The following is a 56,834-nucleotide window of genomic DNA, read 5'->3' on the forward strand; positions in this document are numbered from 1 at the left end:
CGCGCCATAAACGGGTTCAGTGGTGTCGACCCCGGCAGGCAATCCGCCGCCGTTCTCAGGGGTGAGCGCCAGCACTTCCTTCGGCCGCAACATGCCTCTGCCCTGCTCGACGCCCTGAATGCGCAGGATGTACTCGCCAGCATTCAGACCGGGATGATCGGTGAGGCGAATTTCCGGCAAAATCAAACCAAACACAGAGGCGACATGGGTGCGCATATTGGCAATGCGCGCATCAAGCCCGGTTCCCGGATCAAGCACCATATTGACGAGGTCCGGCGCGAACTCCACGTGGATGTCGTCCAGTTCCAGCACGTCACCAAGCGATTTTTCGGCCGGTTGCGGCACGGTGTCCACTTCGGCGTCGGGCGTTTGGGCATTTTGTTTGAGCTGCCGTTGAATCAGGAATGACGCAACAGCCAATGCGATGCCACCGAGCATGAATGGCAAAAACGGCAGACCCGGAACAAGGGCGAGCATCCCCATCAGAACCGCAACCGTGGACAGGGCCGCAGGGTGCTTGCCAAGCTGGCTGAACACGGCCAGATCCGTTGCCCCCTTGGCCCCGCCACGCGCCAGCAACAGGGCAGATGCGATGGAAATAATCACTGCCGGAATCTGCGACACAAGCCCGTCACCAACGGTGAGGATGGCGTAGGTCTCAAACGCGTCACCCAACGCCATACCATGCACCACGACGCCCATGACCAAACCGGCGACAAGGTTGAGCAGAGTGATCAGCAGGCCTGCGACCGCATCGCCTTTTACGAATTTCGATGCGCCATCAAGTGAACCGAAAAACGTCGTCTCTGCCTGTTCCAGCTCACGACGCGCCTTGGCTTCCTGATGATCGATGGCCCCTGCGGACATGTCGCTGTCGATGGCAAGTTGCTTGCCCGGCATCCCGTCCAGTGCAAACCGCGCGCCCACTTCGGCCATGCGGGTCGCGCCTTTGGTGATCACCATGAAATTCACGATCAGCAGGACGCAAAACACGACAAGACCAAGAAACACGCTGCCGCCCATGATGAATTGGGCAAAGCCCTCGATCACATCGCCAGCAGCGCCGGTGCCGGTGTGGCCCTGACCGATGATCAGCTTTGTCGAGGAAACGTTCAGGGACAGACGCAGCATGAGTGACGCCAGCAGGATCGTCGGAAATGCCGAAAAGTCGAGCGGGCGTTCAATGAAGAGCGTGATCGTAAAGATGAGAATGGCCAGCGCAAAAGAGGTGGCCAGACCGATGTCCAGAACCCAGGCGGGCATCGGCAGGATCATCATGACGATGATCGCCATAAGTGCGATGGCGAGCAGAACCGTCGGGCTGAACAGCGCGCGGGCGCTAAAGTTGAACTTTGCCTGGCTCATGATTCATGGCCCCGGTGGACCATGCTTGCCATTGCAATTGGCTTGGCGGGCAAGTGCGATTTTCCGCGCTGAGGTTCGCCTGTGCTTGCAACGCTGAATGTACGAGACTGAAAGGCCGCCAGCGCCGCGTCCCACGTGCCGCTGATTTTGTGCAGCCTTTGCAAGAGCGATGCCGCATGAGCCGCATTTTGCGTGGGGTCGAACATGGCGTCGATCGTCAAAAACGTGTCGGACTGTTTTTCATAACGAATGCCAAAGCACCCGACGGAAAACTGCCGCGCACCGCGCAGGAACCGTGCATAAACATAAGCGAGTGCGGCGTCGTTTGTGGCAAATTGGATTGTCGCCTCGCCCGCCATGGTGACTGACCATGGCCAACCAGCGTGAACGTCGTGATCTGCGGCGGGGTGGAGGATTTTTAACAGGACTGCCGTCGGCACGCCCGTTTTTTTGGCCGCAACGTGCGCCGCGCTCTTGCACAGCTGATCATTCGCTACAGCCGATTGACCGTTCGCACCGCCCGCTAAAAATACGGTTGCGCACATCCACAACAGTACTCCTAGGCGATGCACACGCCTGAAACTGATCCAATACATCGTGGCTCCCAATCACTTTCTGTGACTGGCGGAACGTTAGCCCTGCGCCCGTTTACGATTGGTAACCAAGATCGATAATTCTACGGGTCGGATGACGATTGCGACGGGTTCGCGCCGTCCAATAGTGATTGGATTACGGCGCGCGCCTGCTGGCTTTCGGAAACTGCATCCGACATGCGCCCCATCATACCGTCCAGATCATCCGAAGCCTCCATCGGAGTTTTGATAACATTTGCAACAGGAGCAAAGGTGGTATCTTCGGTATCATCAAGCCGCGACCAATCCTCGGCGAGCCACGCTGCGCGCACACTCTTATCCTCTTCTCCGAGACGATCGAAAATGCTCATGGCTCCGGCATAGTTCTGCGCCATAGTCTTGGCGCGTGCCCGAAGCCTGTCTGCGGTCTCGGACTCCACACTGAATAACTGCGCTTCCGCCTCAAAGGGCCGTCCCAGATCAAGAGCAATCCGCGCCCGCAACTCTTTGGAGCGTGACGAAACAGGCAAGTCCTGCGCGCTGGTAAGCAGCAGTTCAGCCAATTGCGGAAAGCCAAGTGCCGCTGAGCGTTCCGCCATCGCAAAACCCACTGCCGGATCAATCCGATCTTGGCCTCTACGGGACTGTTCAAACGCGCGTTCGAGGAAAACCACATCCGGTGCCGTTCGGGTCACAATACCGAGCAACAACACGCGCAAGGCGCGTTCGGTTTCGCCATTGTCTCGCAATCTCATGCGGCCCAATGCTTTGAACGCCTCGTCAAACTGGCCCGATTTTGCCAGCGCAAGCACGTGCGTTCGCTTCAATTCGACCCCAAGGGGATCGCCGCGCATTTCAATTGCATATGCCTCGACCAGCGTCGCGACGCTTTGGTCGATCAACGTGTCCTCTTCAAGATGCGAATCGACAAATTGTATCAGTGCTTCCGCAGATTGCTGTTCGTTGGACGACACCACGTCGGAAAGGGTCTGTTGCGCGATTTCCGTTTCGCCCATCGCCATCTGAAGCTCGGCGCGTGCAAGATTGGTCTGCGCCGTTGGCGCCTCGGGGATTCGGTCAACGATACGCAAAGCGGTCTCTGCGCGTGCCTCATCGCCATATCCCAGCAAACGACGGCTCAGTTTTGCCGCTACAAACCGGCGCAAATGGATCGGCAGCGCCGTCGCAGCGCGCAAGGCTGCATCTGCATTGATGGGCTGCGAAGGATCCAATTCGGCTTGCGCCAAAATCCCCCACAGGGCGGCGTTGTTTTCGCAATCCGCAAAATGCCGCAAGTAGTTGCCGTCACGCGCGTGTCCGTACTCCATAATATCGGCAATCTCGGTCAATTCAGGATGGCGCGCTGCAAGGCTTGGTGCGATGGACAAAACCTGCCGCGCCTCTGCCCCGAAGCCATAAAATAAGTAAAGCCTAGCCAAATCCACAGCGACCTCTTCGTCCAGCCGGTCAAATTCACTGAACAGCGATGCGCGATACTTGGCGATTTGCTCGGCTGGTGCGGTGTCACTGCCCCACAATTCGACTGAAACCTTTTCAGGCGCCAGGCATCTCACACCCAGCGACGTGGTTTGTAATCCGCTGGCAGCGACTTGCGCTGGCACGTCCGAACTGCTCGAAATCCTCAGATTCAGGCTGTTGATCTGCGATGACTGAACTTTCGTCTCTGTGTCTGGTACGGACGAATCAAAGATTTCCGTATTGATTTGGGGCCGGGTCCCGCCAATCGGCAGATCAACCTGACGCTGTGACGGATCAAGGATGCCCCGTGTTGCTGCAATTGCAACGCGTCGTGCAAGTTTTTGCTGTGCTTGTGCCAGTTGATTGGCTGATCCGGTGTCCGGGCGACCCTCCGGCGCGGGAAGTGCGGTCAGGCTGCCGATCACGTCGGGAACCACAATCTGGCGAGGTGGGGCAGGGCGCGCCGGCACCACGGGTTCCGGTTCTGGCTTGATATCCAGCGTTGGCACGTCCGAAAACGCAAGCCTTCTATCACTTGTGGGCCAGCTTACTTCCGGCAGCGCGGTGGCAGGGACCGGCGGTGTGCTTTCCGGCCTGTTCGACACATCAACCACCAAAAAGTCGCCACGCTCGACAAATGTCGACGCGATGCAGTCACAGGCAAAATCGATATCGAGGCTGGTGGCGGTGCTTGTTACATCATCAATGTACTGCCGGTCGATGAGCGTGAAAACCTGGCTCGTATCGAAACCGGAACGATGGCCGTTCAGTTCAATCCGCACACCGCCTTCCACAGTATCAAGCGACCAGTCACGCCCGTCCGGTATGCGCATGACAAGACGCGCAAATCCATCATGCGCACCGGAGCGCACAGTGATTTCCTGCGCGTTTCCGACTGTTGCGAAACACGCGAAAACGGAAATGAGTGCCAAACGCCACATCGCCATCATGCCGCGTTCTGTTTGACCGATTTGATTGCCTCTTCCAGTTCCGAAAAGCTTGGGCGGAAGTGTGATGGCGTGTTCTGGCGTCCGACCTCAATACAAATATTGGTCGAGTGGTTGTGCAGATTGGCGACCAGAACCTCGCGAATAAGCTGATAGAAATGAGCGTCTTCTTCCACGACGGCTTTCACCTTTCCGGCAAACGGTCCGACAAGGCCATATGCCAGAAAAACGCCAAGGAAGGTGCCGACCAGCGCGCCGCCGATCAGCTTGCCCAAAACCTCTGGCGGCTGGTCGATGGACGCCATTGTTTTGATCACGCCCAGAACAGCGGCAACAATACCAAGCGCGGGCAGGCCATCGGCAACGGTTTGCAACGCATGGCTTGAGTGCATCGCGTGATGCATATTCGCATCCATCCGCTTTTCCAGCACCTCTTCGACCTGATGCGGATCGTCGTAGTTCATCGACGCAGACCGCATGGTGTCGCAAATCAGCGCTGTCGCTTCTTTGTCAGCCACAATCTTTGGATAGCGGGAAAAAATGGACGAGGCTTCGGGATCTTCGATGTGCTCTTCGATGGCCACGGGGTTCTGACGCGCCAGACGAATCAATTCGAACAGCAGGCAGAGCAGATCCTGATAATCCTGCTGCGCCCATTTCGGCCCCTTGAAGACCTTACCCAGATCCTTGATCGTGTGTTTGACCTCGGCCATCGAGTTGCTGATCAGAAAGGCCCCGATTGCCGCGCCAAGGATCATTGTCATTTCAAACGGCAACGCCTTGAGGATAATCCCCATCTTGCCGCCAGCCGCCAAGTAGCCGCCAAAAACCATCACAAAGATTGTGACGATACCGATTATACCGACCATGAGCTTTGAACCTGCATTAGTGCGCTTGGTCGGACTGTGTCAGACAGGCGTTAAAAAACCCCTGTGCTGAGGTCAGTTTTTGGGGGCACTTGCGTTACGACCGGCCAGAATCGCGCTGATGGAATAGGCGTTCTGTGGCTCAAGTCCGGCCATGATACTGGCTGCCGAATCGGGCTTCATTCTGGCGAGGAACCCGGCTGCAAATTCTGGCTCCATAGCCTGAAACAATGCCGCTGCCTGCTTGGGTTTCATATTCTCGTAGACGGTCGTCAACCGGGCAAGATCATCTTCGGCAGCGCTGTCAGCCAACGCCAATGTCGCGCTCAACCGTTGCTCGGCGGCTTCCAGCGCTTGGATGCGGCGCTCAATCTCCTGTTGCGCAACATCCAGCGATTTGGCCCGCATCTCCAATTGCGCTTCCTGCTCTGCGACGGCGGCTTCGCGGTCTTGCAGCGCGGTTAACAAACCAGCCATCTCGGCGCGCGTTCCGGACTCAGGCGTGTTGGTGACCTGCTGCACGACCGGCGCCAGCATTTCACGGGCAAAGTCATTCTCGGCCCAAGCGGCATTTGCGCCCATGGAAATGCGCAAGCCCGCTGACCCGATAAACAGACCCGCGATCAAAAGGACGGACCCCCGCCCAGCCATACGCCGACGTTTTTTCGGTTTGGCCATCAGGAAGCTCCTACGGCGCGGCGCATGAACATCGGTTGCGCCGGAGCCGGTTCTTCTGCCGGAGCGGCGGCAGGGGGCTGGCTGGGTGTTGGAATATCATGCAGCGACGCCATCTGAAGCTCCAGCTTTCGCGACATCTCTTCGGCTCTCACGGTCAGGTCGCTGAGCGTTTCTGCCGAGGTTGCGGCGGTCGTCTGCGCGGCCTCCAACGTCTTGGTCAGATCATCAACCTGCGCGGACAGCACGGCAACGGCGCCGCCCACACCCTTTTCCAGATTGTTGAATTTCTTCAGTCGGCGCCCCAAGACAAAGCAATAGAACCCCGCCCCCAAGGCGCCCGCGGCCAGCAAAATGTCAGCGATCAAGTCCATGTTTCACCTTCAGTTCACAACAAATTCCATGATCAGCAGATCCCGAACGCGATCCGCGCCCGCGACGATCTGCACGCGGCGCAACATCTGCGCGCGCAATCGGGTCAGCGCCGAAGCACTTTCGACGTCGCGGGGCTCGAGCGCGCGCAGATACCCGTTCAGGACATCCACGACCCGCGGCAGCAAAACCTGCACGTCTTCGGCATGGCGCGTCGGCACTTCTAGCTGGGCGCGAAACTGCAGATGACGCCCCGCGGCAGGTGATCCTAGCGACACAATAATGGGGTCCACGGGGACAAAGGCGACGTCGGGCAATGGGCCAGACATGTCCTCGACCACGGCCTCGGGCGATTCGGAGCCCAGGATCATGCCGGAGAAGGTCGCATAGAATCCGCCCCCACCGCCCACCAATGCGGCGACAAGGCCAAGTATCAATGGCATCTTCGAGGGTTTCTTGACCTCTTCTGCCGCGTCTGCCGTTGCGTCGGTCATGTGCAATCCGTGTCATTCGATTGATCGTGTTTTGGCACAGATGGACTAACCGATTGTTAAGCCTGATCGTTCATTGCTGTCAGTGAAGCCGCGCAGAACGTGCGGTGCGACGGAGGCAATCGTGCAGCAGCTTTTGAATGCGTGGATGAACCTGGACATGCGGCGGCAGATCACTGTGGTGGTGGCGACGATCGCAATGTTTTTGGCGGTGTTGACCATGTCACGTATTGTGGCGGCCCCCTCCATGACATTGCTCTATGCGGGTCTGGAAAACGGTGCGGCGGGGGACGTTGTACGGTCGCTTGAGCAGCGCGGTGTGCCATTCGAAATTCGTGGCAATTCGATTTTTGTCGAATCGCGGCAACGCGATCAATTGCGCATGACCCTCGCGAGCGAAGGACTGCCCGCCAACAGCAGCCGTGGCTATGAACTGCTGGACGGGCTGTCAGGGTTCGGCACCACGTCGCAAATGTTCGACGCCGCTTATTGGCGCGCAAAGGAAGGCGAATTGGCGCGCACAATTGCCGCCAGCCCGCATGTGGCCATGGCCCGTGTGCATATTGCCTCCACCGGGTCCAACCCGTTTCAGCGGGGTGTCACGCCGACCGCATCTGTGTCGATCACGCCGAACGGATCTGGCCTTACAGCGCAGCAGGGCAAAGCTGTCCGTTTCCTCGTGGCGTCTGCGGTTGCGGGCCTGTCGGCGGATGATGTGGCGGTGATCGACGCCAACGGCACCTTGATCGGGTCGGTGGATGAGGATGCGCCAGCAGCGGGCGCGGATGACAAGGCGCAAGTATTGCGTGAGCGTGTCGAACGTTTGCTGGAGGCGCGTGTGGGCCACGGCAATGCGATTGTCGAAGTCAGCGTGGACACGGTCACGGAAACGGAAGAAATCCGCGAGCGCCGCTTTGACCCCGAAGGGCGCGTGGCGATCAGCACGGACACCGAGGAACGCACAAGTAATTCCAACGAGGAAGGCGGCGGGAACGTCACCGTCGCGTCCAATTTGCCCGATGGCGATGCCGGCGGGAACGAAACGGCAACATCACAGGACTCCGAGACCCGCGAGCGGGTGAACTACGAAGTTTCGGAAACCGAACGGGCTATTACCCGCGCGCCCGGCGCTATCAAACGGCTGACGGTTGCCGTTCTGGTCAATGACGTGATCGAAACACCCAACGCCGACGCGACGCCGCGCACCGAAGAGGAGCTTAGATCCTTGCAGGAACTGGTGGCCGCCGCCGTCGGATTTGACGAAAGCCGCGGCGACATCATCACGATCAAGGCGATGCCGCTGCAATCGGCAGAGCCTGTGGGTACGGCTGCGGAATCCTCGCTGATGGACCTTTTTGCCTTCGATGTGATGTCTGCTTTGCAAATGGCGGTTCTGGCAATCGTGACGCTCATTCTGGGCCTGTTTGTCGTGCGGCCCATCCTGACCAAAGCCCCTGCGCCCGCAATGCTGCCACCTGCGGAAACGGGGCAGGCGCCTGCGATGATCGGGGGCACGTCGGATGTTGCATCCGCATCGCCTCAATCGGATTTCCCGGACATTGATCTGAACGCGCCACTTCCCGATTTGCCAGCCTTGCCCCCCATGGGACTGCAGGACGGCAGCATCAGCGGCACGGTGCAAAGTGCCGACCCGGTTGAGCGGCTGCGCAACATGATCGGTGAGCGTCAGGAAGAAACGGTCGAGATTCTGCGCAGTTGGCTCGAAGAAGATGAGGAGCGTGCATGATGAATGTTGCATCACTTTATCAGGACTTCGGAACCGAGATTTCGATGGACGGGCCTGTGTCAAATGTGTCCACCGACAAATTCGAAGATGAAAAGCTGCAGGCGTTTGAAAACGGATATCAGGCGGGGTGGGACGATTCGACCAAGGCGCAAACCACGCTCGAACTGACAATTTCCTCTGCGCTCGCCGCCAACTTACAGGACGCGTCCTTTCAGTATCACGAACTGCGCAGCCAACTGACCCGGACGGTGCGCGACATTATGCAAGGGGTCGTCGACACCGTCTTGCCCGATATGGCCCGGCAGAGCCTCGGCGCGCATATCGTCCAACTGATCGAAGCGCGCACGCGCGACGCCCTTGTGCATACGATCCAGTTGCGCGTGCCCGAAGCGTCCCTTGATCACGTGGAACGGATCCTGCCCGAATCACCCATTTCCTACGAGCTGGTGGCCGATGCGACATTGGCCCCTGATCAGGCGTCGCTTCAACTCGACGATACAGAGCATGTGATCGATCTGGGCCGCGTTGTGGCGGATGTCGGCGCAGCGGTGGCTGAGTATTTCGAAACACAAAACTCCGAGGGACAAGATGACCGAACAACCTGACACAAAAACCTTGGCGTCCGATACCAGCAACCCGTTCACAGGTGTTCCGATCGACATCACTGTGTCTGTTGGGCGTGCCCGACCGCTGGTTCGCGATCTGGTGATGCTTGGGCCAAACGCCGTTCTCACGCTGGACAAAAGAGTTGATGATCCGGTCGATTTGTACGTTGGCGAAACGCTGATTGCCCGCGGGATGCTGGAAGAGGCGGAAGGTGCCGAAGAGGGGCAGCTTGTTGTACGGCTGACCGAAGTTCTGGACACGGGTTCAGGCGCGTAACGCCATGCAGTTCCGCTTTCTCGTCCTTGCGATCCTGCTTTTGTGTCCGTCCATGATTTGGGCGCAAGACGTCTCTTTATCGTTGGGCGATGACGGGTCGATCACCGCGCGGACCCTGCAACTCATTGCCCTGATCACCGTGCTGAGCCTTGCTCCGGGGCTTGCAATCATGGTGACATGTTTTCCGTTTCTGGTGACCGTTTTGTCGATCCTGCGCCAAGGCATTGGCCTGCAACAATCTCCGCCCAACATGCTGATCGTCAGCTTGGCGCTCTTTCTCACCTACTTCATCATGGAGCCGGTCTTTGTCGAAGCATGGACCGAAGGGTTGCAACCGCTCACAAACAAAGAAATCAGCGCCGAACAGGCGTTTACGCGCACGCTGGAGCCGTTTCGCGTGTTCATGGCCGGCCGACTTGATGCGGATACATTTGCGGCAATGGCAGACCTGCGCCCGGATACCCGTGGAACAGAACTCGCACCGGACGCGCCGCTTTCTGTTCTTGTGCCCAGCTTTATGCTGTCGGAAATCTCTCGCGCATTTCAAATCGGTTTCCTGATCTTTCTGCCGTTTTTGATCATCGATCTGGTGGCTGCGGCGGTGCTGATGAGCATGGGGATGATGATGGTGCCCCCGGCAATCGTTTCGCTGCCATTCAAGCTGGCATTCTTTGTCGTCGCCGACGGGTGGAGCCTTATCGCCAGCAGTTTGGTGCGCAGCTACTTTTAGGACACCTCGACCACGGGCGAGCGGCGTCACAAAGCTCTGATCCGGTCGCACAACTGGCAATGCCTGAGGACAGATTACGGTCTCCGCTCTCAACACCCCCGTTCGCACAGGTGTCGCCCGTCCTTGACGGCACCAAGGCCCTCAGAATTCAATCGGAATGAATCGGTCTGTTTGACGCCGACGGTCTGTCGCTTGGACGCGTCGAAGGCATGTGTCTATGCAGCGCGGTCGTGCAGCATCATTGCACCGCAATCAGGCGCGCGGGCGCCAGCCCGGACTCCATTGCTTACCTTACGATAAACTCTGCGTGCAGTGCGCCCGCTGCCTTGATGCTCTTCAGAATGTCGATCATGTCGCGCGGCGCAACACCCAAGGCATTCAGTCCGGCAATGACCTGCGACAGCGATGCACCATCCGGCACTTCGGCAAGGCCAGTTCCTTCGTCTTCTTCAATGTCCACTGTTGTTCGGGGGACAACAACGGTAGTGCCATCAGCAAACGGGTTGGGCTGCACGGTTATTGGCTGCTCTTGGACGCGCAGGGTAAGGTTGCCTTGCGACACGGCGACACGTGAGATTCTGACATCGTCCCCCATCACAATTGTGCCGGACCTCTGATCAACCACGACCCGCGCTTTGCGCTCGGGCTCGACGGAGATGTTTTCGATCCGACCCAATGCATGTGCCACCGACCGCGATCCTGTCCGTTCTACATTCAGACCAACCGTGCCGGAATCCAGCATCACGGCCACCTGACGTCCAAACTCCGAGTTGATTGCGGTTTCGATCCGTGCCGCCGTGGTAAAGTCGGCGTCACGCAACGCCAGTCGCATGTCATTCAGGCTGCTCAACTCAAAATCGACCTCGCGTTCGACACGAGCGCCGGCAGGGATCACGCCCGCAGTAGGCACCCCTTGCGTCACCCGTGCGCCGTCGCCTTCGGCCACAGCGCCGCCGGCAATCACCGTGCCCTGAGCAACCGCATAAATCTGTCCGTCCGCCGCGTTGAGCGGGGTCATGATCAACGTTCCGCCCAACAGGCTTTTGGCATCGCCTATGGCCGACACCGTGATATCAATTTGCGAACCCGTGCGCGCAAAAGGCGGCAGGCTGGCCGTCACGAATACCGCAGCCACGTTCTTGGGACGGAATTGTTCGCCCGTAACATTGACTCCCAACCGTTCGAGGACATTGGACATGATCTCTTCGGTGAATGGCGCATTGCGCAAACCGTCACCTGTGCCGTCAAGCCCCACGACAAGGCCGTAGCCCACCAGATCATTGCCGCGCACGCCGTCAAATTCGACGAGATCCTTGATGCGGACTGATCCGGCCAGCGTCGGCAGCGCCATGCAGATCGCGAGTACCGCGAACCAGAGCACCCTCATCGGATAAAGTTCACGAGCGACAGATCGGACATACGGGCGGTGATTGTGTACAGGCTTTGAAGCTGGAATTGGACTTCCTCCAATTTGGTGGCGGTTTCATAGGGATCGGCGCCCAACAGCGCGCCTTTTGCATATTCCAGTGACGTGCTTTGCGCGCTGTTGCGCGCCGCGACAGTGTCGATGCGCTCCTGTGCTGCGCCCACTTCGGCGCGGATTGCTGTCAGGCCGTCCTGTTGGCCAAGCAATTTGACACCCATACGGTCCAGCATCTCCCGTTTCTGATCGACGGATAGCGTCAGTGTCAGATCTTCGACCAGGGCAGAGGTCGCGATGCTCTGGATAACGTCGCGCAACGCCGCGTTCTCGGCGGTAAGCCGGACATCGACCGTTTCGTCCGCACCGATGCGCATCGGGGCAAGCGGTGTCGCAGATCCGTTATAGGCCACATCTGCATAGCCTGACGGATCGTCAAACCACGTATCGACCGCGGCCAGAATGTCATCGACCGACGTCAGACCGGCCACCGCGCTGCGCAAATCGGTCATGATCGTATCAACATCTGCAAGGGGGCTCGCCCCTGTGGCTGTTCCGCCAAAAACGGCCCGCCCGCCGACAAAGGTGTTGAGCGCGCTGACAATGGTCTCAAGCTCGGTCCGTGCGTTGCGCGACAGCTGATCCAGGACCGGTTCAGGCCCGTTCTTGGCCGTGGTCAGCAAATCCTGACTGAAGTTCGTGCCAGAGCTTTGCACCCGGTCCAGCGCAGTTTGCATCGCGTCAGTGAAAAATGCGGCCTCGTCCGTGGCGGTACGGTAGCCTTGCAGCGTGCGCAGGTCGCTTTCGATCCCGGCGAGGTAGCTGGTATTGCCAGCCAGCACCGCTTTGACGTCGGCAACCTGACCGGTCACCAGTTCCTGATTCAGGCGCGACATTTCGGTTTTCAGGTCTGCACCGCGGCGCTGGAGCAGGAAAGACTGCGCCAGATCACCGAAAGAGGTTGCATTGATCATCTTCAAATTCCCAGCAAGGTATCAATCATTTCGTCAACGGTCTGAATAACCCGCGCATTGGCGGCATAGGCCTGTTCGACCATCATCAGGCGCTGCAATTCGACATCGGTGTCGACCCCGTCCGCCAATTCCAGTTGTGTCAACTCGTTCAATTGCGCCGACGCAAAGCTCAGCTGTTGGTCGGATCGCAGCCGGTCCGTACCCAGCCGTGAAGCAAATGCGGAAGTCAGATCGAGCGCGGTGAACACCCCTGTGCCAAAACCGCCCGTGGCGGGCGTTCGCGCGTCGGACAGCGCGTCGGACAATGCGTTAATAATTTGGGCATTGCCGACATCGCCCGGGGCCGCTGCGCCCAATCCGTCCCTGATCCGCCACGTCTCTCCGGTTTGTGCGGGATCGACCAACGCATTGAGGGACAGGCGGCTGGCCAACCCTTCTTCGGCCAGCGGGTCCAGTGCAGCGCCTTGATCGGTAAAGAGGCCCGGCTGACCTGCCGCGAGCGTCGGATCGACGCCCGGGTCTTCGAACCGTTCGATCAAATCGCGCGCCAGTGCATCCAGTTGGGTTTGCGCCTCTGGTGCCAGTTCGTCGCGAATTTCGAACTGGGCACCAAGGGTGCCGCCGCGCAACCGACCCGTCTCGGAGGAGGTAGAGACCGCAAATCCATTGACCGTCAGCCCGGACAGCGTGCCGTCTTCGACCGACATATAGGGTGTCACAACATTCGCCGGCTCAAATTCTATGCTGGCGGGCGTCCCGTCCAGCAGGATCGCGCCGCCCGTGGAAAACAGCGCAACCGCGCCATGATCCCGCGGCACGACGCGGACGGGGACAATCTCGCTGATCTCATCGATCAGCACTTGCCTTTGGTCCTGCAGGGCCGCGGTGTCTCCGCGTTGTGAAATGGTGGCGGTGATCTGGCTGTTGACCTCCTTCACGGCGGCAAGCGCGTCATTCAGCCTGTCGATCTGGGCGGCAATGTTTCGGTCCGCTTGCGACCGCGCGCCTTGCACGTCATCTGACGCGCGGTTGATCGTGTTGGCCAGATCGCGCGCGGCCAGCGCACTGCTGTCCAGCCGTTCCGCCGCGTCGGGCCTGCTGCTGGCTAGGATCAGGCTGTTGTCGAAATCCGCCAGTCGGGCGGACAGGGATCCGGGTTGATCCGGCGTGCCAATCGCATCTTCAATGGACGTGAGGAACCGCGTCGTGTCCGACCGGTATCCAAATTCGGCACTGGCCAATCGGCGATCAGCCAGCACCTGCGCGTCGCCATGCCGTACAACACCTTCGATGCGCACACCGCTCAGAAAGGCGCTTGCATTCGACGTCGTCTCCAACGTGCGGCGGGCATAGCCCGGCGTGGCCGCGTTCGAGATATTCGACGAAATCAGCTCGGATGACCGGCTGGCAGAGCGCAGTCCGGTCATCGCAGCGTTCAGGGCGCTTGTGAGGGTCATGGCATCAATCTCCGGTCAGGGGCGCGATTAGCGTTTGATGTTGGTTGTTTCCTGCAACATCTCGTCCACGGTCTGGATGACTTTCGCGTTTGACGAATAGGCGCGCTGTGTCTGGATCATCGCCGTCAGTTCACCGGCCACGTCGACGGCAGATTCTTCGCGGGCGTAAGACAGGATGTCACCGGTCGGGCCGTCGCTGGCATCCCAGAGGAAAAAGCTGCCGCTTTCGGGTGAGGGCAGGTAGGTCTGTTGATCCAGTGCCACCATCCCGTTGGGGTTGGGCAGATCGACCAGCGGCACCTGATAGATCGTGCGGTTGATGCCGGTGTCGAAGAACGCAGTGACAAAGCCGTTGGCGTCCACTTCAACATTGGTCATGTTGCCCACGGGCGAGCCGTCCTTGGAAATCGAAACGGGCGCAAAGCTGTCGGACAGCTGGGTCAGCCCATCGCTGTCGCCCAGCATACCGATGTCAATCTCAATCGGGCCGCCGTCGACTGTCACGATGATGCTGCCGGTTGCCGGGTCATATGCGCCGCCGCTGGTGGTTGCCACACCGGCGAGCGTGCCGCCCGCGGTCCGGCTGTCGTTGAAAGTCAGCGTGTATTCACCGATCACCGCACCGCCAGAGGCGGAATCGCTCAGCGTCATGGTCCACTCGTTCGATGACCCCGTGGCGGGGACAGTGGGTGAAAAGGTGATGTTGATGCTTTCGGAGGTGCCGAGATTGTCAAAATACTCGATCGCGAGATTTTGCAGCTCGCCCGCGCTGCCCGCATCCGTGTCGGTGGCCGGCAGGTTCACCCCCAGCGCCATCTGTGTCGTCGGCTCGCCCGAGAACTGGTTCACATTGATCTGTACCGGCTCCAGCCCATCGGATGTGTCGCGGGGAAAGTTGGGGATCGTTCCGTCCGGCTGTGCAGGCCAGCCCAGCAGAACGAGGCCCGAATTCGACACCAGATACCCTTCGGCATCCGTCCGGAACGACCCCGTGGTCGTCAGGTGCATCAGCGTCTCACCGTTGTCGACCTGCACATCCGTTGCCTGTGCCACCGGCAACATGCCGCGTCCCCGCACCGCAAGGTCCGTCGCATTTGCGGTCGACACCAGCGATCCGCGCTGGTCAATCAAACGCTCTGTCGTGGCGCGCACGCCCCCTGCCGAATAGGTCCCGCCGGACGACGAAATCACCAGCGAATGGAAATCCGTGCTGACCCGTTTGTACCCGTAGGTCGAAGAGTTGGCGATGTTGTCTGAGATGGACGCGAGTCGCGTGGCATTCGATTGGAGTCCTGCCACACCTGCGTTAAGCGACGAAGAGATTGTCATGGATACGCCTTTCTGCTGTATCGACCTGCTTTGATCGAACAGATAGGCGTGCCGTCCTTAAGACCGGCCTAACAGATAAAATGCAGCCTATTCTCGGAGCAAGACAATCTCTAACCGATTGTTCCGGATTGCCATGGGATTGCGCGCGGATGGTTCGCGGTCGGCATGGCCTGTCACGCGTTCGACCCGGTCCGGCTCCAGCCCTGCACCTTCCATCAGCCTGCGCATCACCGTGGCATGATCCATCGACCGCGCCCACACTGTATTGTCGGCCAAAACGATAGGCTGCGCCTCCACATGGCCTCCGATGGCGACGCCGTTCGTGACCGTCTGCGCGGTGTCCACGATCAGCGCGGCAAGCGACCGCAGCAAGTCGGTCGGGCGATCCGTCACCGGATCGAACAGCGGAGCATCGGGCAGGGAAAACACCTCGATCACCAGCCCCTCATCCGTGATACGGGTCACGATGTGCTGGTATTCATTGTCCATCACCTTGGATTCGCCACCCTGACCCAACAACGCGGCCTCCAGCGATTCAAATGTGCTGTCCTGCGCGGCGGTTGCATCCCCTTCTGCGCTGCCGCCCATTTCGCCACGGGCCTGACGCCCCTCCGTGGGTCGTGCATTGGTTGCGCCGGTGCCGTTCTGCGGCAGGGTTTCTTCGGAAAACACGCTGTCCCCGCCAAAACTGCCATCCCCGCCGCCGGAAATCCGGTTGATCGGAATCGTCGGGGAAAAGTAATCGGCAATGCCCTTGCGCTGTTTTTCTGTTGTCGCGTTCAGCAACCACATCAGCATGAAAAACGCCATCATCGCCGTCACGAAATCCGCGTAGGCCACTTTCCAAGCGCCACCATGGTGCCCGTCACCGCCGGACACCTTCTTGCGTTTGATAATGATTGGCTGTGCGTTGGTTTGCGCACTCATGATCCCGGACCTCTTTTCACCCGAAACCATCGGTATCACGCGGCCCGTTACAGCAGGCTTAACACCTCGAATTGTCCGTATATCATTACCGGCCTAGCCGGGCATCCCGGTCAACCGGTGGATGCCGCTCTGTATCTCGGGCACCGATGCGCCTTCGGCACAAAGCCGCATCGCCACACGCCCCGCTGTCCCAAGGCTATGTCGCCGCGCACCCGTGCCCTTTGCGGTCAACAGGGACACGTCCGCACCCGCCTTTTGGGCCGCACCAACATAATGTTCCTGCGCCGCAAAAGGCGAAACAGCATCCTCCGGGTCGGCAATCACCAGCAGGCGCAGCGGCGCGCCGGGTAAGCCGTCCACATGATCCACCGGGTCGTGATAGGGATGCCCGCCCGCAATGTCGCGGGTTCCGGTTTGGATCATGGCGCGCTGGGCAACCGACACAATGCCCGCACTTGTCACCGCACAGCCGACATCCCTGCGCAGGGGCAAAACCGATGCAACGATGTGACCGCCGCCCGATTGCCCCGACAGGTGAAATTGCGTGATGCCATACCTTTGCTTCAGCAGGTCCAGCGCGCGGTTCATTAGATCGACCTCGCGTTGGCCACGGCGTTCGGTATGAAAGCCAGTTGATCCGAACAGGCCCGGCCGCGCGACAAAGACAAACGGCCCGTCAATGCCCGCCTCTGCCCGCTGACCATCCGCGCGGGCGGCCATCTTGGCCGGGCTGTCCCATTTTCTGTAAAGCCTCGGCAGGCGCGTTTTGGCGTTCTCCCCCGTCACCGGCAAATCACCGTGGATGGAGACAAAGACAGTCTGCGCACCGACATCCAGCATGGATCCGTAATAGCGGATGCAGTCCCCCTCACCATGAACGACGACCCACAGGTGGCCCGGCGCATCCGGGCAGGTCGCCCGGTCGCCCGTGACACCTGTCACGACGGCCTCGTGATCAAAACTTGTGTCAGCCAAGGCGGTGCCGCACCACAGCATCACACATCCGATCAACACGCTCAGTTTTGCCACACCAGACCTCCGGGATCGTTGCTCGACTGCGTGCGGTGGGCAGGCAGCCCCCGCGTTTTGGGCGGGCCTAGCCCTTGCCCGGTACCATACGGCCCGTCAGGTGGTCTTCGCCACGCGCGCGGGCCAGCCGCACCTGTTTCTGGCGTTCGCGAAACCGGGCCTTGTCGTCATCGCTGGTTTCCTCGACGCAGTGATGACAGCTTACGCCGTCCTCAAATTCAGGCCGGTCGCGGTCGGCGGGCAGGATCGGACGGCGGCAGGCATGACACAGCACATGCGGGCCAACCTTCAGCCCGTGACCCACGCTGACACGCCCGTCAAAGACAAAGCATTCGCCCTGCCACGTGCTGCGCGCCGCTGGCACCTCTTCGAGGTATTTCAGGATGCCACCCTTGAGGTGATAGACATCCTCGACCCCTTGCCCCAACAGGTAGTTCGTGGATTTCTCGCAGCGGATGCCCCCGGTGCAGAACATTGCGATTTTCTTGTTATGGAACCGGTGTTTGTTCTCTTCCCACCATGCAGGGAACGCGCCAAAGCTCTGGGTTTGCGGGTCGACCGCGCCGTCAAACGTGCCGATAGCCACCTCGTAATCGTTGCGCGTGTCGATCACGGCCACGTCGTCGCGGGTGATCAGGTCGTTCCAGTCCTGCGCATCCACGTAATGACCCGTGCGCGCGGCGGGATCCACATCGGGCTGGCCCATGGTGACGATCTCGCGTTTCAGCCGCACTTTCATCTTGCCAAACGGCGGGGTGGGACTGGTGCTTTCCTTCCACTCCAGATCGGCGCAGCCGGGCAGGGCGCGGATATGCGCCAGCACTGCGTCAATGCCCGCACGCGGTCCGGCGATGGTGCCGTTGATCCCCTCGGGTGCCAACAACAGCGTGCCCTTGACGTCATGGCCACAGCAGGTGGCCGCCAGCGGCCCCTTCAGGGCGGCAGGATCGGCAAAGCGGGTAAAGTGATACAGGGCGGCAATCGTGTACATGGGCGGCAAATACGCCTCCTTGCGACGCGCTTCAACCTCCGCCGCCCGACCGTTGGGACGCCTTGAAGAACAGCCAGCCCATGACCATCGACCAGATGGCCAACGTCACGCCCACGGATTCGCCGTGGCTCAACAGCAGCCCGTGGCGTGCAAGGCGGTAGGGCGCGTTCATGAACCACAACGTGACCAGCAGAACCATCGGCGTGCCCAGCAACAGGGTGACGGCCTGAAACCACAAGCGGCTGTCCCACAACGCACCCTCCCAGATGATCCGCATGATCCAAAGGGTCAGGACAACCGCACCGACCCACAGCAGCATCTGCCACATGAACATCGGTTCCGTCCACGTCACGCCCATCCCTTCGGATCGGTACAGCACCGCGCCGTCCGGGCAATCGTAGAGGTCAAAGACCCACGCTGTTTCGCGCAGGGCGCAGCCGGTGATATCGGGCTTTTCCATGATGCACCGCCCCATTCTCCGCCCGAATTATCGCACAAAACCGCTCACCTTCCAAACGCCCGGCCCTTCACCTTGCCGCAGCGCGCGCGTACCCTGCACCCCGCACATAACCGGAGCGCCCCCATGTCCCACGCCCTGATCGTCATCGATGTCCAGAACGACTTCTGCCCCGGCGGCGCCCTCGCCGTGCCCGGCGGGGATGCGATCGTGGCAGGCATCAACGCTCTCATGGCCGAAACGGACACCGTGGTGCTGACCCAGGACTGGCACCCGGCGGGCCACTCCTCCTTCGCGTCCAGCCACGCGGGCAAATCGCCCTACGACGTGATCGACATGGCCTATGGGCCGCAGGTCCTCTGGCCCGACCACTGCGTGCAGGGCAGCGCCGGTGCCGCCTTTCACCCAAAGCTCGACACCACCCGCGCCCAGATGATCGTCCGCAAAGGGTTCCGCACAGGCATCGACAGCTACTCCGCCTTCTTCGAAAACGACCAGACCACGCCCACCGGGCTCGACGGCTACCTGCGCAGCCGCGGCATCACCACGCTGACCCTCGTGGGCCTCGCCACTGACTTCTGCGTAAACTTCTCCGCGACCGACGCCGCACGGCTGGGCTATGCGACCACCGTGCGCAGCGACCTCTGCCGTGCCATCGACCTCGACGGATCCCTCGCCGCCGCCCAAAGCGGGATGCAAGCCGCAGGCGTCACGCTGACCTGACCGCCCCCAAACCGCGACACATCCCCTGCCACCACAGGTGTACCCGCACCGCTTGGAATAGCGCGCAACCTCTGGCACAAACGCCCAAACGCAAGGACACCACCATGGTCGATATCGCCACCCGCGTCTGGAACCACAAATGGAAGATCGACCCGATCGTCCGCTCCCTCATCGACACCGACTTCTACAAACTGCTCATGTGCCAGTCCGTGTTCCGCAACAAACCCGACACCCAAGTCACCTTCTCCCTCATCAACCGCTCCACCCATATCCCGCTCGCCAACCTCATCGACGAAGGCGAACTGCGCGAGCAGCTTGACCACATCCGCTCCCTCTCGCTCAAACGCGGCGAAAGCACATGGATGCGCGGCAACACCTTCTACGGCAAACGCCAGATGTTCACGCCCGAATTCATGGACTGGTTCGAAGACCTGCGCCTGCCCGCCTACCACCTTGAACGCATCGGCGACCAATACGAACTGACCTTCGAAGGGTCCTGGCCCGAGGTGATGCTCTGGGAAATCCCCGCCCTCTCCGTGCTCATGGAACTGCGGGGCCGCGCGGTGCTTAACCAGATGGGCCGGTTCGAAATTCAGGTCCTCTACGCCCGCGCCATGACCAAACTCTGGGAGAAAATCGAACAGCTCAAACGCCTCGACGGCCTGCGCGTGGCCGATTTCGGCACCCGCCGCCGCCACAGCTTTCTCTGGCAGGACTGGTGCGTACAGGCCATGGGCGAGGGGCTGGGCGACAGCTTCGTTGGGACCTCCAATTGCCTCATCGCCAAGAACCGCGATGTCGAGGCCATCGGCACCAACGCCCACGAACTGCCCATGGTCTATTCGGCTTTGGCCGAAACCGACGCCGCGCTGGCGCAGGCCCCCTACGACGTGCTGAGCGATTGGCACGAAGAGCATGACGGCAACCTCCGCATCATCCTGCCCGACACCTATGGGACCGAAGGGTTCTTGGCCAACGCCCCCGATTGGCTCGCGGGTTGGACGGGCATCCGCATCGACAGCGGCGATCCTGCCACGGCTGCCGAAGTCGCCATCCGCTGGTGGCAGGACCGCGGCGAAGACCCCCTGACCAAACTCATCATCTTCTCCGACGGTCTGGACGCCGCCAAAATCGCCGAATTACACGGCCAGTTCGCGGGCCGGGTCAAAGTCAGCTTCGGCTGGGGCACCATGCTCACCAACGATTTCAAAGGCCTCACCCCCGGCGACCGCCTCGCCCCCTTCTCCCTCGTCTGCAAAGCCATATCCGCCAACGGCCGCCCCACCGTGAAACTCTCCGACAACCCGAACAAGGCGATGGGCCCCGCGGGCGAGATCGACCGATACAAGCGCGTGTTCGGGGTGGGGGAGCAACGGGCGGAGGAGGTTGTGGTTTAGGGCCGCTGTGTCGGGTCGTCAGCGTCTGGAGCCAGCCCAACGAGGCGTTCGGGCAAGGCTCGAACTGACACGTTCACGGGCTTTTACGCCAAACACTGCTTCGCAAATATTGTTGGTAACGCATATTTACCGGTAGGCTTGTATGATGACTTGCAGTAGCATGCTGCATCATGAAAAACATGAAGCCGTTATCTATCCAGCCCATTCCATATCAAGGCAGCAAGCGGTCGCTTGCACCTAGAATTTGCCAGCTTATCCCAAAGGGCATTGAGACGCTTTATGAGCCATTTGCGGGTTCGGCAGCGATCACGATCTATGCCGCTACACATGGACAAGCGGAAAGATTCGTTATTGGTGATAGCTTTGGTGTTTTGATTGACCTTTGGGAAATGATTATCGAAAGGCCGACAGAGTTGTCAGAGCGCTATAGCGAGGTTTGGCACGCGCAGCTCGACAACCCCAGTCATTTCAACGAGGTTCGCACGGCCTACAACACTGAGGCCGATCCTGTTCAGCTCCTTTACCTGGTTGCCCGATGCGTGAAGAACGCCGTGCGCTTCAACAAGCACGGGCATTTCACTCAGTCCGCCGACAAGCGCCGCACGGGTATGAAACCCGACAAGGTGACGCGCACTGTTCATGCTGTCAGCAGGCTCTTGAAGGGAAGGGTTGAGCTGTATCGGGGTGACTTTGAGGCTTGCATAACCGATGCTCTCCCGTCCGATTTCGTTTACATGGACCCGCCATATCAAGGCACATCCTATGGCCCTGATAAGCGATATGCTGCGCAGCTAGAGCGGGAAACTCTAATCAAGGCGTTACATCGCTTGGATGCCAGACATGTTCCCTACGTCTTGTCTTATGACGGGCGCACAGGGGATAAGACCTATGGCAAGCCATTGCCTAGCACCGTCGACGCGCATCTACTGGAAATCGCCGCTGGCAGGTCGTCACAAGCGACTTTGAACGGGAGCACAGCCGAGACAGTTGAAAGCCTATATGTTTCGCGTGATCTTGAGATTTTCGACATGGGGATGCCGCAGCGCCCGCAGCAAGAACGCCTATTCGCGTAGCTTTCGTTTGATAAGCGCCGTCACTTCGATTGAGAGCGCATCTGCTTCGCTCTTGAGCTTGTCAAAGTGCTGCGTTTCTTCGCCAGTCCAAACCACCTCAGCGCGGCGTGATTGCGTTTCGGCTATGTGGTTGTAATTCTCTGGTGAAGCCCAGAAGCACCGTCTGCAAATGTCAGGATTGTGCTTCTCAATTAGATTATCGCAATGTTCGCATGACCAACTTTTTGCCCGGTTTGAGGAGGCATCGAGCAGCATGAATTCCTTTGGATCGAGCGAGGCGTTTCCGTTGGCATCGCCGATGACTTCATAGGGAATGCGATGGTCTATTTGCAAGTATCGCTCGTCTAGCGGCTCACCCGTGAAGGCATCTTTCGCGCCGTACGTTTCGATCAGTTCTTGCTTGAATTTCTTTGAGAATGCCTTGCGGCCACCTATCCGACCCCGCTTGATCTTCGATACGTCATCGAAGGTGTAAGCACCCATCCTGCGGCCAGTCTTTGGGCTAGTGACGCTATGGGTTATCAAAGGAATGCCGTTTTCGCGCACGTCGCGGATTGCGCGGGGCGGGTGATCGTACCCGTACAGTTCGCTCAGCTCTTCATTGGTGATAATGCCATGTTCCAAGATATGGTCGATCACAGTTCGGGCGCGCTTTGCATCGACGCTTTCGCAAAGCGCCAGCAGCACGAGGTCGATTGCAGAACGAGGGGTGCGCTTAATCTTGTCGAGGTCAGCCATCTTCACTCAACAAGTCAGCGGGTTCAACGCCCAGATGTTTCGCCAGAGCTTCGAGGGTCGAGACGGTGATATTGCGTTCGGAGCGCTCGATTGAGCCGATGTAGGTGCGATGATAACCGCACAAGTCGGCAAACTCCTCTTGAGACAATCCCATGCGGAGGCGACGCTTGCGCACATTGGCGGCAATAACCTCTTGTAAATGCGATATGTTTTTGGAGAGTTCAGTCATCGTACCATCTGAGGCATCTGATGACTTTTGGTCTACAGACTATTGCTAGCTACGCGCATTTGTTCACATCAACACCGTTCTAAACAGTGATGTCATCTTGGTGCGTAATTCTTGACGTCGCACCGGCAACCGGCGGCCCCAAAAACCCAGGTGTCAAGCGGCGGAGCAAAATTCAGGTGCGCAATTGGCACCGCGAAACCTGCACTTCGCAACTTTGAGTTATCCAGTGTCTGAGCATAGCTACGGTCCGACGTGGTGATTTGACCGGGTATAAGGCAGGGTTCCACCCCATCATGACGGGCAAATTGCACATACTACACCCTGCCCAAAACACCCCCAAACCCTAACAAATCCTAAATCCGTCTCTGTAACCCATTGATTTTCCGTACCCCAATCCCTGTCCCATGCCGGGACAGCAGAGTCTTTCTCCGGGCCCATCACCCCGCCAGCGCAACCGCGGCACTGGTTTTTTCAGGCCACGTGACCAGCAAAATCGCGCATCCCGTGACCTCCCGCGCCGCAATTTCCGCCGCCAAAGTCCCCACCGTCGCCGAAAAGTGCCGCTCCGAATCCTTGGACACATCCACACAAATATCCACCGGACAATCCGCCGGCATCCCCCGCCCCAGCCAGTCCAAAGCCAGCCGCGAAGCCTGCCCCACAGACATATAAAGCGCCGTCGTCGTCCCCGGCCCCGACAGCCGGGTCGCGTCCGGCAGCGCATCCTCCGCCCGCCCCGTTCCCGTCGCCAGAACCAGCGTGTTGGCCACGCCCCGCTCCGTCAGGGACCGTCCCAGCCGCGCCCCCGCCGCAGAGGCCGCCGTCACTCCCGGCACCACCTCAACCGGGATGCCCGCCGCCCGCGCCGCCGCGATCTCTTCGCCCGCGCGCCCGAAAATACCGGGATCGCCCGACTTGAGCCGCACCACACGCCGCCCGCGCGCCGCCTCTGCCACGATCATGCCGTTGATCCGATCCTGCGGCCACGCGTGCGCGCCCACATGCTTGCCGACGAACACCCGCTCCGCATCGCGCCGCGCCAATTCCAGCACGTCCGCGTCCACCAGCCGGTCATAAAACACCACGTCCGCCTCCTGTAGTCGCTCCACCGCGCGCAGGGTCAGCAGATCGCGTGCGCCCGGCCCCGCCCCAACAAGGCTGATCGACCCCGCCGCCGTCTGATCCGGCGCCCCGCCTGCCGCGATGGCGGCCTTGATCGCTGATGACGCCTCCCGTTCCGCGCCGCGCACCCACATGTCCCGCACCGGCCCTTTGAACACCCACGCCCAGAACGGTCGCCGTCCCGTCCGCGGGACATGCCGGGTCACCGCAGGACGGAGCCGCCCCGCAAGCGCAGCCAGACCACCCAGCGTCCGGGGCAACATCTGTTCCAGCTTTGTCTTGATCTCGCGGGTCAGCACGGGTGCCGTCCCCTCGCTGCCAATGGCGATGACAATGGGGTCGCGGTCGACGATGGCGGGAGTGGTCATATCGCACAGCGCAGGCTGGTCCACGACATTCACGGGGCAGCGCGCCGCTTTGGCCAAAGCGTGCGCCGCCGCATCCAGACCCGGACATCCCGTACCCACGAAACCCATCGCCGCCCCGTCAAACACATCCGCGGACAGCGCGGATACGTGCCGGGCCCGACCCCGGTCCACCAAGGCGCGCAGTTCATCATCAAGCCGGTCCGCGACCAGCACCAAATCTGCATCCGTCTTGAGCAGCAGTCGCGCCTTTTGCGCGGCCTGTTCGCCGCCGCCCACGATGATCACGCGGCGTCCTGTCGTGCGGATGAACATGGGAAAGGCTTGCATGGCGTGTCTCCTTGTCAGGCGGCCTTGGCAGCGAGGTGTGCGTCCCAAAGTGCGCGCGGATCATCCGACGTACCGAGGGTGTCAAAGGCCAAAGCCGCCGTGCCGGTGATGATGTCTGTGTCAAAGGCCGTTGGCGTGGCGGGGGTTAACGTGGCATCCCGACATGTGGCCAGACGGCGGGCCTCGTAATGCGCGCCGGAAAACCGCGCCTCCCACGGTGCGCCGGACCGCAGGCCAAAGCCCGTGATGTCCTTGCCCGGATGCCGTTCGAATTCGCCGCCGCCGCCCTTGATGACGGTCAGGCTCCGCCACCCGAGCAGCTGGGCCGCATCCGCCTGCAACAGTCGATAGGATGGGTGGAACACGCCCTGAACGCTTGCGGGTGCCCTGCCCGGATTCAGCATTCGGCACACCGTATTGACGCAGGAACGCAGCCCGAGGACGGCGCGCAGGTTCAGGAGGTGAAACAGCGCCGGATGCGCGACCTCAAGCGGCAGATACACGATCCCGCTGCGGTCCAGATGCTGCGCGATGTCTTTGACTGTGCCAGCGACGGGGATGCCAGCCGCGCGCAACCCGGCGCGCACCTTGGGATCGGTGCCGTTCCAGCCGTGTACCAGCACCTTGTGACCTGCCTCAGCCACCAACCGTGCGGATAGCAAAAACCACGGGGCACCCCGCGTCCGGCCTGCGGCATAGCTTGGCCAGTCCAGATCGACACGCGGCAAACCGGCCATGTCAGCCTGCGCAGCGGCGGCCAGACCTGCAATCTCTTGCGCCGTCTCGCCCTTCATCCGCAACAGCATCAAAAGCGCGCCCACCGCTTCGGCTGCTGCATCGTCCCGGAGGATCAGGCGCATCGCATCATGTGCCTCATCCTGCGTCAGTGACCGTGACCGACCCGGCCCGCGCCCCAATGTGCGCACGTGATCGGCGAGGGTCATTCCGCAGCCTCCCGGATGCGGACGGACTGCAATAGTTCTGCGATCTCGGGGCGGCAGGAGCCACAATTGGTGCCAGCGCCCAGTGCCGCACCAATCGCTTCGACAGACATCAGCCCTTGGGTCTCGATTGCGCTGAGGATGGTGTTGATGCCCACGCCAAAGCAGGAACAGAGGGTCGGGCCGGGCGTCGGTACATCCGCCGCCGGGCGGCCCAGCAATACGCCGGGCGCATCGGTGCCGGGAAGGTCGGCGAGGTAGTCGCGCACAACCGCAACCGGATCAGGCGACGCAAAGAGCGCACCGATCAGCGTCCCATCCGCGTGCACCGCAATCCGGGCGACACCGCGTTTGGTGTCGATGACCGATGACAAATGTGCATTGGGCGCATCGAACATGCGGCGCGCTTCAGCCTCCCAATCGGCGATATGTGTGCGGGACGCCAGTTCTGCGCGGTAGCCTTGGGCGGCACGGGCCAGTGCCCAGTAATCGGTGTCCAGCACCATCGCCTGCCGCGACACCGCAAAGCCGTACCATGCGGCATCGTATCGGGCGACAGCCACAACGCTCGCCTTGCTCTCCGGTTGGCCGGATACGGGGTCACAGACGGCGGCGACCAGCGCGTCGATCCGTGCGGCCGGGGCCGTTTCGCCGGTCCAGTGCATGGGGGCAAACACCTGAGCGCGCTGCACGGCATCCGTAATGCGGGCGCGCAGAATGGCAGTGCCGGTGGTGCTGCTGACCTGCACGAGGTCCGCCGCCGAAATGCCATGCGCCATCGCGTCGTCTGGGTGGATATCAAGGAACGGCTCGGCCAGGTGCGCCGACAGTCGCGGGCTGAGGCCAGAGCGGGTCATGGTGTGCCATTGGTCGCGCACGCGCCCGGTGTTCAGGCGGAAAGGAAAGCGCGGAGACGCCTTGGCCGCCGGGGGGGTCCACGTCACCGGCAGCATCCGCGCCTTGCCGTCGGGGTGAAAGAACTGCCCGTCAGCAAAGAACCGGCCACCCTGACATGCGGGTGTGATCGGCCAGCGTTGCGGCGACAGGTCAGCATATTCGCCGTCGCTCAGGTCTGCGAGGCCCGAGATATCAAAGTCGCGCCCGAACTGCCCTGCAATGCCTGACAGCGTGGCATACTCGCGCAAGATCTCGGCCGCGTTGGCGTAGTCAAAGGCTTTGGCAAAGCCCATGCGGCGACCCACCTCCGACAGGATATCCCAATCGTCCCGTGCGTCTCCGGGTGCGGGCAGCACCCGGCGCTGACGGCTGATCGTGCGGTCGGAATTGGTGACGGTGCCTTCTTTCTCTGCCCATGCGGTGGCAGGCAACACGACCTCGGCCAGTCGTGCGGTATCGGTGTGGGCGGTGATGTCGCTGACCACAGTAAAAGGGCAGGCGGCAATGGCGTCGCGCACGGCATCTGCTTCGGGCATGGACACGGCGGGGTTGGTGTGGATGATCCACAGCGCCTTGATCCGACCGTCCGCTACCGCACGGAACATGTCCACGGCCTTGAGCCCCGGGGCATCCGGCACCGCAGGCGCCCCCCAAAAGTCCCGGACCGCCGCGCGGTGGTCGGCGTTTTCGAGGTCCATATGACAGGCCAGCATATTGGCCAGCCCACCCACCTCGCGCCCACCCATCGCGTTGGGCTGGCCGGTCACCGACAGCGGCCCGCATCCCGGCGTACCGATCCGACCCGTAGCGAGGTGACAATTGAGGATCGCGTTCACCTTGTCCGACCCGGAGGTCGACTGGTTCACGCCTTGGCTATAGATCGTCACAACCTTGTCGGTCCGCATCCACAGCGCGCAAAACGCTGCGATCTCGGCTTCGGTCAGTCCGGTTGGTGCAACGCTATCGGACTGTGCGGCGCGCAGTGTCGCGTCAAAGCCGTGGGTCCGGTCGATGAACGCCTTGTCCAGCGCGCCGCCTTCATGCAGCGTCACCAGCAGCCGGTTGAACAACGCCACGTCGCTGCCCGGTTGCAGCGCCAGATGCAAGTCGGCCCCGTCACAGCTGGCCGTGCGGCGCGGATCGATCACAACGATCTTGGTGCCCCGCGCCGCCCGTGCGGCAAGCAGCCGCTGGTACAGCACAGGATGACACCACGCGAGGTTCGACCCCACCAGCACCACCAGATCCGCCTCATCGAGGTCTTCGTAGGTGCCCGGCACCGTGTCGCTGCCAAAGGCGCGCTTGTGCCCCGCCACGGACGAGGCCATGCACAGGCGCGAATTTGTGTCGATATTGGCCGAGCCGATAAACCCTTTCATCAGCTTGTTGGCGACGTAGTAATCCTCGGTCAGCAACTGGCCCGACACATAAAACGCGGCACCGTCGGGCCCGTGCTCCGCAATCGTTTGCGTGAACCTGTCTGCAACCTGCTGCAATGCTGTGTCCCAACCCACATCCTGCCCGTTCACACGCGGGGTCAGCAGGCGCTGTTCCAGCCCCACCGTCTCGCCCAATGCGGCACCTTTGGAACAAAGCCGCCCGAAATTCGCCGGGTGCGCAGGGTCGCCACGCACGTCCAGACCGCCATGCCCGTCGGGGCGCAACAGCACGCCGCAGCCCACCCCGCAATAAGGACAGGTGGAGCGTGTTTCAGGCAGGCCGGTGCCGTCCATCACGCGGCACTCCGCGTGGCCAGTTTGTGCGCGTCGATCAGGACACGCCCGGCCTCGACACGCACGGGAAAGGTCGTGATAGCACCGTCCTCGCCCCGCGCCTGCCCGGTGTTCAGATCGAAAACCCAGTTGTGCAGCGGGCAGGTGACGGATTGACCGTGCACGATCCCTTCGGACAGCGGACCGCCCTTGTGCGGGCAGGTGTCCGTCGCGGCAAACACTTCGTCCGTGCCGGTACGAAAGACCGCGACACAGCCCAAAGCCGTCTTGATCTTGCGCGCGCCGCGCAGGGGGATGTCGTCAATGGGGCCGATATCAATCCAGCTCATTCCGCCGCCTCCAATGTCAGGTCCGCCAGCGGCTGATACCGTTGCGCCTGTTGAGCATGTTCCGCCCACGGGTCCTTGCGGTAGATGGACTGGCTCTGCTCGAACGCGGCGATCAGGCGTGCGCGTTCATCAAGGTCCGCGATGCGTTCCTGCACCCACTCGAGCCCCACTTTGGCGACCCATTTGTACGGTCGGTCGAGGTATTTGGCATTTTCGCGATACAGCTGGACAAAGGCGACCGTGACGTCGATGGCCTCGGCCTCCGTGGCGACATCGCACAACCGCTCCGTCTCTTTCACGTCCATGCCCGCAGCGCCGGCCACGCCGACCTGATACCCGCCGTCGACACAGATGATGCCCACGTCTTTGCAGGTCGCCTCGGCACAATTGCGGGGGCAACCGGACACGCCCAGCTTGACCTTATGCGGGGTCCACGAGCCCCACAGCGCCTGTTCCAGCTTGATGCCCAGACCGGTGGAATCCTGCGTGCCAAAGCGGCAGTGATCCGTGCCCACGCAGGTTTTGACCGTGCGCAGCCCCTTGGAATAGGCGTGGCCCGACACCAGCCCCGCTTTGTTCAGGTCCGCCCAGATAAAGGGCAGGTCCTCACCCCTGACACCCAGCAGGTCGATGCGCTGCCCGCCGGTGACCTTGACCGTGGGCACGTTGTATTTGTCAGCCGCATCCGCGATAGCGCGCAGCTCGTTCGGGTTGGTGATCCCGCCCCACATGCGCGGCACAACGCTGAACGTGCCGTCCTTCTGGATGTTGGCGTGCTTGCGCTCGTTGACGAACCGGCTTTGTGGGTCGTCCTGATATTCCAGCGGCCAATCGGCGAGCAGGTAGAAATTCACCGCAGGGCGGCACACATGACAGCCATTGGGCGTCGTCCACCCCAGTTCCTGCCAGACGGCTGCCTGGCTTTTTAGTTCCCTGCTCTTGATCAGCCGCCGCACGTCCTCGTGCGTCAGGTCACAGCAGCCGCAAATGGGCTGCGCCGTGGGCATCTGGAAATCGTCGCCCAAGGTGACCTGCAACAGCTGTTCCACCAATCCGGTGCAGGTGCCGCAGGATGCCGACGCCTTGGTCGTGGCCTTGACCGCGGCCAGATCGGACGCACCCCCGGCGATGGCGTCGACGATGGTGCCCTTGCAAATGCCGTTGCAGCCGCAAATTTCCGCCTCAGGCGGCAATGCTGCAACGGCTGAGAGAGGGTCCACAGCGGCACCCCCCTGAAAGGCCGGACCAAAGATCAGCGTCTCGCGCATCTCGTCGATGTTGGTGCCGTCCTTGATCAGTTGAAAGAACCAGTTGCCGTCGGCGGTGTCGCCGTACATGACCGCCCCCACCAGCCTGTCCTCTTCGATCACGAGGCGCTTGTAGATGCCCTTGGCCGGGTCGCGCAGCACGATGTCCTCGCGTCCCGCGCCCTCGGCAAAGTCACCGGCGCTAAAGAGGTCGCAGCCCGTCACCTTGAGCTTGGTGGACAGCGTCTTTTGCCGGAACGTTGCCGCGTCGCCCAGCAACGTCTGCGCCAATACCTTGGCCTGATCATAAAGCGGCGCGACGAGACCGAACAAAGCGCCGTCATGTTCCACGCACTCGCCCACGGCGAACACATCCGCGTCCGAGGTGCACATGTGATCGTCCACATGGATGCCCTTGCCGACGGCAAGGCCAGCCTCTTGCGCCAGTGCCACGTTTGGCCGGATGCCCACGGCCATGACCAAGAGATCACAGGGCAGTTCCGTGCCGTCGTCCAGCATCAGCGCGCGCACCTTGCCGTCCCGCCCGGCGATCTCTTTCGAGTTCGCTTGCAGCTTGACGGTGATGCCTTTGGCCTCCAGCGATTTCTTCAGCAGATAGCCCGCCGCCTCGTCCAACTGCCGCTCCATCAGGTGGCCCATGATATGGACCACAGTGACGTCTGCACCGCGTGCCGCCATGCCTGCCGCGGCCTCCAGACCCAGCAGACCGCCGCCGATCACGACAACTTTGTTGCCGGAACCCATCTGCATCATCCGTTCGGTGTCTTCGAGGTCGCGATACGCGATCACACCGTCAAGGTCATGGCCGGGCAGGGGGATCATGAAGGGGTTCGACCCGGTGCCAAAGATCAGCTTGTCATATGGCACCGCGCCTTTTTCGCCGGTCACGACCTTCTGGTCGCGGTCGATGCCCACGACCCGCTCGCCAAAACGGCAGGTGACATTGTGCGCGGCGTACCAGTCGTCGTCATGGGTGACGATATCCGCATAGGTCTGGTCGCCCGCCAGCACGGGGCTCAGCATGATGCGGTTGTAGTTTCCGCGTGGTTCGGCGTTGAACAGAGTGATGTCAAAGGCCCCCGGGGCCGCCTCCACCAGATGTTCGATCACCCGCCCTGACGCCATGCCCGCGCCAATGATCACGAGTTTTTCCGTCATCGCTTTCACTCCGCTGCAATGGCCTTGGCAGGCGCTGTTTTGGGTTTCGCGCCGTGCTCGTATTCTTCGAGGAAATCGAGCACGTCCTGCCGGTAGGTGTAGTAATCCGGGTGCTCCAGCAGCGCTTTGCGCGTGCGGGGGCGGGGCAGGTCGACGGGGACGATCTTGCCAATCGTGGCCTGCGGGCCGTTGGTCATCATCACCACCCGGTCCGCCAGCAGGATCGCCTCGTCCACATCATGCGTGACGCAGATGGCGGTGACCTTGGTGCGGGACCACACCTCCATCAGCACCTCTTGCAACTCCCACCGTGTAAGGCTGTCGAGCATCCCAAACGGCTCATCCAGCAGCAGCAGCTTGGGCGACAGGGCAAAGGCCCGCGCAATCCCCACCCGCTGTTGCATCCCGTTCGACATATCGCTGGCGGGCTTGTCCATCGCATCCGCGAGCCCCACGCGTTCCAGATAATACTCCACGACATCCTGCCGCTCTTCGCGGCTGGCACGGGGATAGACTTTGTCCACGCCAATCGCGCAATTCTCGCGCGCGGTCAGCCACGGGAACAGGTTGGGCGACTGAAAGACCACGGCGCGTTCGGGGTCCGCACCTTCTACATGGCGGCCATCCAGCTTGATCGCGCCCTTGGAAATCGCATTCAAACCGGCGGCCATGGTCAGCACCGTGGACTTGCCGCAGCCCGAATGGCCAATCAGTGAAATGAACTCGCCCCGGTCGATTTTGAGGTCGAAATCCTCAACAACAGTCAGCGGCCCCTTGGGCGTTGGATACACCTTGTGCAACTGGCTGAAGTCGAGAAAGCGGCTGTCGATCAGCCCCTTTTGCGCATCCGCCACCGCCGTGGGCACGCCGTGGATGGGCGTCACGTCGGGCAGCAGGCGCGACCCTTCGACCTTGGCCTCGATCCCCACATCCATCAGGTATTTCGTCACATCCGCCCGCAGACGCTTGAACGTATCGTCTGTGTTCATGGCGATCCGGTCGCGCGGGCGCGGGATGGTCACGGTGAATTCGTCGCCCAGTGTTCCGTCGGGGTTCAGGGCGATGATGCGGTCGGCCAGAATAATCGCCTCGTCCACATCATTGGTGATCAGCACACAGGTCTTCTTGTCCGCCTCCCAGATGTGTTCGATTTCGTCCGCGAGGTTGGCGCGTGTCAGCGCGTCCAGCGCGCTCAGCGGTTCGTCCAAGAGCAGCATTTCGGGGTTCATCGCCAGTGCGCGGGCCACGTTGACCCGTTGCCGCATCCCCCCCGACAGCTCTGCGGGGCGGCGGCTGGCCGCATGGCTCAGCCCCACCATCGACACGTAATGCGCCACCTTGTCGGCCTTTTCCCCCTTGGACAGACCGGGAAAGACCGTGTCCACGGCGAGGCCCACATTGCCGCTGACCGTCAGCCACGGCATCAGCGAATAGCTCTGAAAGATAACGCCGCGCTCGGGCCCCGGGCCGGTCACAGGCGCGCCCTTGAAGGTGACGCTGCCCTTTGACGGGGCCTCCAGCCCCGCCATCAGGTTGATCAGCGTCGTCTTGCCGGTGCCGGAGAACCCCAGCAGCACAAGGAACTCACCTTCGGCCACGTCCAGATTGATGTCTTTCAGGACATGGGTGGCGTGGGTGCCTGAATCAAAGCTCTGGCTCACGTTTTCAAGTTTGAGAATACCCATGACGCTCACCGGTTGTTCGTGAAGGTGAACAGGGATTGCAGCGCGTACATCACCCGGTCCAACAGGAAGCCGATGATGCCGATGGTCAGCACCGCCACCATGATCTTGGCGAGGCTGGACGACGACCCGTTCTGGAACTCGTCCCAGACGAACTTGCCCAAGCCTGGGTTCTGCGCCAGCATTTCGGCGGCGATCAGAACCATCCAACCGACACCAAGCGACAGGCGCAGACCGGTAAAGATCAGCGGCAGGGCCGAGGGCAGCACCAGCTTGGTGATCTTGGTGTAGGTGTTCATTTTCAGGACCTTCGAGACGTTCACGAGGTCCTTGTCGATGCTCGACACACCCAGCGCCGTGTTGATCAGCGTGGGCCACAGCGAACACAGCGTGACGGTGATGGCCGAGATCACAAAGGATTTGGGCAGCAGCCCGTCATTGGAGGCCGCCAGCGCCGACACGATCATCGTGACGATGGGCAACCATGCGAGCGGTGAGACGGGTTTGAAAATCTGGATCAGCGGATTGAGCGCTGCGTTTGCAATGGGTGACAGGCCTGCCGCAATGCCCAAGGGCACCGCAACCACCGTCGCGATCAGGAACCCGAAAAAGACGGTTTGGATAGACGTCCAAATTTGCTGATAATATGTCGGCGCGCCGGTATAGGCGCGCTGCACCGGGTCCTTGCCCTGTTCGATGCGACGTTCGTTCAGTTGCGCCACCTGCGCGTCGAACTTGGCCTTGCTCGCGGCTTTGGCCTGCGCGTCCTGATGTAGGTTCACGGCTTCGGTCCAGACCTGCGCCGGGCCGGGAACGGCCCCCAGCGACGTCTGCACCTTGGGAGCCAACGTGCCCCAGAGCAGCAAAAAGCCTGCTATGGCCAGCAGGGGCACCGCCAGCAGCCGCCAGATTTCCTTGACCTGTGCCGCAGGGTTGTCCCCGGCGGCGGCCTTGGCGATGGGTGTGATCCAGGCGAGGCCCAGCACCTGAAACCATTTGTCCGCAGCGTTGATGCGGGTGAACAGGCGCGCGCGGCGGGCTTCTTGTGCGGCGTCTTCGGTAAAGTTCGGATCGACGGTGGTCATGCGCGGATGCCTTTTGTCTGGATAAGGGGTGGCGGGCTGAAGCCCGCCCTACGGACAGGGGCAGGCGGCGGACATAAGGGCCCGCCGCCTGCGATCTGATCAGCCTTTGACTTCGTTACCGACGACCGTCTGCTCGGCTTTCAGGCCGATGGGCAGGCTTTCGAGATACGCGTTGGGCGCTTTGCCGTCGTAGGGAATGCCGTCGATGATGTCGGCGGCTGGCGTCGGTGCCTTGTAGCCGTCGCTGTCCCATGGGAAGTCGGCCTCGTTCGCCAGACCCTCGTCGACCAGCAGGCGCGCAGCCTCAAGGTAGATTTCGGGCTTGTAGACGGACTTTGCCACTTCGTCGTACCAGCTGTCCGATTTCGGCTCGGCAATCTGGCCCCAGCGGCGCATCTGCGTCAGATACCACACCGCATCCGAATAGAACGGGTAGGTCGCATTGTAGCGAAAGAACACGTTGAAATCCGGGATATCGCGCTTGTCGCCCTTTTCGAATTCAAAGAACCCGGTCATGGAGTTGGCGATCACCTCGTAATCCGCACCCACATATTCCGGGCGGCTCAGGATCTCGACCGCGGCGGGGCGGTTTTCGTTGTCGTTCTCGTCCAGCCACATGGCTGCACGGATCAGTGCCTTGGTCACGGCAAGCGTGGTGTTGGGGTTCTGTTCAGTGAACGCCTGTGTCATCCCGAACACTTTTTCCGGGTTGTTCTTCCACAACTGGTAATCGGTGATGACCGGCACGCCGATCCCTTTGAACACCGCCTGCTGGTTCCACGGCTCACCCACGCAGTAGCCGTGGATCGTGCCCGCTTCGAGTGTCGCAGGCATCTGCGGCGGAGGTGTGACACTGAGAAAAACATCAGCATTGATCTGGCCGCTGATGTTTTCGGGGCTGTAGTAGCCGGGGTTGATGCCACCGGCGGCCAGCCAGTAGCGCAGTTCGTAGTTGTGGGTCGAGACGGGGAACACCATCCCCATGTTGAAGGGCTCGCCGCGGCTGTTGAACTCTTCGATCACCGGCACCAGCGCCTCGGCTGAAATGGGGTGCTGCGGGCGGCCATCCTCCATCGACGGAATGTGCGGGCGCATCATGTCCCACACTTCATTTGACACGGTAATGCCGTTGCCGTTCAGGTCCATGGAAAAGGGCGTTACGATATGCGCCTCGGTGCCGTAGCCGATGGTGGCTGCCAGCGGCTGACCTGCCAGCATGTGCGCGCCGTCCAGTTGTCCGTCGATCACACCGTCCAGCAGCACCTTCCAGTTGGCCTGCGCCTCCAGCGTCACAAACAGCCCTTCGTCAAGGAAATACCCCTGCTCATAGGCCACGGCGAGCGGCGCCATATCCGTCAGCTTGATAAACCCAAAGGTCAGCTCGTCCTTTTCCAGATCAAGCAGTTCGGCAAACGACGGCGTCGCCAGCGCGGTTGAGGCCACAAGGCCAAGGAGAAGTCTTTTCATTTACATGTCCCTTCGATGCGCCCGGTCCGGAGAAGTTGGACATGGGCAAACAGAAAAAGGCCGACCACTGCCCGCCGAGGATGTCGGCGGAAAGTGAGCGACCTTGCTCAAACGATCCCTGTCAGTGGGAGGAAATTCGGAGTGCCACGCCGTTGTGGCCACGCCCTCACCATGCCGCGCTGCAGCACGGGCGCAAGGCCGGACAGCGCCTGTCGGTCGCTAACATCCACGCGCGCCGCGCATGTGCACAAATAATAGTCAGTTATTCGGCGTTCGGGTCGAAAATACGGGCATCAAAAAACCGGTTGGGCAGCAATGTCAGCCCACCACCCGCCGAGGCGACAGGTGTCGCGTGCCGAATCGCGCCTTCGACCTTTTCAGAGGCTCCGGGCAGATCAGTCCCCACTGAACCAAGATGCATCCGGTGCAAATCGGTGCGAAACACATGGGCCACGGCGTCGGGGTCATGCCGTGCACTCGCCCCATGAGACCGGCGCAACTGTTGCGCAATCCACCTGGCCTGACTGCGCCACGGAAAACTGGCGGCACCGGAATGAAATTCCACAAACCGCTCGACCCGCCGCTGTTCTCCGCGCGCCGAAACGGTGAGGTGCCCGGACAGCGCCCGGTCAATCAGTTCGGGCGAGACATCCAGATAAGCCTTGCGCGACAGCAACTCGCTTGCGGTCGTGCGCACTTCGGGCGCGGCGAGCCATCGGCCCGCCCGCCACGTGGCGCGCATCAACCGGCCCGTCAGGTCCGGCTCCGTCTCGGCCCATGCGGTGCGCACGGCCAGCACCTTTTCCGGCGCAAAGCTCCAGATCGCGCATCCGGGCAGCATGAGCGCACCCGCGCCGTCTTCGACGGCCACAGACCCCCACGGTTCCCCGACACAGAACGCATCCACATCACCCGCCGCCAGCGCCTTGGCCATGAGGGGCGGCGGCACGGTGCGGATCTCGATCCCGTCCGCGCCAAGCGCGGTGGCCCGGCTCCAGTAGCGCAGCAATTCGACATGCATCGAAAACGGAAACGGCACGCCAAAGACAATCGGCCCATCCCGCACACCTGCCAACGCCTCGGCGGCGCGCACCGGATCGGCAAAATCAAAACCGTACCCCGTATCGCGCAGCCGCGCCTCAAGCGGTTTGCCCACGCCGATGACGTTGCCATTGACCGACAGGACCGACACGGCGGACAGCGCGGTCGACATGCCGCCCAAGCCCATCGCCATGGCCACAGGCACCGGCGACAGCATATGCGCCGCGTCCACCCGGCCAAAGGCCAGCATGTCGCGCACCGACGACCAAGACGGGGCCGCGATCAGGTCCAGCGCGATGCCTTCGGCCTCGGCAAATCCCATCTCCTGCGCAATAATCAGCGGGGCCGCATCCACCAGCGGCATGTATGCGACGGGCACAGTCACCTGTTTCATCCCAGTAGCCCCGATGCCGTCACCAGCGCCTCGGCCACATCCGCCACGCGCCGCCCCTGATCCATCGCCGTCTTGCGCAGCAGGGCATAGGCGGCGTCCTCGTCGATCCCCTTGGCCTTCATGAGCAGCCCCTTGGCCCGGTCGATCACCTTGCGCTCTTCCAGCGCGCGACGGGTTTCGGCCAACTCGTTGCGCATCTGGCGCACCATGGCAAAGCGCGCGATGGCGGTGTCCATCACCGGCTTGATCCGCGCCGGGGCCAGCCCGTCCACCACATAGGCCGATACGCCCGCCTCAATCGCGGTCTGTGCCAGACCGCCAGCCGCGCCGGACACGAACATGGCAACAGGACGCTCCAACGGGCCGGAGGCCAGCGTCAGTTCTTCCATCATGTCGCGGGTCGGGTTGTCGATGTCGATCAACACGATGTCCGGGGCGTGCGCCGCGATCTTGCGCGCCAGCCCGCTGGCATTGCCGATCACGAACACCTCGCAGGCGCACGCATCCTTGAGCGCGTCGACAATCGCAATGGCGCGGTCGCGGTCTTCTTCGACAACAACAATGGTCAGTGTCTTGGCCATAGGGTGCGGGATGCCCCGTCACCCCGCGCGGTGCAACGATCTGCGCGGACCTTCGGGCATCCTGCGCAGAACATCCGAAAACTGCTCAAACGTTCATCACATGCGCACAGCGAAGCGGCACATGACGGATGCGGGCCCCCGTGACGTCAGGCGTGGGCAGTGGGAAAGGGCGCGTGATCGACCGCCGCAATCTCTTGCCGCGCCAGCACTTCGATCAACGCCGCGCGTGTTGTGGCATGGGCGGGGTCGTCCCACAGATTGATGAATTCTCTGGGATCGGCATCAAGGTCATAAAGCTCGCCCCACGACACCCCGTCGATCAGGGACAGCCGGTGCTGCCGGGTCCGGACTGTGTGGATGCGTGGCGGATGCCCCAATCCGCTCGCCGTGCTCTGGTGGTCATATTGGACAAAGGCAACATCGCGCCCACCCCGCAACAGCGATTGCCCCTGCATCCCGATGGCAGGGGCCACGCGGGCACGGTCAAGGATCGTTGGGCCGATGTCATGGGTCTGGCCGATGGTATCTGTACGCAACGGATCGGGTTGTGCAGGATCGGCCCAGATAAAGGGCACGCGCGTGACCTCTTCGTAGACGCCGGGGCCTTTGAACAGCATCCGGTGATCGCCAAGGTGGTCGCCGTGATCCGATGTGAACATCGTCACCGCGCGGTCCGCCCCCGCATGGGTGCGCACCCTGCCCACTGCGTCGTCGATCATGCTGATCATGCCGCAGGTCAGGGCCTGCGCCTCGCGCGCTTCCTGTGCGTCGGTGCCAATCGCCCCCATCGCGCGCAGGTTTGCCCGCCCTTCGGCCCGGTCGCGCAGGATGCCTGCCACGTGCGGCGGCGGGTTCCAGTCGTCGCGGTCAAAAGCGGCGGGGGTGGGCATGTCGTCCGGTGTGTACATGTCCCAGTACCTGCCCGGCGGGTTGAACGGGTGATGCGGGTCGGGAAAGGACACCATAAGGAAGAACGGCTGATCGCCGTTTGCATTGGCGTCCAGCCACGCGCCCGCCCGCTCGGCGATATAGCTGGTGGAATAGAGTTCTTCGGGCAAAGCGGTTCGGACCGCCTGCGGGCAGCTATAGTCGTGTGGCAACTGGTTGTCCGCGCCGATCAGGTTCAGCGCATCCGGCTCTCGGTCGAGCAGCCACTGGCGGTAGGTGCCCTGACACCCGTCGCCATGCCGCGTGACCAATTCCACATGGTCGAAGCCGTAATAGGGCAGGGGGATGTCATAGCGGGCCTGATCCGGCGCTTCGACGGTGTAGCGGTCGTGATCGTGCCGAAACGCCTCCGCCTTGGGTGGATGATACCCCTCTGGCACCGGCGGGCGTTGCAGAGCCGGGGGCCGCCCCGAAAAGGTCTGCAAATGGCTCTTGCCGATCAGCGCGGTCTTGTAGCCCGCGTCGCGCAACAGTTCCACAAAGGTGACGTTGCGCGTGTCGAGCGGGATACCGTTGCACCGCACCCCGTGGCTTGACGGCATCCGGCAGGTCATCAGGCTGGCGCGGTTCGGCATACAGACTGGGCTCGCCACGTAAAAGCGGTCCCACACCGTTCCGGCATTGGCGAGGGTGTCGATATTGGGGGTGCGCAGCACCGGGTGTCCCATGCAGCCCAAGTGGTCGGCCCGCTGCTGGTCGGTGATGAACAGGATAAAGTTCGGCCGCTCAGCCATGGCGCGCGCGCCGTGCGTGCAAAACGATCACCACAAGGGCCACCACGATCGCCGGGACCCACACCGCTTCGGCCCGCGCCATCACCAGCGCCGCCAGCCCCAAGCGCAGCGCAATCTCCCAAACGGGCAACGCGTGGCGGTCGAACGCGGCCAGCGCCGACGACAGCAGGTAGAGCGCCACCACAAGCCGCCCCAACAGCAGCACAAAGGCCAGCGGGTGAAACACTCCGTCATAGCCCGGCAGGAACCCGCCCCCGCTTGCGTTCGGGTCCACAATCGCCTCGTCGATCAGCAAAAGCTCGGGGTAGTAGGCGAACACAAACGGCACTACGAACATCACGATCCCCGACTTCACAGCCGAAAACGCGGTCGACATCGGCTCCGCCTTGGTGATCGACGCCGCGGCAAACGCGGCCAGTGCCACCGGCGGCGTGATCGCACTCGCCACGGCAAAGTAAAAGATGAACATGTTGGCCGTGAACAGCGACAGCCCCAGCCCCGCCAGCACCGGGCTCATCAGCAGGGCCGCGTTGATATAGGCGGGCACCGCAGGCATCCCCATGCCCAACAGCACCGCCAACAGCATCGTCAGCAACAGCGCCGTGAACTGAAAGAACGACGACCCCCCGTCGCCGAAATCCATGCTGTTCAGCCACGCCAGCACATCCAGCGATAAAAACACCGGCAGCCCCGTGAATGACAGGCAAAAGTCGATGATCGAAACGGCCAGAAACATCAGATACAGGGTCGAAATCAGCACGCCCGCGTCCGACAGCGCATTGACGATCCGGATGGGTGCGGCCCGCACCTCAGGGTCCAGAAACAACAGACCCATCAGCAGCATCACTGCCCACCAGCCCGCCGCGCCCGCCGCACCTGCCGCGTTCTGCACCGCGCTCAAAAACCAACTCAGGCTCTGCACCTGACAGCCCGCGTCGCTGATCACCCGTTCCGCACCCAAAAGACCGCCCAACAGGCCACAGCCCACCGCGTCCTTTGGCATCAACAGCAGCACAAGGATCACCAGAATGGGGCCAAAGATCATGCACAGGTTCAGATAGTCCTGCCGCTCCAACACCATGTCTTCGGTCAGCGCACCAATCGCCTCGATGCGCTGCTTGCGCGACTGGAACACCGCCGACAGGAACAGGCAAAAGAAATAGGCCACAGCCGGGATGATTGCGGCAATGATCACGCTCGAATAGGGCACCGCCGTCAGCGACGACAAAACAAAGGCAGCCACCCCCATCACCGGTGGCATAATCGACCCACCGGACGAGGCCGCCGCCTCAACCCCGCCCGCAAAAACCTTGGAAAACCCGCGTTTCAACATCATCGGGATCGTCAGAACGCCCGTGGACAGCACATTCACAATCGGCCCGCCCGAGATCGTGCCGAACATGGCCGACGATACGATGGCCGCGTGCGCAGGCCCGCCGCGCAAATGCCGCGTCCAGCGGAACGCCAGCTTGATCAGCGACCGGCCCCCGGCAGAACTGCCAAACAGCGACCCCAGAACAAGGTAGGGAAATATCGTGTTCAGCACGATGTCCATGAACCGCCCCAACAAGCCCGACGAATTGTTGACCAGAATGTCGTGCACACGCGGTCGCCCATCGGCCAGCACGCGCGGCTCTCCGGCCAGCTTGGTCACCAGATACTTGTTCATGTCATCCGCGCCATACACGTACCAGACCAGCACCGTGATGATCGTGTAGGCCGAAATCAGGATCGCAACGAGGACAAGGGGCAGGCCCCAGACCTTGACGTTGTAGGACAGGAACACGATCACCGCGACGCCCACGATCAGCACCAGCCAGCCGCCCGTCGTGTTCACACATTGCGGGTCCTCGACCGTGGTGGGGGCCGACAGGCCCAGCGTGGCGGCAAATTCGGCAGCGGACTTCAGGCTTTGCTCAATCAGCCGCGCGCGGTCGCCCGTGATCCGGTCGATCAGGCACACCGCCTCGATCTCGACCAGATAGGTCAGCGAAACCGCCACCGCCGTAAACACAAGTGCGACATCCATAAACAGGCCAAACCGCCGCCGGGACGGCGCCCGGTCGCGCCAGTCCAGCCACATGGAATGTTTCAGCGCGACAATCAGCATCATCAGCGCGAAAAACGCCGGGTAGAACCATTCGAACGGAAATTTGCGCAACTGTGCGCCATCATACCCGGTGATGCGGGCAACCCATGCGTCATAGCCCGGAATGCCGGGCGTCGCGTTCAGCAGGCCAATCAGAACCATCCCGACACACAGCACATAGAGCAGGCGACCGGCCTGCCAGTGTGGGTTCTTCACCTCTGCTGATGTGTCTGCCATGCCTGCCTGTGCCCCACTAGGACACCCCGACCGGATCGGACCCGGTCAGGGCACTGTCTCATTTGGCGCAGTCCGGTATGGTGTACCCCGCCTCTTCCCACGCGGCGACAGCACCGGGGTGATATTTGATCGGGTTGTTGCCGCACATGTCGGTCAGGGCAATGTCAGTTTCGCCATGCCACGATCCGGGCATGAACGGGGCCTTGGCGAAATAGATGTCATCCAGATTGGCGATGAACGCCGCCGTCAGTGCCTTGGCCAGATCAAAATCCATGTTCACGTTGACCAGATCGCCACCCACCGTGCCGGGGCCGCGGAAATTGTCGTCTTCGGACACGACCGTGACATTGTCGCCATACCCCATATCCGCCACGGGGATAGACACAGGCACGGTGCCCGGCAGTTTGCCCACATTGCCAAAGGCTTCGCCGTCAAACACCGCGTTCGGCACCGACCATATGGTCATCTTGCCCGAGGCCAGCGCCGCAGACACGCGCGGATCGGGAAAGGCCATGGGCAGTACAAACGCATCCGCCGACCCGTCCTGAATTGTCTTGACCGCTTGACCCCAATTGACCTGCACGCCGGTATATCCCGCGCCTTCTTCCATGCCGGTGTTCAGCTTGATGAGCAGGCGCGCATTGGTCAACGCCGCACCGCGCGGCGGGCCGTTAAAGATCGTTTTGCCCTCAAGGCCGTCCCAACCGCTGATGTTGGAACTGTCATAGGCATAAAGCCCCTGAACCGAGATGCGGTAGGTGTAGAGAACGGCAAGGTTCTGGACCAGTTCCGCGCCCTTTTCGGCCCCCAGCCCCGCATAGGGGCCAACTCCGCGCGACATCAGGAACGGCAGGATAAATGGGCCTGCGGCGATGTCGGATTTGCCCTCGGCGACATTCTGAACCGAATTGGTCAGGGTCTGGCCGGATGTGACCTGAATGTCGGCCACGCCCGCCTTGGCAGCGGCTTCGGACAGTGAGATGATCGAAATACCGGGCGCCGTGTTGGGTGATGCGGTCTCGGCGGTCAGAATGGTTTGGGCATGGGTGGCGGTGGCCAGACATGCCACCGTTGCCAGACTGGCAATCAGCGCTTTCGACATAATATTCCTCCCTAAATGTCGATTTTTTACCTATGGTCATTCGGAATACCTATTTTTGCAAGACAATCTTCGACGTCAGAGGACCCCCATGCCGCAGCTCACGCTTTTTGTTTCACCCGGCACCTGCGCGCGCGTGCCGACCATAGCACTCGAAGAGATCGGCGTGCCGTTCAAGACAGAGTTGCTGCGCGTGATGCTGAATCAGCAGAACGCGCCCGAATTCCTCGCGATCAACCCAAAGGGCAAGGTGCCTACGCTGCTGATTGACGGCGCGCCCCTGACCGAGAATGTGGCGATCCTCACTTGGCTGCATCACGCCTATCCATCTGCCGGGTTGCTGCCCGCCGTGGACGACCCGCTTGCGGTGAGCCGTCAGGTCGCGGATATCGCGTTCTTTTCATCCACGGTGCATCCGACCGTCACGCGCATTGCCATGCCGATCAAGTTCATCGACGACAGCGCCCTGTCCTTTGACATTGTCCGCCCCAAAGGGGTCGAGGCGATGCACACGATCATGCGGATGATCGAAGACCGCCTGAACCCGTGGTGGTACGGCGACACATGGTCCATCGTTGACGGCTACCTGTTCTGGGTGTGGTGGCGCATCACCGGCGTCGGCTTCCCGGCAGAGGATTACCCGAACCTGCGTGCCCATGCCGAACGCAGCATGGACCGCCCCGCCATTCAACGCGCCATGGCGCGCGAGGCCGAACATGTCGAGATCCTGAAAGCCGAAGGCAACTACCGCGCGCCGCGCTAGTCGCGGATGCGGCCAAAGGTGGACAGCCTGTTGATCTCGTTCAGCCGGTCAAGGTTGACCACCGTGGACAGCATCAGCCGGTCCTGACTCCAGTCGCCGGGCCGCTGGATGGCCAGCGTTGTCAGCGCCAGCACGGCCACCATTGGCACGACAATCGCCGCAAAGACCAGCCGCTCATAGGCCAGCTTGCGCATCTCCAGCACCGACAGGATGCGCCGCTCAAGGAAACTGCGCTTGCCCTTGATCAGCGATCCCCGGTCCGCCGTCACCAGCGTCACCTTGGGCACCGCAATCACAAAGGACCGGTCCCGGCGCAGCGTCTTTTGGCACACCGACAGCAGCGTATCGCAATAGGCGCGCGCGTCGATCCGGCCCTTGGACAGCACCTGACTGTCGCAGTTGAATTCGCGCAACGCCTCCACCTGACGCTTCCACGCGTGATAGGCGGGGTTGAGGAAAAACAGCGGCTTCAGCGCCTCCAGCACGATTTCCCATTCCAGATCACCTTGGCGGATATGCTGCAACTCATGCGCCAGCGCCACCTTCAGCTCGTTCGACTGGCCCAGCATATGCGACGGAATCACCACGTAATACCGCCGCCAGTCCCGCGTCGAAAACGGCACCAGCGTCCGGTCCGACACGTGGATACGCACCCGCCCGATGCTGCGCCAGCGGTAGGACCGCACCACGATCCGGCGCAGGCAATGGAACGAATACACCAGCCGGCCAAGGCCAATCACGAACCCTGCGAGGAACACCACAATGGCACCTTGCGCCACAATCCCGGCCCCCGTCAGCACGTTCAGGATGAACGTATCGCGCATCAGGATCAGCCCCTCGAACTCGGACGCCTTCATCTCGAATCCGCCGTTCAGATAGTAGGACACCACGAGGTCCGACAGGTTCAGGTTCACCTGCCCCGTCACGCCCGCCCCCTTCATTGCGCCATAGGCCAGCGCCAGCAAAGGCGCGCAGACGATGACGACGAACACCGTGTTCAGCAGCCGCAACTGCGTGCCATAGGCGTGGCGCAAACCGACACGGGACATCACCCCCCGCACCGCAATCCAGAACAGAAATGCAATACAAATCAGGACGTTGGCGTTAACGAACGCGTCCAGCAGCGCCTCACCCGCTATCATTTTTCAACCTCCGATCCACAAGTGCCCGGATTTGCCCCAATGCTTCTTCTGTCAGCGCATCATCATTGACCAGACGTGCCACCAGCGACGCTGGCGTGTCGTCAAACAGCTTCATCGACAGGTCCTTGAGCGACCGCGTCTGATACGTGTCCTTGGCCAGAGTGGGGCGGTAGATATGGCTCTTGCCCGACTTCCGGCTGGTCACGAATTCCTTTTGCTCAAGGATGCGCAGGATGGTTGCGCCCGAAGTATAGGCAAGCGCCCGCTCTTGCGGCAGCCGATCCAGGACATCGCGCACCGTCCCCTCCCCTATGGCCCAGAGTTCATTCATGAACTCCAATTCAACCTCGGTCAGCAGCTCGCTCTTCTTTTTCTTCATCGTGCTCTCGCTTCAGGCGACCGCTGACGCACACTGCGGTCTGAGTAAATAACATGCATCCCCGTTTCCAAAGCAGAATCTCACACCTTGCGAAAACAGAACGTGCCCCAGGCGATGCTCAGCGCCAGCGGCCACCACAAGGGCTGACCGAATATCCCGAGCCACGCAAGGAAGATATAGGCCGACCCTAAAAGCGAAATGAACAGCCGGTCGCCCAACGTTGTCGTGAGGCCCAGCACGCCCTTGCGCTCGATCCCGTCGCGATACTTGAACACCTCAAGCAGACCGATCAGCGCAATCGCGCTGAACAGCGCACAGAACACGGCAAAGGTCGCGGGCGTCCACGCCATCCAGAACGACGGCCACAGCGGGTCGGTCCACGAAAACCCCTTTTCCTCCTGCTGTTGCGCGACATTGCCCCACCCTTGGGCCAGCGCCGGTGTCGGCAGCAGGAACAGCCAAATACGTTTCATCACACCCTCCCCAGGGCAAAGCCCTTGGCGATGTAGTTGCGGACAAAATAGATCACGATTGCGCCGGGGATGATGGTCAGCGTGCCTGCCGCCGCCAGCAATCCCAACTCGTACCCCGCTGATGACGCCGTCTTGGTCATCTCGGCGGCGATGGGTTTTGCCTCCACCGCCGTCAGGGTCTTGGCCAGCAGCAACTCGACCCACGAGAACATAAAGCAGAAGAACGCAGCCACACCCACGCCCGCCTTGATCGTCGGCAGAAAGATCGTGACGAAGAACCGCGGGAACGAATAGCCGTCCACATAGGCCGTCTCGTCCAGTTCCTTGGGCACGCCGCCCATGAACCCTTCGAGAATCCAGACCGCCAGCGGAATGTTAAAGAGACAATGCGCCAGCGCCACGGCCAGATGCGTGTCAAACAGCCCAACCGAGGAATACAGCTGAAAGAACGGCAAGGCGAACACCGCCGCCGGGGCCATCCGGTTGGTCAGCAGCCAGAAAAACAATTGCTTGTCACCGAGGAACCTGTAGCGCGAAAACGCATAGGCCGCAGGCAGCGCCACACAGACCGAAATCACGGTGTTCAGCGACACGTATATGATCGAATTGATGTAGCCCCAGTACCAGCTTGGGTCGGTAAAGATCACCGCGTAGTTTTCCAGTGTGAAGGTTTGCGGAAACAGGCTGAACCCCGACAGGATTTCGTTCGTGGTCTTAAAGCTCATTGAGACCAGCCAATAGATCGGCAGCATCAGGAACGCGATATAGAGGATCGGGATGAGGGACCGTTTACGCATTGGACAATCCTCCGCCGCAGGCGCGCCGGGTCTGCGCAAAGATAGCGGTATCGCGATGTTCAGACGTCAAAGTCATTGCGCATCATCCTTTGTCATCAGCGTGTAGAACAGCCACGACACGAGCAGCGTAATCGCGAAATAGATCAGGCTCATCGCCGCAGCAGGACCAAGGTCGAACTGCCCCAAGGCAATCTTCACCAGATCAATCGACAACAGCGTGGTGGAATTGCCCGGGCCACCCCCGGTCAGCACAAATGGCTCGGTGTAGATGTTAAAGCTGTCCATGAACCGCAGCAGGATCGCGATGGTCAGCACCGTCTTCATCTTGGGCAGCTGAATGTAGCGAAATACTTTCCACGGGGACGCGCCGTCGATCTTGGCCGCCTGATAATAGGCATCCGGGATCGACACGAGGCCCGCATAGGCCAGCAGCACCACCAGCGAAGTCCAGTGCCACACGTCCATCACAATGATCGTGATCCACGCGGCCAGCGGGTCCTGTGTCATGTCATAGTTCACGCCCAGAACGTCGTTCATGAAATATCCCAGCAGCCCGATCTTGGGCAGGGTAAAGATGTTCCACATTGCGCCCACGACGTTCCACGGGATCAGCATCGGCAGCGCCATCAACACAAGGCAGACCGGCACCCAAAAGCCCTTTTTCGGCATCGACAGGGCGATGATAATGCCCAGCGGCACCTCAATGATCAGGATCAGGAAGGTGAACAGGAACTGCCGCCCGAGGGCTGCATGAAACCGGTCCGACCGCAGGATCTGCTCAAACCAGTCGAGGCCCTGCCAGAAAAAGACGTTGTTCCCGAACGTCTCCTGCACCGAATAATTGACGACCGTCATGATCGGCACCAGCGCGTTGAACGCCACCAGCAGCAGCACCGGCAGGACAAAGAACCACGCCTTTTGGTTTTCGGTTTTCATCTCGCCGCCTCCGTTGAGAGCCATCCATCACGGTAAAGCCGCGTCTGATCCTGCCGGAAGGCCAGATGCACCTCCGCGCCCTGTTCCACGTCCGCCTGATCCACGACGGCCTTGACGGGCGTGTCACCCACCATCGTTTCGATCACTGCGTGCCGACCCACGTCCGACACCTTGCGCACCCGCGCGGGCAGGCCGGTCTCGGCGAGGGTGACGAATTCGGGTCGAACGCCCAGCTCCGTCACCCCGCCCGACCCGGTCACCGCCCCCTCGACGGCTACGGTCTGGCCTTCGAACACGATGCGCCCGCCCTCTTCGGCGGCGGGCAGGATGTTCATCCCCGGCGAGCCGATAAAATGTCCGACAAATGTGTGCTGTGGCCGCTCGAACAGTTCGACGGGTGTGCCGATCTGCACCACCTCGCCCTCCTGCATCACCACGACCTGATCCGCAAAGGTCAGCGCCTCGGTCTGGTCATGCGTCACATAGATCATCGTCGCCTTCAGCTGCTGGTGCAGCTCCTTCAGCTTTGACCGCAGCTTCCACTTCAGATGCGGGTCGATCACCGTCAGCGGCTCGTCGAACATCATCACGTTCACGTCGTCCCGCACGAGGCCGCGCCCCATCGAAATCTTCTGCTTGTTGTCGGGCGCCAGATGCGCGGCGCGCACGTTCAGCATTGGTTCCACGTCCAGCAATGCCGCAATCAGCGTCACACGTTCGTTCACGAACGTCTCGTCAAAGCCGCGATTGCGCAGCGGAAAGGCCAGATTGTCGTACACCGTCATGGTGTCGTAGATCACCGGGAACTGGAACACCTGCGCGATGTTGCGCTGATCGGGGGGCAGGTCCGTCACATCCTGCCCGTCGAACAGAATGCGCCCTTCGGACGGCACCAACAGACCCGAAATGATGTTCAGCAGCGTCGACTTTCCACAGCCCGACGGACCAAGCAGCGCATAGGCCCCGCCATCCTCCCAATCGAGATCAATGGATTTCAGCGCATAGTCCTGCGGGCCCGCCGGATGGGGCAAGTAGGAATGGCGTAAACCGGAAAGAGAAATACGTGCCATCAGGCCACCAGGCTCCCGTCAGGAGCAAAGTAAAACGCCTTGCTCGGGTCCATGTAAAACGCGTGATCCTCGCCCACTTCATAGGGGTGCACGCCGTGGGCCAGCGACACCCAACCGTCATCGCCCATCTGGAAATGCGCGCTGGATTCCGACCCCGACAGCTCGGTCACCTGCACCACACCGTTCAGCACAACCGTGCCCGCGCCGCCCGGTACGGGGGTGACATGGTGGGGGCGGATCGCCACGGTGTATTCGCCATCCGCCAAACCCGCCGCCGCGCCCGTCACCTCCCAGCTTACGCCGGTGGCCAGACGCGCCTGCGTCCCCGATTTCACGACACGTGCCGCATTGATCGGTGGGTCGGAGAAGACACGCGCCGCCGTCAGCGTTGCAGGTGCCCGGTAAATCTGTGCCGTGGGGCCGAACTGTGTGACCACACCGTCATCCATCAGCGCGGTCTGCCCGCCCAACATCAGCGCCTCTTCCGGCTCGGAAGTGGCATAGACCACAACCGCACCGCGGCCCGCAAACAATTCGGGCAACTGTTCCCGCAGTTCCTCGCGCAGCTTGTAATCCAAATTCGCCAGCGGCTCGTCCAGAAACACCGCCCGGCTTTCCTTGGCAATCGCGCGCGCCAACGCGCAGCGCTGCTGCTGCCCGCCGGACAACTCCTGTGGCCGCCGCAAAAGCATCGGCCCAAGCTGCAAGATGTCCGCCGCTTCCTGAACGCGCCCTTCGATCTCGGATTTTGCCATGCCTGCAACCCGAAGCGGGGAGGCAATGTTGTCGAACACGGTCATATGGGGATAATTCACGAAAAACTGGTGCACGAGGCTGATGTTGCGCTTTTGCGTCGACAGGCGCGATACGTCGTCGCCATCCATGATGATCTGACCCGATGCCAGCGGGTCCAGACCCGCCATCAGCTTGATCAGCGATGTCTTGCCCGCGCCGGTCTGGCCCAGCAGGACGTTAAAATGCCCCGTCTCCAGCTTTAGCGTTGTTGGCTTGATGTGCGTGATGCCGCGCACAGTCTTGGTGGCGTCAATCAAGTCGATGGACATATGTTTGTTCCCGTAAGCCGGGCTTCAGCCCGGCACCCCTTGTCGTTGCCGGGCTGAAGCCCGGCCTACGTCAGCGGCCCCCACAAGGTGCAGGGGCCGCCAAAGCGCTTACTGGTTCCAGCGGGCCACAAGGTCGTCGTAGTTGACGGTCTCACCTTGGGGCTTTTCGTTGTCCAGTTTGGGCTTGGCGCCGCCATTGGCGAACCACCACTCGGCGTCACGCTCTTCGTTCAGGCGCGGGCCGCAGCCGCCATAGACACCAGCCGCTTCATCAGCCTGCTGCATCCGGGCCATGGTGATGTCCATCTCTTCGGCCAGACGGTCCATCGCCTGTTGCGGAGTGAACGCACCCGAGTTCACGTCACCGATCTGCTGCCACCAGATTTGCGCCAGCTTGGGGTAGTCCGGTACGTTGATACCCGTGGGCGACCAACGCACGCGGTCAGGCGAGCGGTAGAACTCGACCAGACCACCCAGTTTGGGGGCACGTTCGGTGAACGACTCGTGGTTGACGGAACTGTCGCGGATAAAGGTCAGACCCACATGGGACTTCTTCACATCGACGGTCTTGGAGGTGACGAACTGCGCATAAAGCCACGCGGCCTGTGCACGATCCGACGGCGTGGATTTCAGGAACGTCCACGATCCCACATCCTGATAGCCAACCTTCTGGCCTTCGGTCCAATAGGGACCATGCGGGCTGGGTGCCATCCGCCAAAGCGGGTTGCCGTCGCCGTCCACGGTGTTGTTGCCCTCGGACTGCGGTTTCACCATGTCTGCGGTGAACGCTGTGTACCAGAAAATCTGCTGGGCCACGTTGCCTTGGCTCAGGGCTGGCAGCGACTGGTAAAAGTCGAACGACGCCGCGCCCGGAGGGGCGTATTGGCGCAGCCATTCGTCCCATTTGCGGATCGCATAGACCGCCGCGGGACCGTTGGCACCACCACCACGGGTCACGGATGCGCCCGCCGGGTTGCACGAACCGGCTTCCATGCGGATGCCCCATTCGTCGATCGGCACACCGTTGGGCTCACCCACCGAACCGGCACCGGCCATCGACAGCCACGCATCCGTCATGCGCCAGCCCAGATCGGGCGCGCGCTTGCCGTAATCCATGTGGCCATAGATCGTGGTGCCGTCGATTTCCTTGACGTCTTCGCTGAAGAATTCCGCGATGTCCTCATAGGCCGACCAATTCACCGGCACGCCGAGGTCATAGCCATATTTGGCCTTGAACGCCTCTTGCAGGTCTTCGCGGTCGAACCAGTCCTTGCGGAACCAGTACAGGTTCGCAAACTGCTGGTCGGGCAACTGGTACAGGTTGCCATCCGGGCCGGTCGTGAACTGGATGCCCATAAAGTCTTCGAGGTCCAGCGTCGGCGATGTCGTCGCCGACCAGTCACCCGCCATCTGTTCGGTCAGGTTATAGGCCAGTTGCAGGCGCGAATGCGTGCCGATCAGATCGGAGTCGTTGACGTAGCCGTCATAAAGGTTCCGCTGGGTCTGCATCTGCGTTTGAACGGCCTGCACCACCTCACCCTCGCCGAGGATCTGGTGGTTCACCTTGATGCCGGTGATCTCTTCGAACGCTTTGGTCAGCACTTCGGATTCGTAACCGTGTGTCGGAATGCCTTCGGACAGGACGTTGATTTCCATCCCCGAGAACGGCTCAGCCGCCTGAATGAACCACTGCAGTTCGGACAGTTGTTCGTCCTTGGACAATGTGGACGGTTGGAATTCCTGATCAATCCATTTTTGGGCTGCGGCCTCGTCGGCAAAAGCAGTCCCTGTCCCCGCGACGATGGCACAAATGGCCGTCGCGGAGATAAGATACTTGCGCATCTCTTCTCCTCCCAATTTTATTGCAAGCTGGAACATGCCAGCTGGCGCAACCGTATGCTCCGGCATCCGAAACTGTCAAACTAAAATTTTAGTAGAAGTGTTGCGGTTCGGGTTTCGGGTACGTTTGCGGGTCGCAACAGGGGCCCGCAGCGGGGTTTGACGTCAGGCGGTTGGGGCGGGCTTGATGCGTGGGCGTTTTTGGTGCTGTTGCCAGATTGCGCAGCCGGGCTGTTTTGGTGCCAAATCCTAACGGACGGTAAATTCACCTCTGTAACCCATTGATTTTATTCAGGCGTGACAATGTCCCAGCATGGGACACCCGCATTTTCCCGCCCATGCGTTACCGTACAAATTATTTCAAACTAGCAAACAATCGCCGCTGAATTGACATCTTTGTCCACCATCCTGACGACACATAGACCTCCAAAATAAACCAAGTGAGCAGTTAAAATGAAACGTATGGTCCTTATCAGTATTCTCGCCGGCGCCTCTCTCGTCGCGGCCTGTGGCGGGGAAGGTCAGGATGTCAGCCGGAACCACGGCGGCTCTCTCGATTTTCGTGTGCCCGAGGCGGCGCAGCCCGGATATTTCTCGTCCCGGTCCTCCCTCGATCTTCTCTCCTTTGGCTAGTCGTCGGATTGAATGCGGCCCCGGAGCGCCTTGACCGCGCCTCGCTCTTTCTTGGCTTTCAGCCGCCGCTTTTTTGATCCTAACGTGGGCCGTGTCGCCACCCGGCGTTTCGGGGCGGCCAGTGCCTTGCGGATCAATTCCACCAGTCGGGCGCGCGCGATCTCTCTGTTGCGGGCCTGACTGCGCGTCTCATCACATTGCAGAATCAGCGCGCCATCATTCGTCCAGCGCCGCCCCGCGAGCCGCTTGAGGCGCGCCTTGACAGCGGGGGTGAGCGCTGGCGAGCGTTCGGCCTCGAACCGCAATTCCACTGCCGTCGCGACCTTGTTCACGTTCTGCCCGCCCGGTCCGGACGCGCGGACAAAACTTTCGCTCAATTCCCAATCCTGAATGGTGATGGCGTCGTTAATCACAAGCATGGCGCATGATATGGGCGGAACAATCCCGAACGCCAGTGCGTTGACCGGCGTAACTGTTTCTTTCGTGAAAGGAATGACAATGCTGACGACCCCAAGCATCACTCAAGTGCAAACCAGCCGCCCCGATCTCTACGCTTTCCGCATCACAAGCGAGGTGTCCCGCGAAGATATGGAAGCCATGGCGGAACTGATGAACAACGCCTTTGACCGGCACGACGACAAGGTCGACATGCTGATGATCTTTGACCGCTACGACGGTGCCGAAACCGGCGCCAGCTGGAGCTGGGAGGCGCTGAAGAGCCGGTTCAAATCCGTATCGAATGTGCGGCGCTACGTGGTTGTGGGCGTACCCGAACGCGCGCAGGAGCTGATCGAAACAATGAACGCCCTGATCCCGGTCGAGGCCGAAACCTTTGACACCGAAGCGTCTGCATGGCGCGCACTTGACGCCGAAGCCATCGCAGCCTGACGCCGGCACGAAAAAGGGCCACTGGAAACCAGTGGCCCTTTCGAAAGTCATTCGGAGGCGGTGACGGTTAGGTCATCCGACCAACGCAGTGCGGTCTGTGCCGCTCGGGGCTGCCCTAACGGACGTCCGCCTGCATTGTTCCGACACCTCTCTCCAATACCTTTCTCGACACTGGATCACCTCCTTCCGCTTTGTTGAACTCAAGGTGAGCGTCGCACAGCCACACCAAAAGTCAACGAAATTACGCAGCTGCGCGGACCCGGCCCGTCACCCAGCGGAACGGTGCCAAAGCAATGAGCGCCAGCGACAGCTTTACGCCCCAATCCGCCACGCCCAGCGACACCCAAAGCGGCACCACCGGACCAACGCCCAGCAAGGGCAGCATCTCACCGGCCCAGCTGACATCGTTGGATGGTTCGAGGAAGGTCAGCGCGCCCGAAAAAGCGATGGTAAAGAACAGGGCCGTGTCCACAGAGCTGCCGATCAGGGTGGACACCAGTGGCGCTTTCCACCACGCACCCTCGCGCAGCGCGGAAAAGATGCCGACATCCAGCAGTTGCGCCGTCAGAAAGGCGAGGCCAGAGCCGATGGCGATACGGAATGTGACCGCAGGGTAGGTAAAGCCGTCCCCTTCCAGCATGATCTGCGTGCCCACAAGCGAGCAAAACACACCAACGATGAACCCGACAAAAACAACAGTTCGGGCGGGACCCGCGCCATAGACGCGGTTCATGATGTCAGTGACCAAAAAAGCGAGCGGATAGGTGAACGCCCCCCAAGTGAGCCAGTTGCCAAAGAGGAACTGAACCAGAACGTTCGAGGCCACCACGATGAGGGCCATAGCGATAATGCCGGGGAGATGTGCGCGTGTCATGTTTTGACCCGTTTTAACAAGGTTGCGGGGACTTGGCCGACCGGTTGGCCGACGCGCGGTGCTTAGTCGCAACCCGGATGCGCCGCAAGAGGGGGCGACAGCGAATATTCAACGATCTCGGTGCGCTGTACGCGCAGGAAATTGTTGTCCGACACCATGGTCAGACAGGTCTGACCGGCGTTGGTCGTCCACACAGCCAGCCCTTCGAGGTTATCGTGCAGGCCCGGCGGCGTGCGCAGCAAGGTTTCAACCGGGCCATCCGCCACCTCAGGATCAAAACGGCGGATGCGGGTGCGGAACCCCAGCGGCGTAAAGGCACGTTCCAGCACGTATAGCATTCCATCCGGGCCGATATCGGCCCCTGCCGGTAGGAAATGGGCGGTGCGTGGCAAGGTCCGCGCCACGTCCCAAGCGCCGTCGCGGAACCGGAACACCGGAAAGGGCAGCATCTTGTCCCCGGATCGTTCGGGGATGGTGTAAACCGTGCCGCCGGGCGTGGCGGCCAACGCTTCGAATGACCCGTTGTCGGTCAGGTGATTGAAAGCGGGCAGAACAGGCAGCATCTGGCCTGCGCCGTCGAAGACGCGGGCGGGGCCCTCGTAGCTGTAAAAGAGGTCCCTGCCCGACAACGCCAATCCTTCGCTATCCCGGTTCGGTGCAGGTTGGTCGCGCCGGGTGATGGCCGTTGTGCCATTGGCGCGGTCAAGGGTCAGATCAAAAGCCTGCCCCCGGTCTGACATCACCACAAAAGATGCGCCATCCGCCGTTTCAATCGCCGACAGACCACCAAAAGAGGGCAGCGCCGTTTGCAACGTGATCGACCGCACAAAGGTCAGCGCGTCGCCCGCAGCCGCCGCCCCGGCCCACAGCGCTACTGCGAGGCCAGCACAGCCGCGCATTGTTGCGGCAAGTCGCCCACGCGCAGTTCGCGGCGCGGCTTGGGCTTGGGTGCGTTCGGATCGGGCGGCGGCGGGTTCAGGATGTTGTTCACCCATTGCTGCGCATCGGCACAGCCGTCGCCAGCGGGCGGCGGGTTCTGGTTCACACAGCCGCGCGTGCCGGGCGGGCAGCTCAGCCGCACGTGGAAGTGATAGTGGTGCCCCCACCACGGCCGCACTTTGCGCAACCATGCACGATCCCCTTTTTCGTCCTTGCACATCTGCACCTTGGCCCCCGGAAAGACAAAGATGCGGGCGGTGCGCTTGTCGCTGGCCGCCGCCTTGATGATCTCGTGATGCTGGCGCGTCCAGTTCGAATTCACATAGGCACCGCTGCTGCGTCTTGTAGAGATCGAACTGATGTTTTCGCGGTCGGCGGCACTTAATGTCAGGTTCCGCGCGGGCAGCATCCAGACATCCACGTCCAGCCCGATCTGGTGGCTGCGGTGGCCGGTCAACATCGGTCCGCCGCGCGGCTGGCTCATGTCACCCACATAAAGACCCGCCCAGCCCGGTTGCGCCGCTGCCGCCCGGCTCAGGTCCTGCACGAAATCCACCAGTTCGGGATGGCCCCAGTTGCGGTTCCGGCTCAGCCGCATGGCTTGCCATGTTGGCCCCGTCTCTGCGAGTTGCTGCGCGCCTGCAACGCATCCGCGGGCGTAACTGCCAAAGGCACCAGCGTTCTGCCGGGATGCGACACGCTTGCCGCCGAACTGCCCCTTGGCAAAGGCCTGTAGCGTGGCCGGGTCCACATCGGGCAGCGGCGCGCCACTTATGTCCGTGTCAGCTCCGCCTGCGCAGGCGCAGAGCAGAAGTGTTGAAATCAGGGTAAAGGCACGTCGGATTTTGACCATTGGGCGTGGTCTCCTTCGGGGTTTACGTATCGCAACAGGAACAGGCCAGCGACAAACAGGAGTATGACCGGAATATACCCGAATTGTGCATTGCCTGTCAGCGTCGATACAAGCGCAATCAGAGCCGGGGCCAGAAATGCCGTCGCTTTTCCGGACAGCGCAAAAAGGCCAAACGCTTCTGTGGGCCGTTCGGGATGGGTGTGGCGCACCATCATGGACCGGGACGCAGCATAGATCGCGCCGCCCGCTCCGCCGATGGCGGCCCCGCAGACGTAGAACACGATATCCGGCAGCGACGATCCTTCAGACAGGATGATCAGGCCAAAGATGCTTTCCCGCGACATACCGACAATCACGACACACACTGCGATCAGGATATAGCAACAGACCTTGATCACCGGCTTTGGTCCGATCCGGCTGTCAAAGATGCCGCCGATCTGTGTGGCCACCGCCGCGGTGATGGCACCGACGATGCCAAACACACCGATCTGGATGATCGACCAACCCAGCACCAGCGTCGCATAGACGCCACCGGCAGAATAAAGCGCATTCAGCGCGTCCCGGTAAAACATCGAAGAGATGAGAAAGTTCAGCAGGGACCGCCGCCCCAACGCGCCCTTGAGCGATTGTTTGAGATCCGCCATGGCATCGCTGATGCCACCCGTGCGATTGGCCTGTCGCGGTTCGCGCACCCACAGGAAAAACGGGACCATAAACAGGATGAACCACAGTGCGATGAACGGTCCCACGGACCGCGTGCCCTCGCGCGCCTCCGGATCAAGTCCAAAAAGCGGGTCCAACCCGGCAAGCGTCTTGCCACTGTCATTTTCGGCCAAAAGCAGAAGCATAATGAACAGCGACAGCACCCCACCCCAGTAACCGAGTGCTGCGCCGTTGCCCGAGATTTTGCCGATCTCGTCCTTGTCCCCGAGAGAGGGCAGAATGGCGTTCACAAAGATCAACAGAAACTCTGCCCCGATCAGTGCCACGTTGAAGGCAATCAGCACCATGAACAGGGTCGATCCGTCCGGATATGTGAACCAGAGCGCTCCGACCATTGCGACATAAAGCAGGGAAAACGCCCAAATCCACGGCATTCGTCGCCCGGTGCTGTCGGCGTAGGCTCCGACCAATGGCGCCGTAAAGGCGATCATCATGCCCGCAATCGTATTGGCCCAGAACCACAACGCTTGGCTGGCAGCGCGCGCGCCGTCGGGGTCGTCAATCTGTGTCTCGTAATAGCCCAGTGAGACCGCCGCAAAATACGGCCCGAACACGAATGTCAGCCCAAGCGTATAAAATGGCTGCGTGGCCCAATCGAAGGCCATCCAGCCCCATATGCGCCTTTTCAGAGAAACGTCTGCCACTGGTCCCACCCCAATTTTATCATTGGGGCGAGCAAAGCAGGCAGCAGCCTGCAAGGCAAGTGCCGCGTTCAGGCGGCGTCAGACAACGTGCGTGCGGGTGTGTCCTGCATCGGAGGCCAGGGTCGCTGTGCTTCGGCCTTGATCCACGCGGCAATCCAGTCGGGCATGGGTGGCGAGGTTGCATCCTCTCCCATTGCCGTCAGCACCCGGTCCGGCGTCACGATCCCGTTTTTGTCCGTCACCGCAGAGCGGTAGAGCACATGGCTTGCGCATTCGCCGTTCGCCTTCCACATGGACTGTTCGATATAGGTGAACTTGTCGTCCCAACAGACCGCGCGGCTGCGCATCTCGAACCGTTCAAAGGCGTGCATCCGGCGGCGATACCGGACGGATGACCCGGCCATGGTCAGGCCCCAGCGTTCGCGCTTGAGCACTTCGATCAGGCCC

54 protein-coding genes (2 of these 54 only partly in view) are annotated in these 56,834 nt (G+C 61.3%); 10 read left to right on the forward strand and 44 right to left on the reverse strand.

Going from position 1 to position 56,834, the window contains the following annotated elements:
- The 7 genes from flhA to Q1A85_RS02840 form a co-directional block, all read right to left on the reverse strand.
- Window positions 1-1,365, reverse strand: partial view of a flagellar biosynthesis protein FlhA gene (flhA, locus tag Q1A85_RS02810; protein ID WP_299684843.1) — the 5' portion only. 732 nt of this gene lie to the left of the window's left edge; 1,365 of the gene's 2,097 nt are visible here — the first part of the coding sequence; the start codon lies at window positions 1,363-1,365; the stop codon falls past the left edge of the window.
- Window positions 1,362-1,961 (reverse strand): hypothetical protein, encoded by a 600-nt coding sequence (locus Q1A85_RS02815; protein ID WP_299684845.1) that lies wholly within the window; start codon window positions 1,959-1,961, stop codon window positions 1,362-1,364. The genes flhA and Q1A85_RS02815 overlap by 4 nt, the downstream gene beginning before the upstream one ends.
- A gap of 80 nt (window positions 1,962-2,041) precedes the next feature.
- The gene (locus tag Q1A85_RS02820; protein ID WP_299684847.1) at window positions 2,042-4,366 is read right to left on the reverse strand and encodes a hypothetical protein; all 2,325 of its coding nucleotides are present in this window, start codon (window positions 4,364-4,366) and stop codon (window positions 2,042-2,044) included.
- The gene (motA, locus tag Q1A85_RS02825) at window positions 4,363-5,232 is read right to left on the reverse strand and encodes a flagellar motor stator protein MotA (RefSeq protein ID WP_299684849.1); all 870 of its coding nucleotides are present in this window, start codon (window positions 5,230-5,232) and stop codon (window positions 4,363-4,365) included. The genes Q1A85_RS02820 and motA overlap by 4 nt, the downstream gene beginning before the upstream one ends.
- Before the next feature lie 72 nt (window positions 5,233-5,304).
- Window positions 5,305-5,907, reverse strand: a complete 603-nt coding sequence (locus Q1A85_RS02830) for a hypothetical protein (RefSeq protein WP_299684852.1) — start codon at window positions 5,905-5,907, stop codon at window positions 5,305-5,307.
- A complete protein-coding gene (locus Q1A85_RS02835) occupies window positions 5,907-6,278 on the reverse strand; it encodes a hypothetical protein (protein WP_299684854.1) in 372 nt (123 codons plus the stop codon). Before Q1A85_RS02835 ends, Q1A85_RS02830 begins: the two co-directional genes overlap by 1 nt.
- A gap of 9 nt (window positions 6,279-6,287) precedes the next feature.
- On the reverse strand, window positions 6,288-6,770 hold the full coding sequence (locus tag Q1A85_RS02840; RefSeq protein WP_299684856.1) for a flagellar basal body-associated FliL family protein: 483 nt from the start codon (window positions 6,768-6,770) through the stop codon (window positions 6,288-6,290).
- A 121-nt stretch (window positions 6,771-6,891) separates the two neighbouring features.
- Between Q1A85_RS02840 and fliF the strand changes: the two genes are divergently transcribed.
- Genes fliF through fliP form a run of 4 tightly spaced genes read left to right on the forward strand, consistent with a single transcriptional unit; the run spans window position 6,892 to window position 10,126 of the window.
- Window positions 6,892-8,514, forward strand: a complete 1,623-nt coding sequence (gene fliF, locus Q1A85_RS02845; protein WP_299684858.1) for a flagellar basal-body MS-ring/collar protein FliF — start codon at window positions 6,892-6,894, stop codon at window positions 8,512-8,514.
- Window positions 8,511-9,119 carry a hypothetical protein gene (locus tag Q1A85_RS02850; RefSeq protein WP_299684860.1) on the forward strand — a complete coding sequence of 203 codons (609 nt, stop codon included), beginning with the start codon at window positions 8,511-8,513 and terminating at the stop codon, window positions 9,117-9,119. The genes fliF and Q1A85_RS02850 overlap by 4 nt, the downstream gene beginning before the upstream one ends.
- Window positions 9,103-9,396 (forward strand): FliM/FliN family flagellar motor switch protein, encoded by a 294-nt coding sequence (locus Q1A85_RS02855; protein WP_299684862.1) that lies wholly within the window; start codon window positions 9,103-9,105, stop codon window positions 9,394-9,396. The genes Q1A85_RS02850 and Q1A85_RS02855 overlap by 17 nt, the downstream gene beginning before the upstream one ends.
- Window positions 9,397-9,400: 4 nt before the next feature.
- Window positions 9,401-10,126: a flagellar type III secretion system pore protein FliP gene (gene fliP / locus Q1A85_RS02860; protein WP_299684864.1), complete on the forward strand. Its 726-nt coding sequence runs from the start codon at window positions 9,401-9,403 to the stop codon at window positions 10,124-10,126.
- Window positions 10,127-10,412: 286 nt separating this feature from the next.
- Here the strand turns inward: fliP and Q1A85_RS02865 are convergent, their stop codons facing one another.
- From Q1A85_RS02865 to Q1A85_RS02900, 8 genes are all read right to left on the reverse strand, one after another.
- Window positions 10,413-11,513: a flagellar basal body P-ring protein FlgI gene (locus tag Q1A85_RS02865; RefSeq protein WP_299684866.1), complete on the reverse strand. Its 1,101-nt coding sequence runs from the start codon at window positions 11,511-11,513 to the stop codon at window positions 10,413-10,415.
- Window positions 11,510-12,520, reverse strand: a complete 1,011-nt coding sequence (locus Q1A85_RS02870; protein WP_299684868.1) for a flagellin — start codon at window positions 12,518-12,520, stop codon at window positions 11,510-11,512. Before Q1A85_RS02870 ends, Q1A85_RS02865 begins: the two co-directional genes overlap by 4 nt.
- Before the next feature lie 2 nt (window positions 12,521-12,522).
- Window positions 12,523-13,977, reverse strand: coding sequence for a flagellar hook-associated protein FlgK (flgK, locus tag Q1A85_RS02875; RefSeq protein WP_299684870.1), 1,455 nt, complete (start codon window positions 13,975-13,977; stop codon window positions 12,523-12,525).
- A gap of 27 nt (window positions 13,978-14,004) precedes the next feature.
- A complete protein-coding gene (locus Q1A85_RS02880; RefSeq protein ID WP_299684872.1) occupies window positions 14,005-15,306 on the reverse strand; it encodes a flagellar hook-basal body complex protein in 1,302 nt (433 codons plus the stop codon).
- Window positions 15,307-15,393: 87 nt separating this feature from the next.
- Window positions 15,394-16,233: a flagellar motor protein MotB gene (locus Q1A85_RS02885; RefSeq protein WP_299684875.1), complete on the reverse strand. Its 840-nt coding sequence runs from the start codon at window positions 16,231-16,233 to the stop codon at window positions 15,394-15,396.
- Between the two features lie 93 nt (window positions 16,234-16,326).
- Complete coding sequence (locus Q1A85_RS02890; protein ID WP_299684877.1) at window positions 16,327-17,262, reverse strand: hypothetical protein; 936 nt, start codon at window positions 17,260-17,262, stop codon at window positions 16,327-16,329.
- 67 nt (window positions 17,263-17,329) lie between these two features.
- Complete coding sequence (locus Q1A85_RS02895) at window positions 17,330-18,253, reverse strand: rhodanese-related sulfurtransferase (protein ID WP_299684879.1); 924 nt, start codon at window positions 18,251-18,253, stop codon at window positions 17,330-17,332.
- Window positions 18,254-18,284: 31 nt separating this feature from the next.
- Window positions 18,285-18,713, reverse strand: coding sequence for a hypothetical protein (locus Q1A85_RS02900; RefSeq protein WP_299684881.1), 429 nt, complete (start codon window positions 18,711-18,713; stop codon window positions 18,285-18,287).
- Between the two features lie 123 nt (window positions 18,714-18,836).
- On the opposite strand from Q1A85_RS02900, the gene pncA reads away from it, so the two are divergent.
- The 3 genes from pncA to Q1A85_RS02915 all read left to right on the forward strand — a co-directional run bounded on the left by pncA (window position 18,837) and on the right by Q1A85_RS02915 (window position 21,903).
- Window positions 18,837-19,433, forward strand: coding sequence for a bifunctional nicotinamidase/pyrazinamidase (gene pncA / locus Q1A85_RS02905; protein ID WP_299684883.1), 597 nt, complete (start codon window positions 18,837-18,839; stop codon window positions 19,431-19,433).
- Window positions 19,434-19,537: 104 nt separating this feature from the next.
- A complete protein-coding gene (gene pncB / locus Q1A85_RS02910; RefSeq protein ID WP_299684885.1) occupies window positions 19,538-20,830 on the forward strand; it encodes a nicotinate phosphoribosyltransferase in 1,293 nt (430 codons plus the stop codon).
- Window positions 20,831-21,000: 170 nt separating this feature from the next.
- Window positions 21,001-21,903: a DNA adenine methylase gene (locus tag Q1A85_RS02915; protein ID WP_299684887.1), complete on the forward strand. Its 903-nt coding sequence runs from the start codon at window positions 21,001-21,003 to the stop codon at window positions 21,901-21,903.
- Here Q1A85_RS02915 and Q1A85_RS02920 read toward each other — a convergent pair.
- The 15 genes from Q1A85_RS02920 to Q1A85_RS02990 form a co-directional block, all read right to left on the reverse strand.
- Window positions 21,892-22,641 (reverse strand): hypothetical protein, encoded by a 750-nt coding sequence (locus Q1A85_RS02920; RefSeq protein ID WP_299684889.1) that lies wholly within the window; start codon window positions 22,639-22,641, stop codon window positions 21,892-21,894. The genes Q1A85_RS02915 and Q1A85_RS02920 overlap by 12 nt on opposite strands.
- Window positions 22,634-22,870: a helix-turn-helix transcriptional regulator gene (locus Q1A85_RS02925; RefSeq protein ID WP_299684890.1), complete on the reverse strand. Its 237-nt coding sequence runs from the start codon at window positions 22,868-22,870 to the stop codon at window positions 22,634-22,636. The genes Q1A85_RS02920 and Q1A85_RS02925 overlap by 8 nt, the downstream gene beginning before the upstream one ends.
- Window positions 22,871-23,307: 437 nt before the next feature.
- Window positions 23,308-24,687 (reverse strand): siroheme synthase CysG, encoded by a 1,380-nt coding sequence (gene cysG / locus Q1A85_RS02930; protein WP_299684892.1) that lies wholly within the window; start codon window positions 24,685-24,687, stop codon window positions 23,308-23,310.
- Between the two features lie 14 nt (window positions 24,688-24,701).
- Complete coding sequence (locus tag Q1A85_RS02935; RefSeq protein WP_299684894.1) at window positions 24,702-25,631, reverse strand: glycosyl transferase family protein; 930 nt, start codon at window positions 25,629-25,631, stop codon at window positions 24,702-24,704.
- Window positions 25,628-28,258, reverse strand: a complete 2,631-nt coding sequence (locus Q1A85_RS02940; RefSeq protein WP_299686338.1) for a nitrate reductase — start codon at window positions 28,256-28,258, stop codon at window positions 25,628-25,630. Before Q1A85_RS02940 ends, Q1A85_RS02935 begins: the two co-directional genes overlap by 4 nt.
- Complete coding sequence (nirD, locus tag Q1A85_RS02945; protein ID WP_299684896.1) at window positions 28,258-28,587, reverse strand: nitrite reductase small subunit NirD; 330 nt, start codon at window positions 28,585-28,587, stop codon at window positions 28,258-28,260. Before nirD ends, Q1A85_RS02940 begins: the two co-directional genes overlap by 1 nt.
- Window positions 28,584-31,013, reverse strand: coding sequence for a nitrite reductase large subunit NirB (nirB, locus tag Q1A85_RS02950; RefSeq protein WP_299684898.1), 2,430 nt, complete (start codon window positions 31,011-31,013; stop codon window positions 28,584-28,586). The genes nirD and nirB overlap by 4 nt, the downstream gene beginning before the upstream one ends.
- A gap of 5 nt (window positions 31,014-31,018) precedes the next feature.
- Entirely contained in the window at window positions 31,019-32,698 is a 1,680-nt protein-coding gene (locus Q1A85_RS02955) for an ABC transporter ATP-binding protein (protein WP_299684900.1), read from the reverse strand.
- 5 nt (window positions 32,699-32,703) lie between these two features.
- Window positions 32,704-33,780, reverse strand: coding sequence for an ABC transporter permease (locus Q1A85_RS02960; RefSeq protein ID WP_299684902.1), 1,077 nt, complete (start codon window positions 33,778-33,780; stop codon window positions 32,704-32,706).
- A 99-nt stretch (window positions 33,781-33,879) separates the two neighbouring features.
- On the reverse strand, window positions 33,880-35,247 hold the full coding sequence (locus Q1A85_RS02965) for a CmpA/NrtA family ABC transporter substrate-binding protein (protein ID WP_299684904.1): 1,368 nt from the start codon (window positions 35,245-35,247) through the stop codon (window positions 33,880-33,882).
- Window positions 35,248-35,509: 262 nt separating this feature from the next.
- On the reverse strand, window positions 35,510-36,682 hold the full coding sequence (locus Q1A85_RS02970; protein WP_299684906.1) for an ABC transporter substrate-binding protein: 1,173 nt from the start codon (window positions 36,680-36,682) through the stop codon (window positions 35,510-35,512).
- On the reverse strand, window positions 36,679-37,263 hold the full coding sequence (locus Q1A85_RS02975) for an ANTAR domain-containing protein (protein ID WP_299684908.1): 585 nt from the start codon (window positions 37,261-37,263) through the stop codon (window positions 36,679-36,681). The genes Q1A85_RS02970 and Q1A85_RS02975 overlap by 4 nt, the downstream gene beginning before the upstream one ends.
- A gap of 146 nt (window positions 37,264-37,409) precedes the next feature.
- Window positions 37,410-38,945 carry a sulfatase-like hydrolase/transferase gene (locus Q1A85_RS02980; RefSeq protein ID WP_299684910.1) on the reverse strand — a complete coding sequence of 512 codons (1,536 nt, stop codon included), beginning with the start codon at window positions 38,943-38,945 and terminating at the stop codon, window positions 37,410-37,412.
- Entirely contained in the window at window positions 38,938-41,271 is a 2,334-nt protein-coding gene (locus Q1A85_RS02985; RefSeq protein WP_299684912.1) for a TRAP transporter large permease subunit, read from the reverse strand. Before Q1A85_RS02985 ends, Q1A85_RS02980 begins: the two co-directional genes overlap by 8 nt.
- 58 nt (window positions 41,272-41,329) lie before the next feature.
- Window positions 41,330-42,373, reverse strand: coding sequence for a TAXI family TRAP transporter solute-binding subunit (locus tag Q1A85_RS02990; RefSeq protein ID WP_299684914.1), 1,044 nt, complete (start codon window positions 42,371-42,373; stop codon window positions 41,330-41,332).
- 88 nt (window positions 42,374-42,461) lie between these two features.
- On the opposite strand from Q1A85_RS02990, the gene Q1A85_RS02995 reads away from it, so the two are divergent.
- Window positions 42,462-43,133, forward strand: coding sequence for a glutathione S-transferase family protein (locus Q1A85_RS02995; protein ID WP_299684916.1), 672 nt, complete (start codon window positions 42,462-42,464; stop codon window positions 43,131-43,133).
- Here Q1A85_RS02995 and Q1A85_RS03000 read toward each other — a convergent pair.
- The 8 genes from Q1A85_RS03000 to Q1A85_RS03035 all read right to left on the reverse strand — a co-directional run bounded on the left by Q1A85_RS03000 (window position 43,130) and on the right by Q1A85_RS03035 (window position 50,836).
- Window positions 43,130-44,275 (reverse strand): M56 family metallopeptidase, encoded by a 1,146-nt coding sequence (locus tag Q1A85_RS03000; protein WP_299684918.1) that lies wholly within the window; start codon window positions 44,273-44,275, stop codon window positions 43,130-43,132. The genes Q1A85_RS02995 and Q1A85_RS03000 overlap by 4 nt on opposite strands.
- A complete protein-coding gene (locus Q1A85_RS03005) occupies window positions 44,262-44,654 on the reverse strand; it encodes a BlaI/MecI/CopY family transcriptional regulator (RefSeq protein ID WP_299684920.1) in 393 nt (130 codons plus the stop codon). Before Q1A85_RS03005 ends, Q1A85_RS03000 begins: the two co-directional genes overlap by 14 nt.
- A gap of 80 nt (window positions 44,655-44,734) precedes the next feature.
- A complete protein-coding gene (locus Q1A85_RS03010; RefSeq protein ID WP_299684922.1) occupies window positions 44,735-45,127 on the reverse strand; it encodes a DUF2160 domain-containing protein in 393 nt (130 codons plus the stop codon).
- The gene (locus Q1A85_RS03015; protein WP_299684924.1) at window positions 45,127-45,924 is read right to left on the reverse strand and encodes a carbohydrate ABC transporter permease; all 798 of its coding nucleotides are present in this window, start codon (window positions 45,922-45,924) and stop codon (window positions 45,127-45,129) included. The genes Q1A85_RS03010 and Q1A85_RS03015 overlap by 1 nt, the downstream gene beginning before the upstream one ends.
- Before the next feature lie 72 nt (window positions 45,925-45,996).
- The gene (locus Q1A85_RS03020; RefSeq protein WP_299684926.1) at window positions 45,997-46,860 is read right to left on the reverse strand and encodes a sugar ABC transporter permease; all 864 of its coding nucleotides are present in this window, start codon (window positions 46,858-46,860) and stop codon (window positions 45,997-45,999) included.
- Window positions 46,857-47,930, reverse strand: coding sequence for an ABC transporter ATP-binding protein (locus tag Q1A85_RS03025; protein WP_299684928.1), 1,074 nt, complete (start codon window positions 47,928-47,930; stop codon window positions 46,857-46,859). The genes Q1A85_RS03020 and Q1A85_RS03025 overlap by 4 nt, the downstream gene beginning before the upstream one ends.
- Complete coding sequence (locus Q1A85_RS03030; protein WP_299684930.1) at window positions 47,930-48,994, reverse strand: ABC transporter ATP-binding protein; 1,065 nt, start codon at window positions 48,992-48,994, stop codon at window positions 47,930-47,932. Before Q1A85_RS03030 ends, Q1A85_RS03025 begins: the two co-directional genes overlap by 1 nt.
- A gap of 108 nt (window positions 48,995-49,102) precedes the next feature.
- On the reverse strand, window positions 49,103-50,836 hold the full coding sequence (locus tag Q1A85_RS03035; protein ID WP_299684932.1) for an ABC transporter substrate-binding protein: 1,734 nt from the start codon (window positions 50,834-50,836) through the stop codon (window positions 49,103-49,105).
- Between the two features lie 450 nt (window positions 50,837-51,286).
- On the opposite strand from Q1A85_RS03035, the gene Q1A85_RS03040 reads away from it, so the two are divergent.
- Window positions 51,287-51,466 carry a hypothetical protein gene (locus Q1A85_RS03040; protein ID WP_299684934.1) on the forward strand — a complete coding sequence of 60 codons (180 nt, stop codon included), beginning with the start codon at window positions 51,287-51,289 and terminating at the stop codon, window positions 51,464-51,466.
- On the opposite strand, the gene arfB is transcribed toward Q1A85_RS03040, so the two are convergent.
- Entirely contained in the window at window positions 51,463-51,885 is a 423-nt protein-coding gene (gene arfB / locus Q1A85_RS03045) for an alternative ribosome rescue aminoacyl-tRNA hydrolase ArfB (protein WP_299684936.1), read from the reverse strand. The two genes, Q1A85_RS03040 and arfB, sit on opposite strands and share 4 nt — an antisense overlap.
- 79 nt (window positions 51,886-51,964) lie before the next feature.
- Between arfB and Q1A85_RS03050 the strand changes: the two genes are divergently transcribed.
- On the forward strand, window positions 51,965-52,354 hold the full coding sequence (locus tag Q1A85_RS03050) for an STAS/SEC14 domain-containing protein (RefSeq protein WP_299684938.1): 390 nt from the start codon (window positions 51,965-51,967) through the stop codon (window positions 52,352-52,354).
- 241 nt (window positions 52,355-52,595) lie between these two features.
- Here the strand turns inward: Q1A85_RS03050 and Q1A85_RS03055 are convergent, their stop codons facing one another.
- The 5 genes from Q1A85_RS03055 to Q1A85_RS03075 all read right to left on the reverse strand — a co-directional run.
- Entirely contained in the window at window positions 52,596-53,228 is a 633-nt protein-coding gene (locus Q1A85_RS03055; protein ID WP_299684940.1) for a queuosine precursor transporter, read from the reverse strand.
- Between the two features lie 62 nt (window positions 53,229-53,290).
- The gene (locus Q1A85_RS03060) at window positions 53,291-54,127 is read right to left on the reverse strand and encodes an esterase-like activity of phytase family protein (protein WP_299684942.1); all 837 of its coding nucleotides are present in this window, start codon (window positions 54,125-54,127) and stop codon (window positions 53,291-53,293) included.
- Complete coding sequence (gene mepA / locus Q1A85_RS03065; protein ID WP_299684944.1) at window positions 54,100-55,020, reverse strand: penicillin-insensitive murein endopeptidase; 921 nt, start codon at window positions 55,018-55,020, stop codon at window positions 54,100-54,102. The genes Q1A85_RS03060 and mepA overlap by 28 nt, the downstream gene beginning before the upstream one ends.
- Complete coding sequence (locus Q1A85_RS03070; RefSeq protein WP_299684946.1) at window positions 54,990-56,387, reverse strand: MFS transporter; 1,398 nt, start codon at window positions 56,385-56,387, stop codon at window positions 54,990-54,992. The genes mepA and Q1A85_RS03070 overlap by 31 nt, the downstream gene beginning before the upstream one ends.
- A gap of 68 nt (window positions 56,388-56,455) precedes the next feature.
- A protein-coding gene (locus Q1A85_RS03075; protein WP_299684948.1) for an acyl-CoA thioesterase crosses the window boundary here: on the reverse strand, window positions 56,456-56,834 show its 3' portion. Its footprint extends 188 nt past the window's final position; only the last 379 of its 567 coding nucleotides appear in the window; its start codon lies off the right edge, out of view — the gene reads right to left on this strand; the stop codon is at window positions 56,456-56,458.

Origin of the sequence: uncultured Tateyamaria sp. (genome assembly GCF_947503385.1) — a bacterium.
In the GTDB taxonomy this organism is placed as follows: domain Bacteria; phylum Pseudomonadota; class Alphaproteobacteria; order Rhodobacterales; family Rhodobacteraceae; genus Tateyamaria.

Coding starts and splice junctions, on each gene's coding strand:
- pncB (WP_299684885.1), top strand. CDS start 19,538: ATGGTCGATATCGCCACCCGCGTCTGGAACCACAAATGGAAGATCGAC.
- Q1A85_RS03025 (WP_299684928.1), bottom strand. CDS start 47,930: ATGGCACGTATTTCTCTTTCCGGTTTACGCCATTCCTACTTGCCCCAT.
- nirB (WP_299684898.1), bottom strand. CDS start 31,013: ATGACGGAAAAACTCGTGATCATTGGCGCGGGCATGGCGTCAGGGCGG.
- Q1A85_RS02970 (WP_299684906.1), bottom strand. CDS start 36,682: ATGAAACAGGTGACTGTGCCCGTCGCATACATGCCGCTGGTGGATGCG.
- Q1A85_RS02840 (WP_299684856.1), bottom strand. CDS start 6,770: ATGACCGACGCAACGGCAGACGCGGCAGAAGAGGTCAAGAAACCCTCG.
- Q1A85_RS02935 (WP_299684894.1), bottom strand. CDS start 25,631: ATGACCCTCGCCGATCACGTGCGCACATTGGGGCGCGGGCCGGGTCGG.
- Q1A85_RS02830 (WP_299684852.1), bottom strand. CDS start 5,907: ATGGCCAAACCGAAAAAACGTCGGCGTATGGCTGGGCGGGGGTCCGTC.
- pncA (WP_299684883.1), top strand. CDS start 18,837: ATGTCCCACGCCCTGATCGTCATCGATGTCCAGAACGACTTCTGCCCC.
- Q1A85_RS02820 (WP_299684847.1), bottom strand. CDS start 4,366: ATGATGGCGATGTGGCGTTTGGCACTCATTTCCGTTTTCGCGTGTTTC.
- nirD (WP_299684896.1), bottom strand. CDS start 28,587: ATGAGCTGGATTGATATCGGCCCCATTGACGACATCCCCCTGCGCGGC.
- Q1A85_RS02975 (WP_299684908.1), bottom strand. CDS start 37,263: ATGGCCAAGACACTGACCATTGTTGTTGTCGAAGAAGACCGCGACCGC.
- Q1A85_RS03060 (WP_299684942.1), bottom strand. CDS start 54,127: ATGCGCGGCTGTGCTGGCCTCGCAGTAGCGCTGTGGGCCGGGGCGGCG.
- motA (WP_299684849.1), bottom strand. CDS start 5,232: ATGGTCGGTATAATCGGTATCGTCACAATCTTTGTGATGGTTTTTGGC.
- Q1A85_RS02895 (WP_299684879.1), bottom strand. CDS start 18,253: ATGTACACGATTGCCGCCCTGTATCACTTTACCCGCTTTGCCGATCCT.
- Q1A85_RS02915 (WP_299684887.1), top strand. CDS start 21,001: ATGAAAAACATGAAGCCGTTATCTATCCAGCCCATTCCATATCAAGGC.
- Q1A85_RS02925 (WP_299684890.1), bottom strand. CDS start 22,870: ATGACTGAACTCTCCAAAAACATATCGCATTTACAAGAGGTTATTGCC.
- Q1A85_RS02990 (WP_299684914.1), bottom strand. CDS start 42,373: ATGTCGAAAGCGCTGATTGCCAGTCTGGCAACGGTGGCATGTCTGGCC.
- Q1A85_RS02965 (WP_299684904.1), bottom strand. CDS start 35,247: ATGAAAAGACTTCTCCTTGGCCTTGTGGCCTCAACCGCGCTGGCGACG.
- Q1A85_RS02920 (WP_299684889.1), bottom strand. CDS start 22,641: ATGGCTGACCTCGACAAGATTAAGCGCACCCCTCGTTCTGCAATCGAC.
- Q1A85_RS02940 (WP_299686338.1), bottom strand. CDS start 28,258: ATGGACGGCACCGGCCTGCCTGAAACACGCTCCACCTGTCCTTATTGC.
- mepA (WP_299684944.1), bottom strand. CDS start 55,020: ATGGTCAAAATCCGACGTGCCTTTACCCTGATTTCAACACTTCTGCTC.
- Q1A85_RS03040 (WP_299684934.1), top strand. CDS start 51,287: ATGAAACGTATGGTCCTTATCAGTATTCTCGCCGGCGCCTCTCTCGTC.
- Q1A85_RS02995 (WP_299684916.1), top strand. CDS start 42,462: ATGCCGCAGCTCACGCTTTTTGTTTCACCCGGCACCTGCGCGCGCGTG.
- Q1A85_RS03000 (WP_299684918.1), bottom strand. CDS start 44,275: ATGATAGCGGGTGAGGCGCTGCTGGACGCGTTCGTTAACGCCAACGTC.
- Q1A85_RS02880 (WP_299684872.1), bottom strand. CDS start 15,306: ATGACAATCTCTTCGTCGCTTAACGCAGGTGTGGCAGGACTCCAATCG.
- Q1A85_RS02985 (WP_299684912.1), bottom strand. CDS start 41,271: ATGGCAGACACATCAGCAGAGGTGAAGAACCCACACTGGCAGGCCGGT.
- Q1A85_RS03005 (WP_299684920.1), bottom strand. CDS start 44,654: ATGAAGAAAAAGAAGAGCGAGCTGCTGACCGAGGTTGAATTGGAGTTC.
- Q1A85_RS02960 (WP_299684902.1), bottom strand. CDS start 33,780: ATGACCACCGTCGATCCGAACTTTACCGAAGACGCCGCACAAGAAGCC.
- flgK (WP_299684870.1), bottom strand. CDS start 13,977: ATGACCCTCACAAGCGCCCTGAACGCTGCGATGACCGGACTGCGCTCT.
- Q1A85_RS02885 (WP_299684875.1), bottom strand. CDS start 16,233: ATGAGTGCGCAAACCAACGCACAGCCAATCATTATCAAACGCAAGAAG.
- Q1A85_RS02835 (WP_299684854.1), bottom strand. CDS start 6,278: ATGGACTTGATCGCTGACATTTTGCTGGCCGCGGGCGCCTTGGGGGCG.
- fliP (WP_299684864.1), top strand. CDS start 9,401: ATGCAGTTCCGCTTTCTCGTCCTTGCGATCCTGCTTTTGTGTCCGTCC.
- Q1A85_RS02955 (WP_299684900.1), bottom strand. CDS start 32,698: ATGGGTATTCTCAAACTTGAAAACGTGAGCCAGAGCTTTGATTCAGGC.
- arfB (WP_299684936.1), bottom strand. CDS start 51,885: ATGCTTGTGATTAACGACGCCATCACCATTCAGGATTGGGAATTGAGC.
- Q1A85_RS02870 (WP_299684868.1), bottom strand. CDS start 12,520: ATGATCAATGCAACCTCTTTCGGTGATCTGGCGCAGTCTTTCCTGCTC.
- Q1A85_RS03020 (WP_299684926.1), bottom strand. CDS start 46,860: ATGAAAACCGAAAACCAAAAGGCGTGGTTCTTTGTCCTGCCGGTGCTG.
- Q1A85_RS02855 (WP_299684862.1), top strand. CDS start 9,103: ATGACCGAACAACCTGACACAAAAACCTTGGCGTCCGATACCAGCAAC.
- Q1A85_RS03055 (WP_299684940.1), bottom strand. CDS start 53,228: ATGACACGCGCACATCTCCCCGGCATTATCGCTATGGCCCTCATCGTG.
- Q1A85_RS02815 (WP_299684845.1), bottom strand. CDS start 1,961: ATGTATTGGATCAGTTTCAGGCGTGTGCATCGCCTAGGAGTACTGTTG.
- Q1A85_RS02850 (WP_299684860.1), top strand. CDS start 8,511: ATGATGAATGTTGCATCACTTTATCAGGACTTCGGAACCGAGATTTCG.
- cysG (WP_299684892.1), bottom strand. CDS start 24,687: ATGCAAGCCTTTCCCATGTTCATCCGCACGACAGGACGCCGCGTGATC.
- Q1A85_RS03010 (WP_299684922.1), bottom strand. CDS start 45,127: ATGAAACGTATTTGGCTGTTCCTGCTGCCGACACCGGCGCTGGCCCAA.
- Q1A85_RS03015 (WP_299684924.1), bottom strand. CDS start 45,924: ATGCGTAAACGGTCCCTCATCCCGATCCTCTATATCGCGTTCCTGATG.
- Q1A85_RS02900 (WP_299684881.1), bottom strand. CDS start 18,713: ATGGAAAAGCCCGATATCACCGGCTGCGCCCTGCGCGAAACAGCGTGG.
- Q1A85_RS03030 (WP_299684930.1), bottom strand. CDS start 48,994: ATGTCCATCGACTTGATTGACGCCACCAAGACTGTGCGCGGCATCACG.
- Q1A85_RS03050 (WP_299684938.1), top strand. CDS start 51,965: ATGCTGACGACCCCAAGCATCACTCAAGTGCAAACCAGCCGCCCCGAT.
- Q1A85_RS02980 (WP_299684910.1), bottom strand. CDS start 38,945: ATGGCTGAGCGGCCGAACTTTATCCTGTTCATCACCGACCAGCAGCGG.
- Q1A85_RS02865 (WP_299684866.1), bottom strand. CDS start 11,513: ATGAGGGTGCTCTGGTTCGCGGTACTCGCGATCTGCATGGCGCTGCCG.
- Q1A85_RS03035 (WP_299684932.1), bottom strand. CDS start 50,836: ATGCGCAAGTATCTTATCTCCGCGACGGCCATTTGTGCCATCGTCGCG.